Genomic DNA, 57,143 nt, shown 5'->3' with positions numbered 1-57,143 from the left:
GCCGTACTGGCGGTGATGGGGGAGCTGGTGCACGAACTGCGCACCGGGGCCGTCGACTTCGGCGCACCGGTGCTCGGTCTCGGCGTGGCCGTCTCCGGCGATGTCGACCGCGCCGAAGGCGTCGTGCGCTACTCGCCCTTCCTCGACTGGCGGGACGTCCCCCTCGCCGAACTCGCCGCCAAGACCACGGGGTTGCCGGTCACCGTCGACAACGACGTCCGCGCCCTGACCGTGGCCGAGCAGTGGTTCGGGGCCGGCGTAGGCCTGGCCGACTTCGCCGTGGTGACCGTCGGAGCCGGCATCGGCTGCGGCCTCGTGGTGCACGGGCGCGTCGTCGCCGGCGCCCACGGCGTCGCCGGCGAGATCGGCCATGTGACCGTCGACCCGGCCGGACCGCCCTGCCACTGCGGCAACCGCGGCTGCGTGGAGGCGATCGCCGGGGACGCCGCGATCCTCCGCCGGATCCGCGAGTCCACCGGCGTCGAGGTGGCCGACACCTCTGAGGCCCTGGCGCTGGCCCACCGGGGCGTCGCCGGGGCCCGCGAGGCGTATGCCGGGGCGGGCGAGGCGATCGGCCGCGGCATCGCCACCGTGGCCAACCTGTTCGGCCCCGAACGCGTGATCATCTCCGGCGAAGGACTCGCCGGCTACGACCTGTTCGCCGAGCAGATCCGTGACACCTTCACCCAGGCCGCCTTCGGCTCCGCCGCCCACTGCGACGTACAGACCCGCCCGCTCCCCTTCGAGGAGTGGGCACGCGGGGCCGCGGCCACCGCGATCCAGTCCTTCATCACCCCCGACGACCCGCCCCCGAGCCGCTGAACCGACTCCCCCTGGAGGTACGACCCATGCGGTCATCCTCGTACTCCGTCATGCCCGTACGCACCCTGAGAGCCGCCGTGGTCCTGGCGCTCGCCGCGGGTGCCGTCACCGTCGCCCCCGTGGCCACGGCCGCGCCCGCGGCGCCCGCCGTGTCCGTGACCTCCGACGCGTCCGCCGCCAAGCCCTATATGGGCTGGTCGAGTTGGAGCATGCAGTCCTCCAAGTACCCCGGCCTCAACCCGGACGGCGACTACAGCTACCTCACCGAGGCGAACGTCACCAAGCAGACCGACGCCCTGGCCGCCAAGCTGAAGAAGTACGGCTACGAGTACGTCAACATCGACGCCGGCTGGTGGCGCGACAACGCCTGGAAGCCCGAGTACGACGAGTACGGCCGCCAGAAGGCCGACCCGAAGCGCTTCCCGCACGGCATGAAGCCCGTCGCCGACCGCATCCACGCCAAGGGCCTCAAGGCCGGCATCTACCTGCCCGCCGGTCTGGAGAAGGAGGCCTACGACGACGGCAAGTCCCCCATCTGGAACGCCGACGGCTGCACGACCGCCGACATCGTCTACGGCGACCTGCGCACCACCAACGGCTGGGACAGCTCCTACAAGCTCGACTTCTCCCGCCCCTGCACCCAGAAGTACATAGATTCACAGGCGCAGTTGATAGCCGGCTGGGGCTACGACTTCCTCAAGCTCGACGGCGTCGGCCCCGGTTCCGGAAAGAGCGGCGACCAGTACGACAACGTCGCCGACGTGGCCGCCTGGAACAAGGCCATCGCCGCCACCGGCCGCCCGATCCACCTGGAACTGTCCTGGTCCCTGGACATCGGGCACGCCGCCGACTGGAAGAAGTACTCCCAGGGCTGGCGCATCGACACCGACGTCGAGTGCTACTGCAACACCCTCGTCAGCTGGGAGAACTCCGTCGACGACCGCTGGGACGACGCCCCCGCCTGGACCCGTCACGCAGGCCCCGGCGGCTGGAACGACCTGGACTCCCTCGACGTCGGCAACGGCGAGATGGACGGCCTGACCAAGGCCGAGCGGCAGAGCTACGCCACCCTGTGGGCCATCGCCAAGTCCCCGCTCTACACCGGCGACGACCTCACCCGCCTCGACTCCTACGGCGTCTCCCTCCTGACCAACAAGGAGGTCATCGCCGTCAACCAGGGCGACACCCCGCCCGCACAGCCCCTCACCCCGTCCGACCCGCAGCAGGTGTGGGCGGCGAAGAACCCCGACGGCAGCTACACCGTCGCCCTGTTCAACCTCGCCGACCGCCCCGCGTCCGTCTCCGCCGCCTGGGCCACGCTCGGCTTCACCGGCCGGGCCGCCGTCCGTGACCTGTGGAACCACGAGAACCTCGGCAGCTTCAAGGACAGGATCACCGAAGCCCTGCCCGCCCACGGCTCACGCCTGTTCACCGTCACCCCGCGCGGCAGCGCCCTCGCCTTCACCGGATACGAGGCGGAGGCGACCTCCAACACCCTGGCCGGCAGCGCCTCCGTCGCCGACTGCTCCGCCTGCTCCGGCGCGAAGAAGGTCGGCAACCTCTACCTCGGCGGCAAGCTCACCTTCAACGACATCGTCGTCCCCAAGGCCGGCACCTACCAGGTGAGGATCGCCTACGTCAGCGGCGACGCCCGCTCGGTGGCCGTCTCCGCGAACGGCGGAGCCGGGGCGAGCCACAAGTTCCCGTCGACCGGCGACTGGGGGACGACCGGAGCGGTCTCCGTACCGCTGACCCTCAAGGCCGGCTCCAACACGATCACCTTCGACAGCGGCAACGGCTACGCGCCGGACATCGACCGGATCGACGTACCGAAGTCCTCCTGACCCCCTTCGTAGGAGCCGCCATGCACACCGATCCGTCCCACCTGCCCAGACGCGACCTGCTCGCACTTGCCGCCACCACGGGCGTTGCCCTGGCAGGACTGCCCGCCTTCACCGCGCACGCGGCACCGGAGCGACCCGACAACACCGGTTCGTATCACGGCAGTTCACGCGACACGCTCTGGTGGCAGGCGCCCGCCGACGGGAACTCCATGATCGAACAGGGCCTGCCCGTCGGCAACGGCCGCCTCGGCGCCCTCGCGAGCAATGACTCCGGCCGCGAACTGCTCCTCGTCACCGACGCCACGATGTGGACCGGCAACCTCAACGACACCCTCGACGCGGACGGCCAATTCCCCTACGACCGCGACAACTTCGGCTCCTTCACCCTGCTCGGGAAACTGACCGTCGACCTCCCCGACCACGACCTCGGCGCCGTCTCCGGCTACCGCCGCACCCTCGATCTCGCCCGCGGCGTGGTGACCACGTCGTACGTCCGCTCGCGGGTGACCTATCACCGGCAGATCTTCGCCAGCCGCCCCGACGACGTCATCGTCCTGCACTTCACCCAGAGCGGTGGCGGCCACTACACCGGCAGCGTCACCCTGGAGGGCATGCACGGCGAGGGCGCCGCACTCGCCTTCGGGGCCGCGTTCCCCAACGGCCTGAAGTACGGCGCCGCCGTCACCGCCCACGGCACCGGCGGCCGGGTCACCGTCAGCGGCTCGCGGATCGACTTCGCCGGCTGCAGGGACCTCACCGTGGTGCTGAGCGGCGGCACCGACTACGCGCCGGACGCCGCCAAGGGCTTCCGCGACCCCTCGCTCGACCCCGAGCGGCTGGCCCGCACGAAGGTCCGCGACGCCGCCGCCCACTCGGCCGACACCCTGCTGAGAACCCATGTCGCCGACCACCGCGCCCTGTTCGGGCAGTTCGACATCGCGCTCGGTGAGTCCTCCGCCGACCAGCGTTCCCTGGACACCTGGGAGCGGATCAAGGCACGCACGGAGGCCGGCGACCCGGACCCCGAACTGGAAGCCGCCTACGTGCAGTTCGGCCGCTACCTGATGATCTCGGGATCGCGCGGCAGCCTGCCCCTCGGCCTGCAGGGACTCTGGCTCGACGGCAACGACCCGGCCTGGATGGGCGACTACCACACCGACATCAACCTCCAGATGAACTACTGGATGGCCGACCGCGCGGGACTGTCCTCCTGCTTCGACGCACTCACCGACTACTGCGTCGCCCAGCTCCCGTCCTGGACCGACCTCACCCGCCGTCTGTTCAACGACTCCCGCAACCGCTACCGCAACTCCAGCGGCAAGAACGCCGGCTGGACCATCGCCATCTCCACCAACCCGTACGGCGGAGGCGGCTGGTGGTGGCACCCCGCGGGCAACGCCTGGCTGTGCAACAGCCTGTGGGAGCACTACGAGTACACGCGGTCGCGGGCCCATCTGAAGAAGATCTACCCCCTCCTCAAGGGCGCCTGCGAGTTCTGGGAGGCGCGGCTGCTGACCACCACCCTGCCGGGCAGCTCGCGCGAGGTTCTGATCGCCGACAGCGACTGGTCGCCCGAACAGGGCCCGCTCGACGCCAAGGGCATCACCTACGCCCAGGAACTCGTATGGACGCTGTTCGGCAACTTCTGCACTGCGGCGGCCGAGCTGAGGTGTGACAATGGTGCCGCGGCGAGGATTTCTGGCCTCCGCAAGCAGCTGTACCTTCCGCAGGTGAGCCCGAAGACCGGCTGGCTGGAGGAGTGGATGAGCCCCGACAACCTCGGTGAGACCACCCACCGTCACCTGTCGCCGCTCGTTGGACTGTTCCCCGGAGACCGCATCCGCCCGGACGGCTCCACCCCGGACGACATCGTGGCCGGCGCCACGGCCCTCCTCACCGCGCGCGGCATGAACAGCTTCGGATGGGCCAACGCCTGGCGCGGTCTGTGCTGGGCCCGCCTCAAGGACGCCGACAAGGCCTACCAGCTGTTCGTGAACAACCTCCGCCCCTCCGCCGACGGCAGCAACGGCACCGCCCCCAACCTCTTCGACATCTACGAACTGGGACCGGGCGACGGCGTCTTCCAGATCGACGCCAACTTCGGCACACCGGCCGCCGTCGTCGAGATGCTGCTGTACTCGCGCCCGGGCCACCTGGAGCTCCTGCCGGCCCTCCCCGACGCCTGGGCGGCGTCGGGCTCGGTGCGGGGCGTCGGCGCACGCGGCGGCTTCGTCGTCGACCTGAGCTGGCGGGACGGCAAGCCCACCGACGTGCGCATCCGCAGCGTCGGCGGCCGCACCACCACCGTCGCCCACGGCGACACCTCCCGGTCCGTGACCCTCCGACCAGGCGCCTCGGTCACGCTGAGGGACTTCGCCCGGTGAGCGCCCGCCTCGCCCGGGCCCGCCGCCTCGGGGCACTCCTGCTGCTGGCGGGCACCGTCCAGGCCACACCGGTCCACGCGTCCGCCGACCAGCCCGAGTTCACCGTGACGGGCGCGCCCGCCGACCGCCGCGACGTCATCACCTGGGGCGCGAGCGCCGACCGTATGAGCAACGCGGTCGCCGACCGGGGCTACCGGCTCGTCGTGCACACCAGCGTCGCAGGACGCGACCTGCGGGTCCGGCTCTCCAACGCCTTCGGCGACCGCCCGGTGACCTTCGACAGCGTCTACGCCGGCATCCAGAAGGCGGGCGCCGAACTGGTCCACGGCAGCAACCGCCCGCTGACCTTCGACGGCGCCCGCTCCGTCACCGTCCCCGCGGGCGGCGCCGTCCTCACCGACCCCCTCCCCGGCAGGATCCCCGCCGCGACCGACCTCGTCGTCAGCATCCACTCACCGGACGCGGCGGGCCCCGCCACCGGCCACTGGATGGCCATGCAGACCTCCTACGCGACCCAGGGCGACCACACCGCCGAGGAGGGCGCCGACCAGTGGACGGAGGTGCTCGGCTCCTGGTTCTACCTGGACGCCGTCACCGTGCGCCCCCTCGCCGGCACCGGAGCCGTCGTGGCCCTCGGGGACTCCATCACCGACGGCTGGCAGTCCTCCAGCGACCTCAACCGCCGCTGGCCCGACTACCTGGCGCGTCGGCTGCACGCCGCCGACGCCGACGTCCAGGGCGTGGCGAACGAAGGCATCTCCGGCAACAAGATCCTCGCCGACGGCGGCGGCCAGAGCGCCCTGAAGCGACTGCAGCGCGACGTGCTCTCCCAGTCGGGCGTGCGCACCGTCTTCTTCTTCGAGGGCGTCAACGACATCAAGGCCCACACCGGAGTCACCGCCCAGGACCTGATCGCCGGCTACCGCCAGGTCGTCGAGCGCGTCCACGCAGCCGGCAAGTGCGTCGTCGGCGCCACCGTCGGCCCGTACAAGGGCTGGTCGGAATGGGACGCGGCCGGTGAGCAGGTACGCCAGGAGGTCAACGCCTTCATCCGCGACAGCGGTGAGTTCGACGCCGTCACCGACCTCGACCACATCCTGCGCAGCCCCTACGACCCCGAGCGCATGCTCCCCGCGCTCGACAGCGGCGACCATCTGCACCCCAACGACAAGGGCATGCAGGCCATGGCCGACGCCGTCGACCTGAACAGTCTCGACTGCGACAGCCGGAGCCGCACGGGCTGAGATCAGCCCGACGCCGTCGGCTCCGGTGCGATCAGCCCCTGGCGGTAGGCGATCGCCACCGCCTCCGTACGACTGGCGGCGCCCAGCTTGGCCAGGATGTTGGAGACATGGACGCTGGCCGTCTTGCCGCTGATGAACAGCTCCTCGCCGATCTGCCGGTTGCTGCGGCCGCGCGCGAGCAGCCGCAGCACGTCCTGCTCACGGGCGGTCAGCGGCGAGGGGCGCTCCCCCTCGGAGGGGGTGTCGGCGAGCCGGCCACGTCGTACGAGATCGTCGATCCGCTCCAGGAGGGGAGTCGCACCGAGCCGCTGAGCCACCGCTCTCGCCTCGCGCGCCTGCACGGCCGCCTCCGCGCGCCGCTCGGCGGTCAACAGGGCCTCGGCGAACCGCACCTGGCTGCGCAGGTGTTCGTACACGTCGCCGTAACCGAACGCGTCCATCGACCTCTCCCAGGCCGCCGCGTCCGGACCGGAGACCGCCCGCAGCCACTCCGCCTCGGCACGGGCCAGCCAGGCCATTCCCTCGGGGCCCTGCGGGGTGCCGTGCTCGCCGTGCCGGGCCGTCCGCCGGGCCAGCTCGACCAGTTCGTCCGCGGTGTCCTTCCAGCGGTCGGACTCGCCGCCGGCCGCGCGCAGTTCCACCGCCGCGTCGGCGACCGCCGTCAGCGCCAGCGCCGCGAACCGGACCGTGACGTCGGGGAGGCGGCCCGAGTCGTCGGTCAGCGCGGCGACCGTGGCACGGGTGCGCTCCACCGCCGCTTCCGGCTCGCCCCGCAGCACGGCGGCCTCGGTCAGCGCGAGGCTCGCGATCAGCGTGGCCATCCAGTCGAAAGGCCCCTCCAGCAGGGCCCGGGCCCGCTCGACCGCACGCAGGTCGCCGCGGGCCAGCGCCACATACAGCGCGGGCCCCATGGTGTAGCCGCCCGCCGCGGGCAGGACGGCCGCGTCAGCTTCCGCGGCCCGGACGCACTCGTCCCAGCGGCCCAGTGTGTACAGCACCAGCAGGTGCAGATAGCGCATCTCCAGTGGATACGGTGACGACAGCAGCCCGGCGCGGCGGGCCCGGTCCAAGCCCTCCGTCACCCATGGCAGGCAGCCCTCCAGATTGCCCGCCTCGAAGCAGCCGACCGCCAGATTGAACAGGGCGCGCATCTCCACCGGGGCGTTGCCCGCCTGCCGGGCCAGCTCGCGGGCCTCGGCCAGCCGCTCCTGGTTCTCCGGGATGCGGCGGCCGCCGCCCTCGAGGATGGCCAGGGAGATCAGGAGGTCGGCCTGCGCGTCGGCGACCCGCAGCTGCTCGGCGACCCGCAGGGCCTGGCGGGCGACCCGCAGGGCCGTCTCGTTCTCCCCTATGTGGCGGGCCGCGATGACATGCGTGGCCGCCGCCCACACCCAGGTCCGGCTCGGCGGCTCGGCGGGGATCATCGCGAGCGCCTCGCTGCTGTAGGCGAACGCGGCCGTCAGGCTGTCGACGCTCATCAGATTGCCCGCCAGTGTGTAGCGCACCCGGGCCGCGAGCTCGGAGTCGGTGTCCTGGCCGGTGCTCGCGAGGGCTGCGCGGGTGAGCGACACCGCCCGGTGCGACTCACCGGCGTGCGCGGCCGCGGCCGAGGCGCGCAGCGTGAGCGTCACCCGGTCGACGCCGTCGCCCGAGGGGCGCGCCGCTAGATCCACGGACTCCCACAGGTCGAGGGCGGTCTCCAGGTGGCGCAGCTCCTCGGCGGGCGCGCCCACCCGCGCGGCGTGTCCGGCCGCTTCCAAGGAGGCGGCGAGCGCGTCGGGCAGGTCGTGGCTCTCGCGGTAGTGATGGGCGCGCTCGGCCGCGCTCTCGGCCGGATGGCCGCGGCCCGCGAGCAGCCGGGCGAACGTGCCGTGCAGCCGGGCCCGTTCCCCCGGGAGGAGGTCGGCGTACACCGCCTCACGGGCCAGGGCGTGCCGGAAGGCGTAGGTGTCGTTGCCGCCGGGGACCAGCAGCTGGCGGCCGATCGCCTCGCGCAGCGCCGCCTCCAGATCGTCCTCGGGCAGTCCCACGGCGTCCCGCAGCAGGTCGTGCTCCACGCGCCGCCCGGCGACGGCGGCCGTGCGCAGCACCTGCTGGGCGGTGTCGGACAGCTGCTCGATCCGGATCAGCAGGACGTCGGCCAGCCCGCTGGGCACACCGCCCGCCTCCGTGTCGGTGGCCGCGAGCAGCTCCTCCGCGTAGAAGGCGTTGCCCTCGGCGCGATCGACGATGCCGCGGACCGTGGCGTCCGGCAGCGGACGGTCCTGCAGCGCGCGCACCAGGCGGGTCACCTCGGCGTCGGCCATGGGCCGCAGCTCCACCCGCTCGACGGCGGGCAGACGCACCAGCTCGGCGAGCAGGGGGCGCAGCGGATGCCTGCGGTGCAGGTCGTCCGCGCGGTAGGAGGCGAAGACCGCGAGCCGGTGCGTGGGTGCGCCGCCCGCGGACCGCTGCAGGATCCCGCGGCTGAGCAGGAACCGCAGCAGGTCACGGGAGGACTGGTCGGCCCAGTGCAGGTCCTCCAGGACCAGCAGCAGCGGAGCGATCTCCGCCAGGTCGGCGAGCAGCGCCGCCATGCCCTCGAAGAGCTGGAGCCTGCCGCCCACGTCGTGTCCGGCGTCCGTGGCCGCGCCGCGCAGCCGGTCCACCACCGGATGTGACGCGAGGACGTCCGCGAACCGTTCGTCGCCGCCGAGCACGCCCAGCACCTCGGTGAACGGCAGATACGGCAGACCGACGTCACCGAGGTCGACGCAGTGACCGGTGAGGACGGTCATCCCGTCCCGGACGGCCCGCCCGGAGAGCTCGTCCAGCACCCGAGTCTTGCCCACGCCGGCGTCCCCGGCGAGCAGCACGGCCCGCGCCTCGCCGGCGCGGGCGCGCTCCAGTACCCCGGAGAGCCGGGCGACTTCCTCGTCCCGGCCGATGAGCGGCGTGGTGAATACGGTCTGCGGCACGCGTCCATCCTGGCACGCGGCACCGACAGAGCTCCGGGGATATATGCGCCCGACCGGTACCTGCCGTGTTCAGGACCTTCCCGCCGTGTTCAGGACCGCAGCGTCTTCATCCAGTCCTCCGGCACCCGCCCCGCGGGACCCGGCGCCGGCTGGTCCGCCGGGTGGCTCTGCGGCGGTGCGAGATCGGGACCGGACTCGTACAGCTGCGCACTGTCGAAGTCCCAGAACCAGCTCTCGCCCGGCTCGAAGCTCTGGATCACGGGGTGGCCGGTGGCCTTCCAGTGGGCGGTGGCGTGCTTGGCGGGGGAGTCGTCGCAGCAGCCCACGTGACCGCACTGGGCGCACCGCCGCAGATGGAACCACCAGCCGCCCGCCTCGTCGCACTCGGTGCATCCGGTGCCGCTCGGCGGGACGCTCGGGTCGATTCCGTCGGCGCTGGTCATACGGGCTCCTCGGAGGTTTCGTCGGCCGGGGCGGTCAGCGGCAGCAGGACCTGGAAGCGGGTGTCGCCGGGTTCGGACTCGACCTGGAGGGTGCCGTGGTGCTTGTTGACGACGATCCGCCAGGAGATGTCCAGGCCGAGCCCCGTGCCCTCGCCGACCGGCTTGGTGGTGAAGAACGGGTCGAAGATGCGGCCGCGGATCTCCTTCGGCACGCCGGGCCCGGTGTCCCGGAACTCGACGAGCAGCATGTCGTGCTCCATCGCCGTCCGCACGGTCAACGTGCCTTCCCCGCCGACGCTGTTGATCGCGGAGACCGCGTTGTCGATCAGGTTGGTCCACACCTGGTTGAGCTCCGCCGGGTAGGCGGGGATCCTCGGCAGCGTACGGTCGTAGTCCTTGACGACCTCGATCCGCGGGCCGATCTTGCCGCCGAGCATCAGCAGGGTGCTGTCGAGGAGTTCATGCACGTCGGCGTTCTGGAACGGGGCGCGGTCGAGCTGCGAGTACTGCTTGGCGGCGTCGACGAGATGCGAGATGCGGGTGGTGGAGTCGTTGATCTCGTCCATCAACAGCTCGGTCTCGACGGTGTAGTTGAGCCAGCCGATCGCGTTCGGCAGGATCTCCTCGTCCACGGCGGCCGCGATCTGGTCCAGCCAGTCGACGTCGAGACCGGCCTGCACGAAGGTGGGCGCGATCCGCCAGCCGTCCTGGATGTCGTGGTCGTCCAGCCAGTCGGTGACCGTGTCCTCCCGGTCCGACGCCTCCAGGGGGCTCAACGTCGGTGCCTTGGCGACGCGTTCGGCCGTGCGTTCCTGGATGTCGATGAGGTTGGCCATGACCTCGGGGCTGTACGAGCCCTGCGCGATGACCGCCAGCTTGTGGCGCATCTTGCCGACCCGCTCCCGCAGCGTGGCGGTGGCCCGCACGGCCGCGGCGGCCGGGTTGTTCAGCTCATGCGTGAGCCCGGCGGACAACGAGCCCAGCGCCAGCAGCCGTTCGCGCTGTCCGATGGCGCGCTGGGTGCTCTTCGAACCGAAGAACAGCCCCTCCAGCAGATGCACCGCCATCGGGAACCACTCCTGCATGATGGCCGCGAAGGTGTCCGCGGGCAGCACGAAGAACCTGGTCGGCTCCGTGACGCGCATGGAGTTGTTGTAGACCTGGCGGACCCGGTCCCCGATGTAGGCCTGCATGGCGCCCGAGTACACCCCGGGCTGTGAGGTGCGGGTGACCTCCACGTCGTCGCCGCCGACCCGCCGGTACAGCACGACGGTGCCTTCGACCATCACGTAGAAGCAGGTGGCGGGCTCGCCCTCGGTGTACACCGGCCCCGGCTCGAACTGCTCCACCCGCCCCTCGCTGCACAGCCGCCCGAGCTGCTCCGGGGTGAGCTTCTCGAACAGGAACAGCGAACTGATCTCCTGCGGGCTGCAGGGCATCAACTGCCCGCTCACGACTGCTCCAGATACCGGTGGACGAGCATCACGGCCATGGCTCCCTCTCCGACGGCGGACGCGACGCGCTTGGCGGAGTCGGCGCGTGCGTCGCCCGCCACGAACACGCCGGGAATATTGGTCTCCAGGTGGTACGGCGACCGGTCCAGTTCCCAGTCCGCGGGCGGCCTTCCGTCCGCGGTCAGGTCGGGCCCGGCCAGGATGAACCCGTGGTCGTCCCGCAGCACCGTGCCGTCCAGCCAGTCGGTCAGCGGGGCGGCGCCGATGAACACGAACATCCACTGCGCGTCGACGAGTTCGGTCTCGCCGGTGTCCACGTCGCGCAGCAGGAGCTGCTCCAGACGGCCCGAGCCGTGTGCGGCCTCGACGACGGTACGCGCGCGTACCGAGATGTTCGGCGACTCGTTGATCTGCTGGATGAGGTAGTACGACATCGACGCGGACAGGTCGGCGCCGCGCACCAGCAGGGTGACCGACTTGGCGCCCCGGGCGAGGTACATGGCCGCCTGTCCGGCGGAGTTGGCGCCGCCGACGATGTACACGTCCTGCCCCTGGCAGGAGGCCGCCTCGGTGAGCGCCGAGCCGTAGAAGACCCCGCAGCCGGTCAGGTCGGTGCAGCCGGGGGCCTCCAACTGCCGGTAGGAGACGCCCGTCGCGAGGATCACGCTGTGCGCGGCGACCGCCGAGCCGTCGGAGAAGCGCACCGTCCGCGCGGCCCCGTTGACCTCCAGACCGGTCACCTCGCGCGTGGTGAGGATCTCGGCGCCGAACTTGCCGGCCTGCCGCCGGGCCCGATCGGTGAGCTGCGCCCCGGACACGCCGTCCGGGAAGCCGAGGTAGTTCTCGATCCGTGAGCTCTGCCCCGCCTGCCCTCCGGTCGCCGACCGCTCCACGAGCACGGTCCGCAGCCCCTCGGAGGCGCCGTAGACCGCGGCACCGAGCCCCGCGGGCCCGCCGCCGATGACGACGAGGTCGTAGAAGTCGGCCGCGGGCGTCGTCGCCAGGCCCACCCGCGCGGCCAGCTCCGGAGCCTCCGGCTCCACCAGCGGCGCCCCGTCCGGGGTGATCACCAGCGGCAGCCGCTGTCCGTCCTGCCCGGCGGCCGCCAGCAGCCGCTGCCCCTCGGGTTCCTCGGCGGAGTACCAGCGGTAGGGCACCTGGTTGCGCGCCAGGAACTCCCGTACGTCCGACGAGCGCGCCGACCAGCGGTGCCCGACCACCTTGGTGCTGGGCACCGGGCGGAAGTCGCTGCAGCGCCAGGCCTCCAGGAGGTCGTCCAGGACGGGGTAGAGCTTCTCCTCCGGCGGGTCCCAGGGCTTGAGCAGATAGTGGTCGAGGTCGACGACGTTGATCGCGTCGATCGCCGCGTTGGTGTCGGCGTACGCGGTCAGCAGGACCCGCCGTGCGCCCGGATAGACGTCGAGGGCCTGCTCCAGGAACTCGATGCCGTTCATCTGCGGCATGCGGTAGTCCGCGAGGATCACGGCCACGAGATCACCGCGCAGCTTCAGCTCCCGCAGCGCGTCCAGCGCCGACTCGCCGGACTCCGCGCGGACGATGCGGTACGACTCGCCGTAGCGGCGCCGCAGGTCGCGGGCGACGGCCCGGGACACTCCCGGATCGTCGTCCACGGTCATGATGACAGTCCGCGCTGCGTCGGACGCCTGTGCCATACGTCTCCCACCCCGAGTGGTCGGACCGACGGCTCGACGAGCGCTGTCGCTGAGGCGGTCGCCGCGCCGGCTCCCGCCCATCGTATGTTCGATCGTCCCGCTTCGCCCCGCCATGAGGCGGGCGGCCGCCTCGATCCGGGGCGGCAGGTGCCAGTGGGACGGGCGGTCAGCGGCGTCGCGAGGAGAGCACGCAGAACTCGTTGCCCTCGGGGTCCGCCAGCGTCACCCAGGGAACGTCGTCGCCCTGGCCGATGTCCACGTGCCGTGCGCCCAGCGCGAGGAGCCGGGCGACCTCCGCTTCCTGGTCGTCCGGGCGGAAGTCCATGTGCAGCCGGTTCTTGACCGTCTTGCTCTCCGGGACCTGGGCGAAGATGAGCCCGGGCAGCGTGTCCTTGTCGGGCCGGATCTCGAACTCGTCGGGGTCGTCGTTGACCACGACCCAGCCGAGCGCCTCGCTCCACCAGCGTCCCAGTGCGACCGTGTCGGCGGCGTCGACGTTGACTTGCTCCCATTCCAAGGCCATGGGACAAGCTTAGTGAAGACTGACTCCCAGCGAGGCGACCACGACTTTGGAGGCAGCACATGACGCGCCCGATCACCGCGGGGGTCGACGGAACCGAGGAGAGCCTCGCCGCTCTGGACTGGGCGGCGAGGGAGGCGGTGCGCCGGGGCCTGACGCTGCGCGTGGTGCAGGCCTGGACCTTCCAGCCGTACGAGGCGATCGACGCCGCGGACCCCGGCACCCAGGCCCGATGGGTGCGCGACGCGCTGGATGAGGCCGTCCGCGGTGTCACCGCACGGCACGCCGGTCTGGACGTCGTCACCGACGTCGTCTCGGGGGACACGGTCGAGACGCTGCTCGACGCCGCCGCGGAGGCGGAGCTGCTGGTGCTCGGCTCACGCGGCCACGGCCCCGTCGTGGGCTTCCTGCTCGGCTCCGTCGGCCAGCAGGTGATCGTCGGGGCGAATCGGCCGGTGGTGCTCGTACGCGCCGGGGACCAGCCGTCGGCCGAGGCCGCGGGCCGCGAGATCGTCGTCGGCCAGCAGGGCGAACCGGAGGACAGCGCCGAGACGTTGCGGTTCGCGTTCGAGATCGCGGCCCGGCGCGGCGCCACCGTGCGTGCGGTGCGGGCCTGGTCCCTGCCGCCGGTGTTCGCCTACAGCCCGGGTTCGATGCAGTTGCTCGACGAGGCGGGCGGCCTGGAGCCGTTCGAGAAGAAGGCGCTCGGCGCCGCGCTGCAGCCGATGCGGGAGCTGTTCCCGGACGTTCCCGTGATCGAGCACCTGGAGATCGGCAGCGCGGGTCAGGTGCTGCTGTCGGTCGCCGGGCGGGCCCAGCTGATGGTCGTCGGGCGGCGTGCCCGCCGTACGGGCGTGGGTGCACGCATCGGATCGGTCGCGCACGGGGTGCTGCACCACGCGCCCTGCCCGGTCGCGGTGATCCCGCACACCGAGTGAGTCACTCGCCCGACATGGGCTGCAGCGTCTCGCGGGCCTTCGGCAGGATGTTCTTGATGTAGTCCTCGACCGCGGTGTCCAGGCCGATGTCGTGCTGGGCACGCTCGGACAGGTACCAGCGGTGCTCCAGCAGTTCGTGGTAGATCTCCGCGGCGTCCATCGTGCCGCGCAGTTCGACCGGTACGGCGCGCACGGTGGGGCGGAAGACGTCGCGCACCCACCGGTGCGCCAGCACTTCGGGCCGGGCCGCGAGGGGGTCGCCGGGCGCGTAGTCGTCCTGGGTCGCCATCCAGCTCTCCAGGTCGTTGAGCAGCCGCCGGGCCTGGTTCTCCTCCGCGTCCAGGCCGGTCAGGCGCAGCAGTTGGCGCTGGTGGTGACCGGCGTCGACGACCTTGGGCACGAAGGTGACGGTGTCGCCGTTCGAGGAGTGCGCGATCTGCATCTCGGCCACGTCGAAGCCGAGGTCGTTCAGCCGGCGTATCCGGCGCTCTATGTAGTGGTACTTGCCCGCCGGATAGACGGAGGTCCGGGTCAGCTCCTCCCACAGGTCGCCGTAGCGTGCGCAGATCTCCGTGCCGAACTCGATCGGGTCCACGGACGGGTGCAGCGCGCCCGAGGCCTCCAGGTCCAGCAGCTCGCCGCTGATGTTCACCCGGGCCAGGTCGAGGTCGTACTCCCGCTGGCCGGAGCTGAGCGCGGGATGCAGATCGCCGGTCTCGGCGTCCACCAGGTAGGCGGCGTAGGCGCCCGCGTCGCGCCGGAAGAGCGTGTTGGACAGGGAGCAGTCGCCCCACGCGAACCCCGCCAGATGCAGCCGCACCAGCAGCACGGCCAGGGCATCCATGAGGCGGTGCATGGTGGCCGGCCGCAGGGTCGTCTCGAACATCGAGCGGTACGGCTGCGAGCCGCGCAGATGCCGGGTGATCAGCACCGGCTCCAACGGCTCCCCGTCGGCGTCGGAGCGGCCGGTGACCACGGCGAGCGGGTCGACCGCCGGGATGCCGAGCCGGTCGAGGTCGCGCAGCAGCTCGTACTCGCGCTGGGCGGGACGTTCGGCGAGCTCCTTGACGGCGATGACCTCGTCGCCGGCGCGGGCGTAACGCACGACGTGACGGGATATGCCGCGGGGGAGCGGGACCAGGTACTCCTCCGGCCACTCCTCCAGGGGCAGCTGCCACGGCAGCGCCAGCAGGAGCGCGGGGTGCTCCGGGTTCGTCGCGCTGATCTGCAGTGCCATGGCTCGCGTGTCCTCGCCCTCGCGGTGATCGTCACCTCACCTTAAAGGGCACGCTCCTTGGCCTGAAGTGCTGCCTCACCCACCGGACCGCGGTGCGCGGGACCGTGTCCGGGCAGCATCAGGTCGCCGTCCAGTGCGGCGAGAACGTCCAGCGAGGCGACGGCGCGGGAGCGGTCGTGGTGGAACATGTCCGGCAGCAGCTGCGGCCCCTTGACGCGTGACGTGGGGTGGCCGCTGACCAGGGCGTCGCCCGAGATCAGCACCCCGGTGTCCGGGAGGTGGAAGGCCGCGTGGCCGTCGGTGTGGCCGGGGGTGTGCACCGGAACGGGCCGGCCGGGCAGGTCCAGCGCGCCCTCCGCCGGGAAGGGCTCCGGCACGGCGACCGGCACATGGGCCGTGCCGCCGGACCGCAGGGCGTGCACCGACCAGGGCAGCACGCCGGGCCGCCAGCTGTTCTTCAGGACCTGCCCGATGGTCACCTGGTGCAGGAACTCCCGCCGTGCGTGCGGCACTTCGGCCGGGTGGAGGTAGATGGGCGTGCCGTAGGTGCAGCGGAGGAACTCGGCGGAGCCCAGGTGGTCGTTGTGGGCGTGCGTGATCAGCACCGCCGAGACCGCCTCCGGCGCGCCGCCCACCGCTTCCAGGGAGGCGAGCAGCTGCTCACGGTCTCCGGGGTAGCCCGTGTCGACGAGGGTGATCTCGTTTCCCTCGGTGATGATGACCCAGTTGGTGTTGCTGCCGTGCACCAGGTGGATGCCGTCGGCGACTTGCCGTACGTCTGCGCGCATGATCGCCCCGCGTGATGAGGTCCTGCCCCCGACGGGCACCAGCAAAGCAGACCCGCACACCACCGGAACCGTCGGGTCCGCGCCAATCGGCGAGTTCAGGGCGCATATCGGCGAGTTCGGGGCGCACGGTGAACAGCAGGCGCGTTGGTATGTTCCCGGCGCTCACGCCTCTGGGCAGGTGTACAAGGGGAAGGGCTGCCTCCGGCACCGTCCGCCGGAGGCAGCCCCCTGCGCGCAGCCGAAGCGGCCGCCTCTCCGCCTCACTGCACGCCGTGCGGGCGGAACTGGATGCTGATGCGCGGTCCCGCGGCGCGTGTGGTCTTCGGTACGCAGTGCTCCCAGGTCCGCTGGCAGGAGCCGCCCATCACGATGAGGTCGCCGTGCCCCAGCGGGCGCCGCACGCTCTCGCCGCCCCGCACCGGGCGCAGCAGCAGATCGCGGGGCGCGCCCACGGAGACGATGGCCACCATCGTGTCCTCGCGGGCGCCCCGCCCGATCCGGTCGCCGTGCCAGGCGACGCTGTCGCGCCCGTCGCGGTAGTAGCAGAGCCCGGCCGTGGTGAACGGCTCGCCCAGTTCGCCGGCGTAGTGCGCGGACAGGGCCTCGCGAGCCTCGTCCAGGACGGGGTGCGGAAGCGGGTCGTCCGCGCCGTAGAAGGAGAGCAGCCGGGGTACGTCGACGACCTGGTCGTACATCTTCCGGCGCTCCGCGCGCCACGGCACCTCGGCGGCGAGGTGTTCGAACAGGGCGTCCGAGCCGCCGAGCCATCCGGGCAGCACGTCGATCCACGCGCCGAGGCCGAGCCAGGTGCGCCGGATCCCGCCGAGGGGGCCGAGCCGCAGCTGGTCGGTCTGGTCGAAGAGCGAGCCCTGGAGGTGCGTGGTCATGGAACCAGCGTACTCCTCCATTCGAACTTTTGTTCCCCTCGGCTTTCCCGGTTCCCCTGCCGCCTCTCGCTGGTGAACCCCTTTCGATGCATTGCTGTATCGGATACATTCCCGTATCGAACGGAGGTACGGGCATGGTGACCGAGGAGAAGGCGGAGCGGCGCGTCACGCGGCGCAGGGTCCGCACGCGGGCCAACCTTCTCGACGCCGCCTTCGCCGTGTTCGCCGCCAAGGGCTTCGGACGGGTCTCGATCGAGGAGGTCTGCGAGGCCGCCGGGTACAGCAGGGGCGCGTTCTACTCCAACTTCGACAGCCTGGACGAGCTGTTCTTCGCCCTCTACCGCGAGCGCGCCGACCTCATCGCGGAGCAGGTGTCCGGGGCCCTCGCCCAGGACGGGCCGGACCTCGACGTGCCCGCCGCCGTCGACCGGGTCACCGAGGTGCTGCTCCTCGACCTGGACTGGCTGCTGGTCAAGACGGACTTCCTGGTGTACGCCGCCCGCGCCCCGCACGTCGCCGGGACGCTGCTGGAACACCGGGCACGGCTGCGCCGCGCGATCGCCGAACGGCTCGCCCGCGCACGCGGCTTCGGCGCACTGCCCGCCGTACTGGGCGACGTCGACGGCGCGGCCCACGCCGTGGTGGCCGCCTACGACGGCGTCACCACCCAACTGCTGCTGGACAGGGACGTCGAGGCCGCGCGCACCTGGCTCAAACAACTGCTCACCGCGCTGCTGACGGACGGCAGCAGCCCTCAGTCTGACCCCCATTGAGAGAAGGATCGGTCGCCATGGATGCGGACGTCATCGTCGTCGGAGCGGGCCTCGCGGGCCTGGTCGCCGCGCACGAGCTCACCAGCCGGGGCCGGCGGGTCGCGCTGGTCGACCAGGAGAACGCCGCCAACCTCGGCGGCCAGGCGTTCTGGTCCTTCGGCGGACTCTTCCTCGTCGACACCCCGGAGCAGCGACGGCTCGGCATCAAGGACTCCTTCGAACTCGCCTGGAGCGACTGGCAGGGCAGCGCCCAGTTCGACCGCGAGGACGACGAGGACTCCTGGGCGGTGCGCTGGGCGCGCGCCTACGTCGAATGGGCGGCGGGGGAGAAGCGGTCCTGGCTGGAGGGGCACGGCATCAAGGTGCTGCCCACGGTCGGCTGGGCGGAGCGCGGCGACCTCAGGGCGCACGGACACGGCAACTCCGTGCCCCGCTTCCACATCAGCTGGGGCACCGGCACCGGAGTCGTCGAACCCTTCGTGAACTACGCCAAGCAGGCCGCGCGCGACGGACTGCTGACCTTCCACCACCGGCACCGGGTCGACGAGCTCGTCATCGAGGAGGGCGCCGCGCGCGGCGTGCGCGGCACGGTCCTCGCCCCGGACGACTCCGCGCGCGGCGTCGCCTCCAACCGCGACCGCATCGGTGACTTCGAACTCACCGCGAAGGCCGTCGTCGTCACCTCCGGCGGCATCGGCGCCGACCACGACATCGTCCGCCGCTACTGGCCCGAGCGCCTCGGCACCCCGCCCACCGAGATGGTCACCGGCGTGCCCGCCTACGTCGACGGCCGCATGCTCGACATCAGCGCCGAGGCGGGCGTACGGCTGGTCAACCGCGACCGCATGTGGCACTACACCGAGGGTCTGCGCAACTGGGACCCGATCTGGCCGGGGCACGGCATCCGCATCCTGCCCGGCCCGTCGTCGATGTGGCTCGACGCCCTCGGCCGCAGGCTTCCCGACCCGTGCCTGCCGGGCTACGACACCCTCAACACCCTCAAGTACCTGCGCACCACCGAGGACATCGCCGAGCACAACCACTCCTGGTTCATCCTCACCCGGAAGATCATCGAGAAGGAGTTCGCGCTGTCGGGCTCCGAGCAGAACCCCGACATCACCGCCAAGGACAAGGCGGCGGTGCTGAAGAACCGCCTCGGCAAGGGCGCCCCGGGACCGGTGGACGCCTTCCTGCGCAAGGGCGCCGACTTCGTGACCGCGCCGACGCTGGAGCAACTGGTCACTAAGATGAACGAGTTGACGGACAAGCCGCTGCTGGACGCCGCCGAGGTGCGCCGCCAGATCGAGGCCCGCGACCTGCAGTTGGCCAACCCGTACAGCAAGGACTCCCAGATCCAGGGCATCCGCAACGCCCGCCGCTACATCGGCGACCGCCTGGGCCGCGTCGCCGGCCCGCACCGCATCCTCGACCCGGCGGCGGGACCGCTGATCGGCGTCAAGCTCAACATCCTCACCCGCAAGACCCTCGGCGGCATCCAGACCGACCTGGACTCCCGCGCCCTGGGCACCGACGGCGACCCGATCGAGGGCCTCTACGCGGCCGGCGAGGTCGCCGGCTTCGGCGGCGGCGGCGTCCACGGCTACAACGCCCTGGAGGGCACCTTCCTCGGCGGCTGCCTCTTCTCGGGCCGCGCGGCCGGCCGGGCGGCGGCGCGGCAGACCGCCTGACCAGGGCTGAAGGGCACAAGGGGCGGCCGGTCGACGCGACCGGCCGCCCCTTCGGCGTCGCCATGTGAACGGCGGGCGTGCGACAGGGGGTTGACCGTCGGTCAATGCTGCTGGTTGAGTGGATCAGCCACTCATCCACACCATTCGCCCGAGGAGGCACCCGTGGAGGCCCTGCCCCGCGAGACCATCGTGGACGTCCTGGAATCCAGGCTGCGCGAGGACATCCTGGCCGGACGCCATCCCGCGGGCAGCTATCTGCCTCCGGAACGCCAACTGGCCGACGGGTACGGCGTCACCCGCACCACCCTCAAGCACGCCTTCGGCCGCCTCGTCCAGGCCGGCCTGCTGGAGACCCGGCACGGAGTCGGCACCAAGGTGCGTGACTACGCCCGGCTCGGCGGCGCCGACCTCCTGCCGATGCTCGTGCGCCACGACGCCAAGTGGGTCCGGGAGATCTTCGAAGTACGGCGCTCCGTGGGCGCGTTGATCGCCGAGCGGGCCGCGGCACGAGCCACCTCCAAACAGCACGCCGAACTGCGCCGGCTCCTCGATGCCGTACGGGAGGCCGTCGGCGCGGACGCGGTGCAGCTGGCCGACGTCGAGGTGCACCGCGCGCTGGCCCGGGCGACCGGCAACCGGGTCTACGTCCTGCTGACCAACACGCTCTTCAACGCCTATCTACCCGTACGCGCCGCCCTGAGCGGGCCGTTCACCGACCCGGAGACGGCCCACCGGCGGCTCGCCCCGGTGGTCGAGGCGGTGGCGTCCGGCGACGGCCGGAAGGCGCACGCGGCAGCCGACGCCTATCTGCGGGTCACCGAGAAGATCATGCTGGAGGGACTGGCGTGAGGGGCACGACGTTCACGGAGACGATGCTCGGCACGGTCCGGCTCGACACCGGCGACCCGGTCCGCCGCATCCGCCTGGACCTGCGGGCCGAGTGCGAGGAGATCCTGCGCCCGCACCGCACCACCTCCGCCCAGGTCCACGGCCGCCTCCGCATCGCCGGACTGGCCGACGACCCAAACGCCACAGGGGAGTTGGAGATATCCCCGCTCGCCCGCCGCCGCATCCGCTACCGGCTGACGTTCACCGCCGACGGCCGCGACTTCACCCTGGACGGCTGGAAGTCGGTGAGCCCGCGCCACCCGGTGAGGTCGATGACCGTCCTGCCGTTCACGCTCTACGAGGACGGCGCGCGGGCCGGACAGGGCACCCTCCGCTTCCCCGTCACGACCGGACTCGCGCCCTTCCTGCTGAGCTTCCGCTTTCCCCGGCGCGAGGACGCCGCCCAATACGCCGTGCCGCGCTGGGACGGCAGCCCCGGTCGCACCGAGGTCTGGTACACCACCCTGACCGACCCCGCGACCGGCACCGGCATCTGGCTGCACCACGAACTGGTCGCGCCCGCCGACGGATCCGCACCGATCGCCCACGGCTGGGCGGCCGCCTTCCCGCCCGAGGGAAAGGTGCGCCACGTCCGCTTCGGGCCCGCCCCCTGGCACAGCCCCACGCACGGCTTCACCGCCGAAGGCGTCGACGCGGGCCCGGGCCGACTGACCGGCAGCGCGGGCGACTTCCACTGGAACCTCACCGAACAGCCCCTGGGCGAGCCGCTGTTCACCTTTCCCCGCTGGTCCTGGCGGCGCCCCCTGCTCCCCGCGACACACATGCTTCCGGCGGCACGGGCCACCTACGACGGAACGTTCGGCGACGGCGAGAACACACTGACACTGCGCGCCGCCCCCGGAGCCTCCGCCCGCATCAACGGCCGTGGCAACGCCCGCCGTTGGGCCTGGCTGCACGCGGACCTGGGCGGCTCGGACGTCCTCGAAGTGGTCGCGGCGGTGTCGACGCGTCCCGTGCTGCGGCGACTGCCTCCGCTCGTCTTCCTGCGTCTGCACCGCAACGGACGTACCTGGCCGCGCCGGCCCGAGCGCTCCGCGGTCGGCCTGCTCGGCGCCGGACGGTTCCGCGCCCGCATCGGGCTGCCGACGTGGACCGTGACCGGCCGTACGCTGCTGCGCCGCATCCGCGTCGAGGTCACCCAGCCCGAGGAACGCACGCTCGCCCTGGACTACCGTGACCCGGACGGCGCCGCCGCCGTGTGCCGCAACAGCGAGAGCGCCGACGCGACCGTCCTGCTGGAACGCTGGTGGGGCCGCTGGCGCAGCGAGGCCTCATGGACCCTGCGGGCCACCGCACATGCCGAGGTGGGGGACCGATGAGCGCACACGGACTGGTCGCCGCCCTGCTCGCCGACACCGACGACGAGGAATGGGCAGCGCGCGTGCCCGCCCGGCTCGACACGTTCCTGTCCGCACTTCCGGCGCCGGTACGTGCGGGAGTACGCACGGCTGCCGCCGCCGTCGACGCCTACGCCCTGCTGCACAGCGGGCGCCGCCTCGCCGGACTCACCCCGGACGAGCGCGAGCGCGTGCTCGGGTCGCTCGCCGCACGCCCCGGGCTCGTACCGGCGCTCGACCTCCTCAAGGTCCCCGTGCTGCTCGCCGCGGCCACCGAGCGGACGCCGCTTCCACGCGCAGAGGTTGCGCCGGAGGACCCGCCGCTGGACTGCACCCCCGCCGAGGAGTGGCCCGACCGCGCCACCGCCGACGCCGTCGTGGTGGGCTCCGGCGCCGGAGGGGCCATGGCCGCGCGGACCCTCGCGCGCGCCGGGCTGTCCGTCGTCGTGCTGGAGGAGGGCGAGCACCACACAACGGCATCCTTCGGCCGCCGACCGCCGCTGGACCGCTTCACCGATCTGTACCGGGACGGCGGCGCGACGGCCGCGCTCGGCAACCCGCCCCTGCTGCTGCCGGTCGGACGGGCCGTCGGCGGCACCACCGTCGTCAACTCCGGTACCTGCTACCGCACTCCGGACCATGTCCTCGACCGCTGGAGCCGCTGCCACGGCTTCCACCTCGCCGACGGCCTGCCCGCACATCTCGACGAGGTCGAACGCACCCTGCGCGTCGCCACCCAGCCGCTCGGCGTCCTCGGCGCCAACGGCCTGCTCGCCCTCGCAGGCGCCGAACGGCTCGGCTGGCGGGCGGGTCCGCTGCGCCGCAACGCGCCGGGCTGCAAGGGCTCCTGCCAGTGCGTCGTGGGCTGCCCCACCGGTGCCAAGCAGAGCGTGCAGCTGTCCGTGCTGCCCGAAGCGTGCGCCGCCGGAGCGCGCATCGTCACCGGCGCACGGGTCCTGCGCATCCTGCTCGACCACGATCGTCCGGGCCTGCCCAGGGCATCCGGCGTCCTGGTGCGCCGGGCCGACGGCAGCGAGCTGGAGATCCTCAGCCCTCTCGTCGTCACGGCCGCGGGAGCGCTGCAGACGCCGCAACTGCTGCGCCGCTCCGGCCTCGGCGGCCATCCCCGCCTGGGCCGCAACCTCAGCGTCCACCCGGCCACCAGCGTCGCAGGCCGTTTCCCCGAACCGGTCACCTCCTGGAAGGGCGTCCTGCAGAGCGCCGGCATCGAGGAACTGCACGAGCGCGGCATCCTGATCGAGGCGACGGCGAGCCCGCCCGGCATGAGCAGCTTCGTCCTGCCCGGCGTCGGCCGCTCCCTGCGCCGCGAACTGGAGGGCGCCGACCGGCTGGCCGTCCTCGGCGCCATGATCGCCGACCGTCCCTCGGGCCGCGTCCTGGGCCGCGACCGCACCCTGGTCCGCTACAGCCTGGACCCCCGCGACGGCGAGCGGCTGATGACGGCTGTACAGGCCATGGGACGTGTCCTGTTCGCCGCGGGGGCGAAGGAGGTCCTCACCGGCATCCCCCGGGCGCCGCGCGCCCGAACCCTCGGTGAACTCGACGCCCTGCTCGCCGGCATCACCGCGCGCGATCTGCATCTGTCGGCCTTCCACCCGACCGGCACCGTCGCCGCGGGCGGTGATCCGCACCGGGCGCCCGCCGATGCCGAGGGCCGGCTGCGCGGCGTCGACGGCGTGCTCGTCGCCGACGCCTCGGTGCTGCCGGGCTGCCCGGAGGTGAACCCCCAACTCAGCATCATGGCAGCCGCGTTGGCCGTCACCGAGAGCTACGCCGAGCGCTCCTCCAGCAGCCGGAGCAGCACGGCGGCGTGACTCGTGTCCGGCTCCTTGGCGGCGGTCAGCAGCGTCACGGTCCCCTTGGCAGCCAACTCCCGTACGTGATCCAGGAGTTCGGCCGCCTCGGGGGCGTCCAGCTCCGACTCGTACCGGCCGGCGAACTCCTCGTAGGACCCCTCGCCCGCGTGGTACCAGCGGCGCAGCTCGGTGGACGGGGTCATGGCCTTCGGCCACTCGTCCACCTGCGCGGACTCCTTGGAGATCCCGCGCGGCCACAGCCGGTCGACCAGGACGCGGACTCCGTCGTCCGGCTCGGGCGACTCGTAGACACGACGCACGCGAACACTCATGCCCGGTCCTTCCTGGATGACGGGATACGTCCTTGCGGTGACGGGTGATGTCGAGCGTAGTGCGACGGCGCCCTGTGACGCTGGGTGATGTGATCCGAACGGGCACTGTCGAAGTCGAACAGCGCTCAAAACCTGACGAGTTCCTCACATGAGTCGGTCACAGTCGATCCGTGATCATGATGAAACCCCGTTTCGCCCTGCTCGCTGCCTGTCTGCTCCTGACGGGTTGCGGCAGCGGGGCCGTGGCCTCGACGGGCCCTGCGCCCGGCGCCACGGCCGACCCGGGTACCCCCACAACCAGTCCGACCGTCTCGTCCTCGCCCGCGATGTCCCCCCAGGGCGCCCCGCTGAACCTGCCGGGCCTGGGCCCGAAGACCCGCGCCCGCATCCCCACCGACGCCCGCCAGGCGGTCGTCGTGACCGGTCGCGGCAAGGACTCCCCGCGCTCCACGGCCGTCCTGTACCGGCGCACGGCCGAGGGCTGGCACGCCGACGCCACCTGGCCCGCGCACAACGCGCTCAAGGGCTGGTCCGACCACCACATGGGCAACGACCTGCGCTCGCCCATCGGCGTGTACGGCCTCACCGACGCCGGCGGGCTGCTGGCCGACCCCGGCACGCGGCTGCCGTACCACCACTCCCGCGGGTTCGTCTCGCCCGGCACGGGATTCGAGGGCGAGCCGCTCGCCGGCTCCTTCGACTACGTGGTGGCCATCAACTACAACCGCAAGCCGGGCACCACCCCGCTCGACTGGACCCGTCCCCTCGGGGCCGCCCGGGGCGGCGGCATATGGTTCCACGTCGACCACGGCGGCCCCACCCACGGCTGCGTCAGCATCTCCGAGCGGCACATGAAGGACCTGCTGCGCGCGCTCGACCCCGCCCTCCATCCCATCGCCGTCATGGGGGACGCCAAGTCCCTCGCGCGCTGACCATCTAGGATCCGCCGCGTGTGCGCACATGTGCTGGTCGCCGAGGACGACGAGATGCAGGCCGAACTCATACGCCGTTCCCTGCTGGCCGAGGGCCATACGGCCACGGTGGTCCACGACGGCGCGGCCGCGCTGGACGCCGCCCGCAGACTCCGGCCCGACCTGGTCGTCCTCGACCTCATGCTGCCCGTCGTAGACGGCTTCGGGGTGTGCCGGGTGCTGCGCGGCGGTGACCGGTCCGGGGACGACATCCCCGTGGTGATGCTCACCGCCCGCTCCGAGGAGGACGACGTCCTGCTCGGGCTGGAACTGGGCGCCGACGACTACATGACGAAGCCGTACAGCCCGCGCGAGCTGATGGCCCGCATCCGCACCGTGCTGCGGCGCAGCGGCCGGGCCGTCGGCCTGCGGGAGGATCCCGTCGTACGGGCGGCGGGGCTCAGCGTGGACCCGGAGCGGCACGAGGTGCGCTGCGAGGGCGAGCCGGTGGAGTGCACCCCGGCGGAGTTCCAGATCCTGCTGGCCATGGTCGCCGAGCCCGAACGCGTCTTCACCCGGCGGCAGTTGCTGCAGTGCACCCACGGCTTCGACCGGGCGTCCACCGAGCGCGCCATCGACGTCCACATCATGAACCTGCGCCGCAAGATCGAGACCGACCCGCGCCGCCCGGTGCGGCTGCTGACCGTGTTCGGGGTCGGCTACAAGCTCAGCGGCGGCCGTCCGTGAAGCGCCGTATCCCGCTGCGCAAGCGGCTGCTGGTGCGGCTGCTGATCGCGTCGGCCCTCATCGCGGTCTGCTCGGTGGCGGCGACGGCCTGGCTGGCGGTGGAGACCACCACCCGGGCCCTGCGCGAGGAACAGGGACAGGACCTCGCCGACGACATGAAGATCCTGGCCGAGCTCAGCGGCTACGCCGCCACCCACCCCCGCTGGAACGGCGTCCAGTCCGTCGTACGGCACCTGGCCGCGCAGACCGGCCGGCGCATCGCGCTGACGACCGCCGACCGCACCCTGATCGCCGACTCCGCCGCCAAGGGCACCGCCCTGCCGCTCGGAGCCGCAGCGACCGTCGACCCCCTGCACAGCGACACCTACAGCGAGACCGGCGCACAGCTCAGCGGGATCGACCCCCGCGCGGTCGGCCCGTACAAGCTCACCGCACGCGAACGCAGCACGCTGCAGGCCATCGCCGAGAAACAGCGGTCCTGCTACGCCCGCTTCAGCATCGACACCAGGATCGAGCAGACACCGAGCGGCCGCCCCGCCCTCCTCGACCCGGACGGGACCGCCGCGTCCGACTACCTGCCCCAGGAGTGCGGATACGGACAGCTCGGCGTCCCCACCCGCACCGAGACCAAGGCCCTCGAGGCGTTGAGCGAGGGCGCCCGCGGCTGCCTCAAGGACCACGGCCTCGGCTCCGACCAGCCGCTCTACCTCATGCTCAACCCCAACGCGGCGGCCCCGTCGAGCAGATACCTCGTCGCCAAGTACGCCAAGATGGGCGACTCCTCGGCGATGAAGACCGTACGCAGCTGCACGGACGACGCGCTGCGTGCCCAACTCGACCCGTACGTCGCGCCCGTGGCCGAGCTCTACCTCGGGGACGACGAGACCGCCCCGCCCCGCTTCGACATGTCCCCGGCCAACAAGGCCAAGATCGTCGGCGCCGCCGGGCTGGTGCTCGCCGTCACCGTCGTCGTCACGGCCGTCGTCGCCACCCGCCTCGTACGGCCCCTGCGCGCGCTGACCGAAGCGGCCCAGCAGCCGCCGGACATGCATGTGCGGGTACCGGTGACCACGCGGGACGAGACCGGCATCCTGGCCGAGGCGTTCAACGACCTCACCGAGCGCCGCGAACGCCTGGAGTCCCAGCGCAAGGCCATGGTCAGCGACATCGCCCACGAACTGCGCAGCCCGCTCACCAACATCCGCGGCTGGCTGGAGGTCACCCGGGACGGTGTGGTCGACCCGGATCCCGCGCTGCTCGCCTCCCTGCACGAGGAGGCCCTGGTGCTCCAGCGCGTCATCGACGACCTCCAGGATCTCGCCGCCGCCGACGCCGGCACCCTGCGGCTGCACCGCGAACCGGTGCGCGCCGACGAGCTGCTCGACCAGGTGGCCGCCGCCCACCGTGTCGCCGCCGACGCGGCCGGCGTCACCATCCGCACGGAGGACGACGGCGCCGCCTGGCTCGACGCCGACCCGGTGCGCATGCGGCAGGCGCTCGGCAACCTGGTCTCCAACGCGCTGCGGCACACACCCGCCGACGGCACCGTCACCCTCGCGGTCCGCCGCAACGGCGACGAGGTCGTCTTCACCGTGGCGGACACCGGCAGCGGTATCGCGCCGGAGGATCTGCCGCATGTCTTCGAACGGTTCTGGCGGGCCGAGAAGTCCCGCAGCCGCCGCACCGGCGGCAGCGGACTCGGCCTGCCGATCGTCCGTCATCTGACCGCCGCGCACGGTGGAACGGTCGTCGCGGCCTGCGAACCCGGCTCGGGCGCCGTGTTCACCCTGCGCATGCCGGGCGGGCCGGCACCCGAGGGCTGAGTGCGGCGATCTGCCGGTGAAGCAATCGACTGCCTCGGTGGTGTCAGTTGCGTGCGTCGGCGCGCTCCCGTCGCCGTAGCGCACGCCGTTCGGTCTCGCTCGTGCCGCCCCAGACACCCATGCACTCCGTGGTGTCCAGCGCCCAGCGCAGACACCGCTCCCGGACGGGGCAGCGCCGGCACACCGCCTTGGCCTGCTCGGTCTGCATCAGTGCCGGGCCGGACGTGCCGATGGGAAAGAAGAGGTCGGGGTCCTCGCTGCGGCACGCGGCCTGGTCTCGCCAGTCGTCCATCAATGTCACCTGCGATCGAAGTCGTACGTGCCCTCGCCGATGGCTTACTCGATTGCGGGTCACCTGTCGATGCGTGTGTGAAACAACGGAGTCCTGGAGAAGGCCGCGAACCCCTCCGGTCACTGCTCGCGCATGCCCCACGGGGAGCCGTACGCGGTGAGCAGTTCGAGGAAGGGACGTGCCGGGAACGCCTCGGGACCGAGCACGCCGGAGCCGGACCAGGCGCCGGTGGCGACCAGTTCGAGGGCGACGACCGGGTTGACGGCCGTCTGCCACACCACCGCCTGGCTGCCGTACTCCGCCATGGACCACTGGTTGTCCACGACGTGGTAGAGGTACACCTCGCGCGGCGCACCGTCCTTGGTGCCCCGCACCCAGGTGCCCGCGCAGGTCTTGCCGTGCATGCGCTCGCCCAGCGTCGCCGGATCGGGCAGACACGCGGCGACGACGTCCCGGGGCGAGACCGCCACGGCGCCCGCGGCGCTCGGCACGGTCACCGGGTCGGTGCGGTCGAGTCCCAGCAGATGCAGGGTCCGAAGCGTCTCGATGAACTCCCGTCCCAGGCCGTACTTGAAGGTGACCCGGCGCGCCTTCACCCAGCGCGGCACGAGCAGCACCTCCTCGTGCTCGACGTTCACGCACTCCACGGGGCCGATGCCCTCGGGGAAGTCGAACACCTCCGGCTCGCTGAACGGCTCGGTGGTGAACCAGCCGCGGTCGGACTCGTAGACGACCGGAGGGTTCAGGCACTCCTCGATCGTGGTCCAGATGCTGAAGGACGGGGCGAAGTCGTACCCGTCGACGGTGAGGTTCGCGCCGTCACGGACGCCGATCTCCTCGATCTCGTCGAAGAGTTCGTCGGCGGCGTACCGGGCGAAGACGTCCGACAGGCCGGGCTCCACACCCATGCCCACGAGGGCCAGCGCGCCCGCCTTCTCCCACTCCTCGGCCTGCGCGAACTGCTCGTCGCCCAGCTTGACCCCACACTTCTCGTACGGCTGCTCGCCGTGCGGGTGCGACAGGGACATCGCCATGTCGAGATAGGTCGCGCCGGCGGTGCGCGCCGCGCGGAACAGGGGCATAACGAAGCGTGGGTCGGTGGCGTTGAGGAGGACATCGCACTCGTGCCGGCGCAGCAGCTCCGCCACCGCGGCCTCGTCACTCGCATCGACTCGCTCGGCTGCGAAGCGGGCGTCGTCGAGGGCGGCGACGGCCGCCTCTGCGCGCGCCGGGTCGTAGTCGGCGACCACCATCGCCTCGAAGAACGGCCGCCGGGCGGCGATCCGGGTGATGGCGGTGCCGACGCCTCCGGCGCCCACGAGCAGTACACGCATGACAGATCTCCCTGTCCTGAGGGTCGAAGTGCTGAGGGGCCCCGCCGCTGATACAACGCCGCAGGTCGGCTAAGGTCAATGGCGTTGGCATAAGGCGGGAGGTCGTGCGGTGCCCAAACCGGTGGTGCCCGAGGAGAAGCGGCGCAGGCGCCGGCCGACCAAGAGCGGCACGGTGCTGTCCGAGGCGCTCATCGTCGAGACCGCGCTGCGCATGCTGCGCGAACACGGCAGCGCGGGCCTGACCGCACGCCGTCTCGGCCTCGCCCTGGACGCCGATCCGAGCACCCTCTACCGCTACTTCCGCGGCATGGACGACCTCACCCTCGCCATCGGCGACGCACTCATCGGACAGGCCCTCGACGGCTGGGCCCCGACGGGGGAGTGGCGCACGGACCTGCGCGCCGTCGGCCTGCGCATCCACGCCGCCTACCTCGCCCGCCCGCAGGCGGCCGTGCTCACCACCAGCCGGGTCAGTGGCCGCGCCAACGAACTGGCGGCGGACGAGGCCGTCCTGGAGATACTGCGCTCGGCCGGTTTCCCACCGGCGGACACGGTCCGCATCTACCACGCCTTCATCGACCAGACCCTGGCCTTCGCCGCCCTGGACGCCGCCTCCCTGACCCTGCCCAGCGCGGCACTACGCGCCGACGAGGCCGTCTGGCGATCCACCTACGCCCGCCTCCCCCGCACCACCCACCCCCGTATCGCCGAAACAGCCCCCCTCCTGGCAGCCCGCATGACCCACAGCGCCTACCCAACGGCCCTGGACATGCTCCTGGACAGCGCCTCCGCACAACTGAACTCCCTGCACTGAGCCACCGGGCACCGCTTCGGTCGGGCGGCGGGGTGCGGTGTGCCGATAGGGCCGGTGTGCACCGCGTGGCACCGATGCTCGCGCTGCGCGCGGGCTCGGGTGGGTTCACCCGGGCGCGTGGCGCTGCACCACCGAGGTGGCGGCTCCGGATGCACCGCGCCGCCCCGAGTGGCCCCGACGTGCCGTGCGCTGGTGGTTTCACCTGCGCCGGGCGCCGCTTCCGTCCGGCGCCGCACGCGCGGGTGGCGATGCGGCGGTCCGCTCGGGCCGTACCCGTGCCGCACCGAACGCTCGCGCTTCGTTCCGTCCGCCATGGGTTCACGCGTGCCGGACCGCTGCCTCCGTTGGGTGCGGTACGTGGAGGTGGCGATGCGGTGGTCTGATCCGGCCGCACGGCGCCGTACGCCGCGGGGTACTTCCGGCGGCCCACCCCAGACGCACCGGACCTCATCGCACCGCTGCGAAGTCCCAGCAGCAGACGAGTTCACCCGCCCCGCAACGCCCCCTCCGCCGCGGCGAGTACCGCCTTCGCCACCACGGCCAGTGCCGGGGAGTCGAGTTTCCACTGTTGCCAGTACAGGGGGACGTCCAGGGCGTGGTCGGGGGCGAAGTTGATGAGGTGGCCCGTGCGGAGGAGGGGTTCGGCCTGGACCTCGGGGACCAGGCCCCAGCCAAGGCCGGCGGCGACGGATGCCGCGAAGCCCTCGGAGGTCGGGACGTAGTGGCGTTCGGGGCTTGCGCCGGTGCGGTCGTGGCGCAGGCGGCGGACGAAGCTGTCCTGGAGGTCGTCGCTGCGGTCGAAGCCCACGGTGGGCGCGGTGGCGAGGACGTCGCGGAGGGGGCCGTCGAGGTGCTCGCGGGCGAAGTCGGGGTGGGCGACGGGGACGTAGCGCATCTTTCCGAGGGCGCGTACGGAACAGCCCGTCACGGGCTCGGGCGACGATGTGACGGCGGCCATCACCACACCCTCGCGCAGCAGGGACGCCGTGCGGGTCTCGTCCTCGCGGCGCAGCTCGAAACAGAGCCGCGGCTCATGGCGTACCTGTGTGAGCGCCGGCAGGAACCAGGTGGCCAGCGAGTCGGCGTTCACCGCGATCGAGACCCGGGTCGCCTCCCCGGCGGCGCTCATGCCGAGTTCGGTGCGCGCGTCGCGTTCCAGCCGCGCGAGCTGCCGGGCGAAGCGCACGACGATCTCGCCCGACTCCGTCGGCCTGACCGGTTTGGTGCGCAGCAGCAGCACCCGCCCGGTGCGCTGCTCCAGCGCCTTCACCCGCTGACTGACCGCCGACGGCGTCACATGCAGCGCCGCGGCCGCCGCGTCGAACGTCCCCTCGTCCACCACCGCGAGCAGGGTGCGCACCTGGTCGAGGGGTAGCTCCGTCAGCTCCGTCTTCACGACAGCTAAGGATACGTAAGAATCTTTAGCTGTACGTCAGAACTCCGCTTCCATAGCGTCAACGGCATGACAAACGCCTTGACCACCACCGTCGCCGGCTTCGGCACCGGCCTCTCGCTCATCGTCGCCATCGGAGCCCAGAACGCCTTCGTGCTGTGCCAGGGCATCCGCCGCGACGCCGTCCTCGCGGTGGTCGGCATCTGCGCCCTGTCCGACGCGCTGCTGATAGCGCTCGGCGTCGGCGGGGTCGGCGCCGTGGTGGTCGCCTGGCCCGAGGCGCTGACCGTGGTCGGCTGGGTGGGCGGCGCCTTCCTGCTCTGCTACGGCGTCCTCGCTGCCCGGCGCGTGCTGCGGCCCGGCGGCGACGCCCTGCGCACCGAGGGCGACCCGGCGGGCTCGCGCAAGCGGGCCGTGCTCACGTGTCTGGCGCTGACCTGGCTCAACCCCCACGTCTATCTCGACACCGTGTTCCTGCTCGGCTCGATCGCCGCCGACCGCGGCGCGCTGCGCTGGACGTTCGGCCTCGGCGCGGCCCTCGCCAGCCTGTGCTGGTTCGTGGCGCTCGGCTTCGGCGGCAGGGCGCTCGGCCGCTTCCTGGCCCGGCCGGCCGCCTGGCGCGTGCTGGACGGACTGGTGGCCGCGACCATGCTCACGCTCGGCACCCTGCTGATCGTCAGGGCGTGACGGCCGGGGCGTAACGACCGGGCCCGGCGTCCAGCATCCGGGCACGCGTGTCCCGAACTGCCCGCCGGTGCTGCGATAGTGGAGCCCGAACCGATAGATGTAGCAAGCAACCAGGACGGTCGTGGACACCAGCGAGAGCAGTACGGACCCGAAGACCACGGACCCCGTCGCGGTCGACCCGCCCCGGCGCGGCTGGCGCCGCTGGGCCATGGACACCCGCCCGCTGAGCATCCCGGCCTACCGCCGGCTGTGGTCCTCGACCATCGTCACCGCCGTCGGCAGCCAGCTCACCGCGGTCGCCGTGCCCAAGCAGATCTACGACATCACCGGCTCCTCGGCGTGGGTCGGCGCCGCGAGCCTGGCCGGTCTGGTGCCGCTGATCGTGTTCGCGCTGTGGGGCGGCGCGATCGCCGACAGCATGGACCGCCGCAAGCTGCTGCTGCTCACCAACTCCGGGATCGCCCTCACCTCGCTGCTGTTCTGGGTGCAGGCGATCACCGGACTGGAGTCGGTGGCCGCGCTGATGGTCCTGCTCGCGATGCAGCAGGCGTTCTGGGGTCTCAACGCCCCGGCCCGCACCGCCTCGATCGCCCGCCTGGTGCCCGAGGCCCAGCTGCCCGCCGCCAACGCCCTGGGCTCGACCGTCATGCAGACCGGCCAGGTCGTGGGACCGCTGCTGGCCGGTGTGCTGATACCGGTCATCGGCCTGCCCGAGCTGTATCTCATCGACGCCCTCGCGCTGTGCGTGACGGTGTGGGCCGTCTACAAGCTGCCCTCCCTGCCACCGCTGGCCGGCAAGGCGGCGCGGGCCGGGGTCCGCGCGATCGTCGAGGGCTTCCGCTACATCTCCATGCACAAGGTGCTGCTGCTGTCCTTCCTCGCCGACATCGTCGCGATGGTCTTCGGCATGCCCCGCGCCCTGTTCCCGCAGCTCGCCGCCGAGACCTACCGCCCCTTCGGCGAAGGGCTCGCGCTCGGCCTGCTGTTCGCGGCGATCCCCATCGGCGCCGTGCTGGGCGGGCTGTTCTCCGGCACCTTCTCCCGGGCCCGCCGGCACGGCTGGATGGTGATCGGCGCGGTCGTCGCCTGGGGCGTCGCGATCACCGGCTTCGGGCTCAGCGGCAATCTGTGGATCGCGGCCGCCTTCCTGGCCCTGGCCGGTCTCGCCGACATGGTCTCGATGGTCTTCCGCGGGGCCATTCTGCTGTCCGCGGCCACCGACGAGATGCGCGGCCGTATGCAGGGCGTCTTCACGGTCGTCGTCGCGGGCGGGCCGCGCCTGGCCGACGTGCTGCACGGCACCGCCGGCTCGGCGTTCGGACCGCGCGCGGCGGTGGCGGGCGGCGGCGTCCTAGTCGTCGCCGTGATGCTGGCCCTGGCCGCGGCGGTCCCGGCGCTGCGCCGCTACCGCATCTGAGTCCCCGCGTGCGGGCCTAGAGGATGCTGCGCCCCCGGCTCGCGTGTTCCATGAGCTTGCCGCGGGTGGTCTCCAGACGGTGCGCGAGGATCTCGGCGACACTGCGGACCAGCGACAGACCGAGCTGGGTGTCCTCCTCGCACAGCCGCAGCACGGCCGCGGCGTCGAACTCGTAGGCGCGTACGGGGCTGAAGGCCTCCGCGCCGAAGTCCCACTCGTGCGGCGGGAACAGCCAGGACCAGCCCAGCAGATCGCCCGCGCCGAGGCTCGCGACGGTCACCCGCTGCAGCGAGTTGACCTGCTGGCTGAGGGAGACGGCGCCCGAGCGGATGACCCAGAAGCGGTCGGCCCTGCCTCCCGCCTCGAAGATCCGGGTGTCCTCGGGGAAGGAGACCTCGCGCGCGAGCGTCATCAGGCTCTGGCGCTGGGGCGGGGGGAGGGCGGTCAGCAGTTTGATCGCTTTGGTCATGACGCGGGGCTCCTCGCCGACGATCGGTTGCGGTGCTTTCCCTACGCCCATTTCAGCTGCTGTGGAGGCCCCGGGCACCTCGGCGTACGGCAGTTCCCGCCGAAATCGTCCGCGAAACTTCACAGGACGCCGCCCAACTCCCGGCGGGCATGAAAAAGCCCTGGCTGGACGGGGGAGACCAGCCAGGGCCGTAAGCGGTGGCGGCGGAGGACGGTACGGTCGACTCCGTCACCACGTATGGATGAACGCTAAACCATCAACCTGACTTTTGGGTAACCGGGAGCCGGTTACGTGACCCGTTTCACTCCGCGGCCTCTTGATCGGACGCCACCACCCTGATCGTGGCGAGCGTCGGATCGGTCGGGTCGGGCAGGTGCATACCCGCGTCCAGGCCGGTGCGCAGATACCGCAGCACCGGAGCGGTCAGCCGCTCGCCCGGCAGGACGGCCGGGATCCCGGGCGGATACGGTGTGATCATCTCCGCTGCGACCCGGCCCTCGGCGTCCTCGGCGGGCACGTCCTCGGTGGGACCGAAGAAGGCGTCCCGGGGCGGCAGGGCCTGTGCCATGCGCAGCTCGGCCGGCGACGGCACGTCGACCCGCGGGCCGGCCGCGAGCCCCGGCGCGGCACGCGCCAGATCCTTGAGCGCGGCGAGCAGTTCGTCGGCCGTCCCGCGGTCGTCGGCGTGCGTGATCTGCGCGCCGATGCGGCGGTGGTCGACGAGATGCGCGTCCAGGGACCGGTTGTCCCGCAACCAGTCCGCGGCCCGGAACCCGGTGATGCCGAGCCCGGCGATGTCGATGATCACGGGCAGCGGATCGAAGTCGTCGGCCAGCCCCTCGCCGCAGAAGTCGGCGCGGTCGTGGACGTGCATCCCGTCGATCTCCTCGATCGCCGCCCGGACCTCGGCCGCCAGGTCCAGTGCGGCGCCCATGAGGTCCCGCCCGTGCAGCGCCATCTGACGGCGCCAGCCGTCCATCCCGGCGTAGATCAGCACCGACGGGCTGGTGGTGCCGAGCAGGTCCGCCCGTGTCTTCAGCACGTCCACCGGAACGAGTTCGCCGCGCCGGTGGAAGACGGAGCCCTGCTCCAGCCCACTGCCCATCTTGTGGATGCTCGTCACGCAGATGTCGGCGCCGGCGTCCATCGCCCAGGTCGGCAGGTCGGGGTGGAACGGCAGATGGGCGCCCCAGGCCTCGTCCACCACCAGAGGGCGCGAGCGCCGGTGGCAGACCTCGGCGATCTCCGCCAGCGCGGCGCAGGCACCGTACGGCGTCGGGCTGGTGACCAGCGCACCCTTCGCGTCGGGATGGGCGTCGAAGGCCGACTCGAAGTCCTCGGCGGAGGGAGGATGGGCGATATGGAGCCGCGCGTCCCAGCGCGGCTCGACCCAGACCGGCTCGATACCCGCCAGGATCAGCCCCGACACGACCGACTTGTGCGCGTCCCGCCCGATCAGCAACTTCTCGTGCGGGCCCGCGACGGACAGCATGGCCGCCTTGACGGACAGGGAGCTGCCGCACGTGGTGAAGAACGTGTCCTCGGCGTGCACCGCGTCGGCCATCAGCTCCTCGGCCCGTTCCAGGACCCGGCCCCGGGTGAGCCGGTCGTCCAGTCCGCCCGACGCCAAAACGTCACCGAGGAAGACCGCGTCACCGAGCACCTCGCGTACGGCGGGGTCCGCGCCGCGTGCCTGTTTGTGGCCCGGCGGCGTGAACGCCAGCCGCTTGCGGCGGTGGTAGTCGACGAGGGCCTCCAGTACGGGTGCACGGCTGTGATCTGTCACCATGCGCACCCGGGTTCCCGGCCGGGACAGAGCCAATCGGGGACCGGGCCGCCCGGACGTCAGTCCTGTGCGGTGTGTTCGCCCGGGGTCACGATCTCGTCCAGCACCCTGAGCACCGCCTCATAGGCGACGGTCCGCACCGAGGCCTCGCGTGCGGCCTCCGGATCGGTCGCGCGCAGGCCCTCGCCCCGTGCCCGCCACGTCTCCTCCTCCTGCCGGGCACAGTCGCGTGCGCGCTGGATGCGCCGAAGCAGCTCGTCCGAGTCCACGACATCCGTCATGACATTCGCGTACCCGCCAAGAGCACCGTGATGGCCGGGAGTTTCCGTGTCCGGCGGAAGGTTTGAGGGGGCCGCGGCAGGTGAGCCGAACAACAGAGCCCGCGGTGCTCGCGCGGCGGTGGGCACAACCGCCGCGAACGGGCGGGGGAATCACGTGTCCGTGAGGACGACGTCCGGACACGGCGACGACCGCGGGCGGGACCGGATCCGGCTTCGCTTCCCCCCGCATGAGCAAGCCGGCTCACCAGCGATCACAGGGAGCCAGGCGATGTGCGAGGAGCACACGACCGAATCCACCCTCCGTCGACCGGGCGCACAGCGGACCATGCCACCGCGGTCGTGCAAACCTGCCGACGCGCGAAGGGCGGTGGAGCGAGCGGTCGCCGAACGCTTCCGGACCACCTGCACCCGCTGCGACCCGGCCGCCCTCGACGACGCCCTGCTCGTCGTCTCCGAACTGACGACCAACGCGATCCTGCACGGCGGCGGCGTCACCGACTTCCGCGTCGACGTCCTCGGCAGCGGCGTGCGCGTCTCGGTGTGCGACCGCAGCGACCGGCTGCCCGTCGCCAGGGACAACGCGGACCTGCTGCGGCGGCAGCGGGTCGGCGGACACGGCTGGCCCATCGTGTGCCGGCTGGCCCGCGACGTCCGCGTGGCCGAGCTGCCCGCGGGCGGCAAGTGCATCACCGCCGTCGTCCCGCTGCGCTGACTTTCGTTCCATTTCGGCATATGTGTTTGGTCCTGCGGGGTGAGGGCATACGGAGGTTCGTGCTTCGGACCGGAGGCGCGCCAGCGGGAGCGGCATGGCTGCCCCGGGCCCCCTTCTGTCGGTCCGGGCGTCCACGTTCCCGCGGTAAGTCCCTGACCCCCTCGTTCAGGAGCGATTCCGCATGCTCATCGACACGTCGGCAAGCACGCCCGCCACGCAGGCCCGATCGGTCGCCCAGAAGGGGCGACGGCACGACGACGCACCGGACACGGCCCAGCTCTTCGCCCGCCTCGCCACCCTGGACAACGGCCCCGAGCGGGACGCGGTGCGGGACGAACTCACCAAGGCGTGGCTGCCCATGGCCCACCGGATCGCCGGCCGCTTCCGCGACCGCGGCGAGTCCCTCGAAGACCTTCGCCAGGTCGCCGCGCTCGGCCTGGTCAAGGCGATAGACCGGTTCGACCCCGAACGCGGCGCCTTCGAGAGCTACGCCGTGCCCACCGTCACCGGCGAGATCAAGCGGCACTTCCGCGACCGGATGTGGGCCCTGCGGGTGCCCCGCCGGGTGCAGGAACTGCGCAACAAAGTACGCGTCGCCCGCCGCGACCTCATCCAGACCCCGGGCGCCCCCGAACCCACCCCCGCCGACCTCGCCGCCCACACCGGGCTCACCGAGGACGAGGTGAACACCGGCCTGGAGGCGCTCGAAAGCTACAGCACCCTCTCGCTGGACGCCGAACTCTCCCGCGACGACGACGGCTACAGCCTCGCGGACACGCTCGGCACGTCGGACTCCTCGTACGACATCGTGATCGACCGCGAGTCCGCCAAGGAAGGCCTGCGCCACCTGCCCGAGCGCGAGCGCGCCATTCTCTACATGCGCTACTTCGAGGACATGACGCAGAGCCGCATAGCCGACCAGCTCGGCATCTCCCAGATGCACGTCTCCCGGCTCATCAGCCGCAGCTGCGCCCGGGTGCGCGCCGAGGCGCTGGGACAGCGGAACCGGCGCGGACGGACCACCGAGGCATGACCCACCCCGAGCGAACCAGGAGTACCGCACGATGCTGATGCCTCATCCCGCCGTCCTGCGCAGACTCGTCGAGGAGTACGAGTCGGCACGGGCCGAGGACGCCGAGACGGGTACGGGCCGGGTCGGCCCGCGGGCGCAGGACCTCGCCTACACGCTGTGCGTGTCGACCGGCACACGCGACATCCGGCAGGCCCTGGACGCCGCACACGCGATGCTGGCGGCCACGTCCGAGGCCCCGGTGGAAGCGAAGCAGATCAAGGTGTAGTGACCTTCACGGTGCGCGGCGCGGAGTGTTCGGCACTCCGCGCCGCGCTCTGTTCGGAGAGAAGCACGGGGGCGCACAAGTCGTGCGGTGGACCGCGGATTGCGGGGCACGCGTATGCGCAGGACATGACGGCACTCCGGAGGGACCGGCCGACGGCGGGTCCCTCCGGATTCGGGGAGGTGCACATGAACGCGAGTGCCATGGCGCGGACCAGCGGGCTCGAAGCGAAGAGGGCGGCACGCGGCTCGGTGACGGAGGGCGCCGCCCGGGCGGGGCTCAGCGCACGCGGCGCGATCTATCTGGTGGTCGGCGTCCTCGCTCTGCAGATCGCCTTCGGTGACACCGGCAAGCAGGCCGACCAGGGCGGCGCCGTCGACACACTCGCCCGCCAGCCGCTCGGCGCCGTCCTGCTGTGGGCCCTGGGCCTCGGGCTGGCCGGCATGGCGGTGTGGCGGCTCTCCGAGGCCGTCTTCGGCTCGGTCGGGCCCGACGGCCGTACGGCACGCAAGCGGCTGCTCGCGGCCGGCCGCTTCGTCTTCTACGTGGTCGTCGCCTACTCCGTGCTGATGTTCGCGGCCGGCCCGCACGGCGGCGGCACCGGATCCAGCGACCAGCGGTCCCGTGACATCACGGCACGCGCCCTGGACCTGCCCGCCGGGCAGTGGCTCGTGGGCGCGGTCGGCGCCGGCGTCGCCGTGGCCGGTGTTTGGATCGCCGTAGGGGCGATACGCCGCTCCTACCACGACGAACTCAAGCGCGGCGAGATGTCCCGGTGGTCCCGGCGGCTGGTGGACATCACCGGTGTGGGCGGCGGGGTGGCACGCGGGCTGGTGTTCACCGCCGCGGGGGCCTTCGCCGTGCGCGCCGCCGTCGACTACGCACCGGACCGGGCCAAGGGCATGGACGACACCCTGCGCTCGTTCGCGCACACCCCGCTCGGCCCGGCGTTGCTGGTCTGTGTCGCGGCCGGTCTCGTCCTGTTCGGGCTGTTCTCGTTCGCCATGGCCCGCTGGCGCCGGGTCTGATGTGCGGGGCGATCGCGTCCGACACGCATGGGGACCGTGTCTGATACGCGCAGGATTGGGCACACGGTCCGGATGAACGAATCCGAGTTTCCACCGGAGCACCGGCCCGTCGACCTCTATCTCGGTCTCCTGCGCGCCCGGATGGACACGGAGGACTACCGCCAGCTGCTCGGCGTGGTCGAGCCGGTCCTGCGCGCGCTGGAGGAACAGCGGCTGCCCGCCGTGGACTTCGCACTGGAGGGCGACCAGGGGGACGGCCTGTCGCAGGAGGTCCGCGACGAGGCCGCCCTGGTCATCGCCGCCGCGGTCACCGGCCGACTGGACAACGAGGTCGTCGAGATCGACCTCGGCGACAACGGCCCGGTCCGGGTGATCACCGACGCGGACACCGCCTCCGACCCCGACCGACTGGGCGAGATCGCCGACTACATCCGAGCACGGCACCACCAGGACGAGGAACTGCGTGGCATCGCCGAGGCCAGCGGTCTGCCGACGGACTTCTGAGGGCGGCAGGGGCTCACTCGCGGCGGACGGTCACCGCTTGGGTGCTGCCACCGGCACTTTGAGCGGCCGGGCCAGACCCCGCACCGCGCGGGTCGCCGACGAGAATGCCGCTTTCGATCCCGGCCCGGCACCACCAGGACGAGGAACTGCGTGGCATCGCCGAGGCCAGCGGTCTGCCGACCGACTTCTGAGGGCGGCAGGGGCTCACCTGCGGCGGACGGTCAGCGCTTGGGTGCCGCCACCGGTACCTTGAGCGGCCGGGCCAGGCCCACCACCGCCTCGTCGAGACGCTGGAGATGTCTGAGCACCCGGTCGGTGATGCGGCCGTAGCGCGAAGCGCCGGGCAGTTCGTTCTCCAGGAGGGCGGCGATGCTCGCCCCCGTCTCGACCTCCACGGCGGCGCTGTCGTCCGCGACCCGGGCCGCGATGGAGCCGATGTTGCGCAGGATGCGCCGGCCGGCCCGCCGCAGCCGGGGATCCGCGGCGATCGACGGATGCGTCGGCAGCAGCTCGGCCATCGCGGCCAGCGAACGCGCGTGATACGCGCACGTCTCCAGGAGCGCGACCAGATAGCGCGCGGTGTCGCGCCGTGCCCGCATCGGCGTGACCGGGTGGGTCAGTGGCTGGGTGGCCGCACGCAGGTCCGCGAGCGCCTGGTCCAGGTCGCGCGCCTTGTCGAGCAGTTCGGCCGGGTCCCCACCACTGAGCTGGTCCACGGCGGCCTCGGTGACATCGGCGAGCCGGTCCAGCACGGTGACCAGGAGGTCGTTGGTACGGCGGTCCGTGTGCACCGGCAGCACGAACGCCGCCGCGATGATCCCGCAGGCCGCGCCGAGCGCCGTCTCCTCCACGCGCAGCACCAGCACCGACAGGCTGTAGGTGTGCAGCAGGGTGTAGAGCACGCCGAGCGCGGCGGTGACGAAGAACGACATCAGCGTGTACGACAGCGGTGCCGTGTAGAACATCGCGAACACACACAGCAGGACCAGTACGAACGCCGTCCAGGTGTGGTGCCCGACCAGGCCCGCGAGCAGCAGTCCCGCCACGACCCCGAGCACCGTGCCCAGCAGCCGCCGGTAGCCCTTGACGAGGATCTCACCGGTCGAGGCCGTGTTGATGAACACGATCCAGCAGGTCAGCACCGCCCAGTACCAGCGCTGGCTGGACAGGAACTCGCCGCCGACGATCGCCAGTGACGACCCCACGGCCACCTGCACGGCCGCCCGCGTGGTGGGCCGCTCCAGGCCCTCCTTCGGCTCCTCCGCGCTCTCCTCGCTCGCGTCGATCGCCGCGTCCTCGGCGTCCAGCTCCTCACGCGAGCGGGCCGTCGAGGGGGTGTCGTCGGCGTCGTCGGGCGCCGCGCCGAGCGCGATCCGCAGCCCGAGCACCGCGCGGGCGGCCTCGCCGATGCCGCGGAAGACGTCCTGGACGGCGGACGAGGCCTTCGGCAGATTCTCCTCGTCGCGATAGCCCAGCAGCCGGTTGCGCAGCTGCGCGAGGCCCGCGCCGGTGCCCTGGGAGACGGGCCGCAGCACCAGCAGCCGTAGCGCCTCCAGATCGCGGCTCAGGGTGGCGGTCGCCTCGTCGCCCGCGGGCAGTCGGTTCCCCGCGGGCGGCACGGGCGCGCCCGGCAGATGCAGGGTCAGCGTGTCCGCTCGCTCGGCGCTGCGGGCGTTCAGCAGCAGCAGCCCGAGCCGCTCGGCGGCGATCTCCGCGTCCGCGACACGGCGCTGCACGAGCCGGGCCATGGCCGCGTCGGCGGTTCCCTCCTCCAGCCGGCCCTGGATCATCATGGCGGTCTCGTGCAGACGCGAGGTCCCGTCGCGTACGTCATCGAGCGCCTTGTCGCTCTCGTCCGGACCGGCGTCGAGCAGCGCGAGCTGTGCGGTCACGAGCTGCGCCAGCCGGGCCCGGAAGGCCTCGCGCAGCCGCTCCAGGATCCCCGCCGGGGTCTCGGGCACGAGCGCGAAGCGCACCACCGCACTGCACGCGGCGGCGACGGCGACGACTCCCCACAGCGTCGGCAGCGTCGAGACGGTGGCGCCGACGAACAGGGACATGAAGTAGACCTGGAAGCCGATCAGCCCCAGCGCGGTGCCCCGGTCCCCGAACCGCCGGGCGTAGACGGCGCAGAAGATGAGGACGACGAAGAAGAGGTCACCGCCGACGACCCGCGAGTGCAGGACCGCCGCGAGCGAGACCGAGGCCAGCGCCACCGGCAGACCCAGGGCCAGCGTCACCGCCTGCTGGGAGCGCTGCTTCTCCCGGATGGCGAAGGTGGAGACCATGGCCGCGATGGCACCGGCCACCAGCAGCTGGACACCGGCCCCGAACGCGGAGAGCACGGCGAGCGTGAGGGCGATGGATCCCACGGTCCGCAGGCCCGCGGCCAGCCGCAGCAGCCCGGGATCGGACGCGGCGACGAGACCGCGCAGCCGCGCCCGGACCGACCCACCCGCTGTCCTCACGCCGCCGTACTCTCTCCCGCGTCACCTCATGATCCGGCTCTCAGCATCGCATGACGTGCGCGGGGCGTGCGCACCGGCTCATGCCTCCTTGTGCTCCGCCCCCTCGACATGGGTCCGTACCTGTTCCGGCGTCATATAGGCGTCCGTGAACTCGAAGTCCTTCAGCCGCGCGGCCTTGCGGGCCTGGAATCCGGTGCGCACGAAGTCGTCGCCCGCGACGGCGTTGAGCGTCCAGTTCGTCGCCACCCGTACCTTGGCGACATTGGTGCGCAGGGCCCACCAGTGGTAGCCGCGGGCGGCGAACTGGGCGGGCAGCCCGTGCAGTTCGACGCCGAGCGGCTTGGAGACCGCATCCTTGCCGCCGAGGTCGACGACCAGTCCGAGGTCCTTGTGGACGTACGGCGTCAGCGGCTGGTTGCGCAGGGTCGCCACGACGTTGTCGGCGACGTGCGTGCCCTGCCGCATCGCGTGCTGGGCGGTGGGCGGGCAGATCGCGCCCTCTTCCCCCTTGGCCTCGTCCGGCACGGCCGCGGCGTCCCCGAGGGCGAAGACACCGTCCTGACCGGGCAGGGTCATCTCGGCGTTCACCGCGAGCCGGCCCCGCACGGTCTCCGCGCCGAGTGTGGAGATGAGCGGGCTCGCGACGACACCGGCGGTCCAGATCAGGGTGCGGGTGGGCACCACGCGGCCGTCGGTGAAGGTGACCTCCTCGGGCCCCGCCTTCTCGATGGAGACGCCCAGGGAGACGTCGATGCCGCGGCGCGCCAGGATCTCCTGCGCGGAGCGCCCGAGCTTGTCGCCCAGCTCCGGCATCAGCTTCGGGGCGATGTCGATGAGGTGCCACTTGATCAGCCCCGGGTCGATACGGGGATAGCGCTTGACGGCCGCGTGCGTCAGCTTCTGCAGACAGGCCGCCGTCTCGGTGCCGGCGTATCCGCCGCCGACCACCACGAACTGCAGCCGCGAGGCGCGCTCCGCGGGGTCGTCGCTGGCGTCCGCCAGATCGAGCTGGGAGATGACGTGATCGCGGATGTAGGCGGCCTCGGCAAGGGTCTTCATCCCGAAGGCGTGCTCGGTGAGCCCCGGGATGTCGAAGGTGCGGGTGATGCTGCCGGGGGCCAGCACGATGTAGTCGTAGCGCTCGTTGATGATCTGGTCCGTGATGGTGCGGATCACACACACCTTGGACTTCAGGTCGACGCCGATGGCCCCGCCCGGGATGATCCGGGTGCGGTACCGCTTGCTGCGGCGCAGCGAGACGGCGACCGACTGGGGTGTCAGGACGCCGGAGGCGACCTGGGGCAGCAGCGGCAGGTAGAGCTGATAGGAGAACGGCGTCACCAGGGTGACGTCCGCCTCGTCCGGCGCGAGTTTCCGCTCCAGGCGGCGCACGCACCCCACGCCGGCGAAACCTGCGCCAACCACCAGGATCCTGGGTCGTGTCACGGTGTTCATCCCTCTCTGCGGCTCCAGGCGGTCTGCAACCGACGCCCTTCGCATGCCCTGGATCGCTGCTTGCACCACATCGATCCCACCGTGCCTTCAGCCGTTCCGCCAGCTGGGTGCGGCAGGCAGACGAACGCGTCGAGCACCACCATGCCCTCCCGGGTTGCGACACGCATCGGGAAAGGGAAACAAAATGATCGATCTGCCGGTCGTTCTAGGCCAGGTCCGTGGCGATGTGGCACAGGAGCAGGCAGATGTCGTCGTCGCGTTCGGAGTCGCTGAGCAGCGGGTCGAGGATGCGGTCCGCCGAGCCGTCCAGGTCGCCCTCCAGCGCGTGGGGCGGGAGGTCTTCGAGCGCGTGGGCGAGGCGGGCGATGCCCGGGTCGATGCCCCGCGCGCGCCGTTCGACCAGTCCGTCCGTGTACAGGGCCAGTGTCGAACCGGGCGGCAGGCTCACCGTGTGGTCGTCGATCTCCTGGTGCAGCGGGATGCCGAGCATGGCACCCGGCTTCTGGTCCAGCGTGTGCACCCGCCCGTCGGGGGTGCGCAGCACCGGCGGCGGGTGGCCCGCGGCGGCCCAGGTGAGCGTGGGCTCGGCGGGGTGGAAGCGGGCGATGACCGCGGTGGCGTACAGGTCGGGCTGCAGATGGTGCAGGAAGGTGTGCAGCCGGGTCAGCAGGGTGCCGGGGCTGCCGCCGTCCACGGCGTACGCGCGCAGTGCCGTGCGCAGTTGACTCATCATCACGGCCGCGTGCAGGCCGTGGCCGGTGACGTCACCGATGACCGTGATCAGGCTGCCGTCGGGCTGACGGAACGCGTCGTACCAGTCGCCGCCGATGTTCAGTCCGTGGGTGGCCGGCAGATAGCGGGCGGCCAGCCGCAGCCCCGGTGTCGTCGGCAGGTCCGTGAGCAGGGCCCGCTGGAGCGTCTCGGCGATGTCGCGGTGGTGCTCGAAGCGCCGGGCGTTGTCGATCGCGATGCTCGCCCGCCGGGCGAGTTCGATCAGCATGACGGCGTCGTCGGGGTCCCAGCCGTCACCGGGCGGCGCCAGGGTCAGCACCCCGAGCGGTGCCCGGCGCGTCGGCAACGGGATGCACAGCAGGGGCAGTTCGGGGTCGAGCGCCGACGGCGGCTGGTCGTCGACCCCGGGCAGCCCGCCGGGGCCCGGCCCGGCGTACTGCGGGCGCCCGCTGCGGGCCGCGACGACCGCGGCGGCCGGGTGGGGCGTCGGGGGCTGCCGGTCGCCGTCGCCGTCGAACAGCCAGACGTCGACGCTGCGGGCGTACTCGGGCACGAGCAGCTCGGGCAGCCGGCGCACGATCTCCTCGTGGTTGAGCGACGAGGTCAGTACGGCGCTGGTGTTCGCCAGGAAGGTCAGCCGCCGTGAGGCCTTCTCCGCCTCCCTGCGGGCCTTGCGCTCGGCGGCGAAGGCCTCCCGCTGCGCGCGCCCGGCCGCGTCCAGCTCCGCGTGCAGCGCCACCACACCCTGATTGGTCTGGTGCAGCTCCTCCCGGTGGAAGGCGACCAGCTCCTCCTGGTCGGCGAGCTTCTCCAGCACCACCGCCGTGTCCTCGTCGGCCCAGAGCAGCGACTCGGCCGGCTCCGGCGCCTCGTCCGGCGGCTCGCAGCCGTCCACCGGGGCCGCGGCCCCGGGGCAGTCGACGGTGGCGCGCCACGGGGGCTGCGCGGCGGACTGCGCCGGGTCGCAGGGGACCAGCGACACGTGCAGCGCCCCCGGTTCCGCCCCGCCCGCGGTGACGTCGAGCGTGAGCAGCCAGGCGCCGCCCTTGGTCAGGCACTGGCGCAGCTGGGCGCTGAGCGCGGTGGTCAGCCGGGTGCGGTCCAGGGCGGGAACGCCGTACGCGGCTGCCAGCCGGGCGGTGGCGATACGGGCCCGGGCCGCCTCGGTGACGTCGTCGATCTGCCAGGTGCGTTTCATCCACGGTCCCGTGGGGTCGGGGCCAGTACGGCCACTGCGGTGTCGTCCCGGACCGGCCGGGCGGCGCTGCCCGCGTCGCGCAGGGTCACCGCCGCGACGACGGCCGGGTCGGCGGACAGCAGTTCCGTGCCGGCCGGCGGCGTCCACCGGCTGGGCAGGCCGTCGCTGTGCAGGACCAGCGTCCGGTCGGCCGCCCACGGCAGCCGCTCCTCGCGCAGCGTCCCGGGACGGTGGACGCCGACGATGCCGGGGCGGGAGAGCAGATGGCGCCAGGTGTCGCCCTCGCGCAGCCGGGCGCCGATGTTGCCGATGCCGGCGAAGCGGAGCAGTCCGGCGCCGCTGTCGACCTGGGCGACGGCGACGGCGGCTCCGCGGGTGCCCCTCAGGGCGGTGTCGAGCTGCCGCAGGCACTCGGCGGGGGTCAGGTGGGCGCAGCCGTGCAGTGCCTCCACCGCGGCGGTCGAGGCGCGCGCCGCCTGCGGACCGTGCCCCAGTCCGTCGGCCAGCATCAAGGTGGCGCGCTCTCCCGACCGGACCCACGCCCAGGCGTCGCCCGAGGTCTCCGCCCCGCCGAACGGCACATTGACGCCACCGGCCCGCAGCTCGTGTGTCACGGCCGGTCCGGCGCCCCGCGCGGCGGCGGTACCGATCCGGGCCAGCGCCACCGTGCCGCGTCCCGGTGCGCTGTGCAGAGTGAAGTCGTCGGCGACGCGCCGGCAGGTGCCCAGGCCCGCGCCCAGCGAGCGGGCCGTGGAGAAACCGTCGCTGAGGGCGGCGGGGACGTCGCCGATGCCGGGACCGTGGTCGATCGCGGCTATCTGCACCAGCAGCACCGGTGTGGGGGTGTCGGCAGGAAAGGGCGCGGGCACGAGCTCGACCAGGAGCTGCCCGCCCCGGGCGTGCTTGACCAGGTTCGTGGCCAGCTCGGTCGCCACCAGCGAGACCGCCGCCGTACGGTCCGCGTCGAGACCGGTCGCGGCGGCGGCGCGCTCCGCGGCGACCCGGGCGTCGCGCACCCGGGTCGAGTCATGCACGGGAACGTCCCATACGAGGGGCATCAGAACTCCTCGCGCGGCCTCGGCGGAGCGGACACCCAGGAGACGACCGTCACCGTGGTGCCCACGCCCACGGTGCTCTCCAGGGAGAACTCGTGCACCAGCCGCCGGGCGCCGCCGAGCCCCATGCCCAGGCCGCCGCCCGAGGTGTACCCGTCGCTCAGTGCCTGTTCCAGGTCCGCGATGCCGGGGCCCTCGTCGCAGAAGGCCAGTTGCAGCCCCACCGCCCTGTTGCGGGTCACCCGGGCCGAGTCCATCCGGCCGCCGCCGCCGTGCACGAGGGTGTTGCGGGCGAGTTCGCTCGCCGCGGTGACCAGCTTCGTCTGCTCCACCAGACCGAAGCCGAGGAGGCTCGCGGCCTGCCGCACGTGCTGCCGCACCCACACCAGATCCATGTCCGAGCGGATCGGCAGGCAGGCTTCCACGCCTGCGGACGTCGGCATCACGGATGCCCCGCGGCGAAGGGGCCGTCACCGGAGCCCGGTCCGGTGCGGGCGAGCAGGTCCATGGCCGCCTCGGTGTTCAGGGCGGTACGCAGTCCCGGCAACGTCAGCCCGAGCTCCACCAGCGTGATCGCGACGGCGGGCCGCATCCCGGCCACCACCGTGCGGGCGGCGAGCAGCGAGGACTGCGCCGCGATCTCCGCCAGGACACGGCCCAGGAAGGAGTCGACGATCTCCATGCCGGAGATGTCGATGACCACACCGGTCACGCCGCTGGTCGCGATCGTCGCGCCGATGTCCTCCTGGAGCTGCTGGGCCGCGCTGTCGTACAGATCGCCCTGCAGGGTGACCAGCAGGACGTCGCCCAGCCGGAGCACCGGGACATGGGCGGAGGCAGGGCGGTCGAAGTGCTCGCTCACCGGGGTCCCGCACCGCCCGTCGCCGGACTGATGATGCCGGAACCCAGCTCGTGCAGGGCGTAGGCCAGCGCGTCGGCCAGGCTGGCCCGGGTGACCACCGTGCCGAGATCCAGACCGAGATGGACGATGGTCTGCGCGATCGCGGGCCGGATGCCGGAGACGACGCACTCGGCGCCCATCAGCCGGGCGGCCGCGACCGTCTTCATCAGGTGCTGCGCCACGAGCGAGTCGACCGTCGGCACCCCGGTGATGTCGAGGATCGCGAAGCGGGCGTGCTGCTCCACGATGGCTTCCAGCAGCGTCTCCATCACGACCTGGCTGCGCGCACTGTCGAGCGTTCCGATCAGCGGCACGGCCACGATGCCGTCCCACAACTTGATGACGGGCGTGGCCACTTCGAGCAGCTGGAGCTGCTGCCGCTCGATGAGGGCCTGGCCCTCCGACAGTGCGGTGTCCAGAACGACCAGCCGCAGCGTGCCCATCAGCACGGTCAGCGCCGTCGTGCAGTCGCGTATCTAATCGGCCGGTGCGTCCGGGAGATCGGCGATCAGCAGGTTCAGCACGGGCGGGCGCAGCGCGTCGACCTCGGCCGACACCTGCGCCGTGGTGAATCCGGCGCGGGAGCGGGCGGCGCCCATCCGCGCCAACTGCTCGCGCACCACGGTGAATCCGGCGGCGTCCGTGTCGTGCATCCGCCCGGTGTCCGCGACGTCGGCCAGCGCGTCGACGACATGCCGTGCCGCCTCGGCGGCCTCGTCCCTGGACACGGTGAACACGCTGCGGAACATGGACTCGTCGGCCCAGCGCTGGGCGATCTGCTCCCGGCGGCGGCGGAGGAACCCACCGACCTCCTCCGCGGGCGATCCCTGTGTTCCGGCGGCTTCCTGCTCCGGCACGTGCTCACTCCTCATCCGAGTCGTCCGCGTCGCACGGGGCGACCCTCCGCAAGTCGGGTGCGGGGGGAGCAACTCTGTCGGCTGTTGTCGACTGTCGTCGGGCGACAACCTTAACCATGGCCAAAGGTTGCCCAGGACCTCGTCCGGTCCACCGGTCCCACCACGACCGGGATCACTCCTGCGCCTGGAGGATGCGGACGAGCGCCTCCTCGGCGCTCTGGGACACCGGCACCGTGATGCTCACACCCGTGAGATCGAGGACCCGTTGCACGGCCGGCGTGGGCGAGATGATGTGGACGCTTCCGGGCAGTTCACGGGCCTCCTGGTAGACGTGCAGGATGATCCTCAGGCCCGAGGAGTCCATGAACGGCACTTCCGAGAGATCGAGCAGGAAATGCCGCCGCCCGTGATGCAGCTGGTTGGCCAGATGGTGTTCGAACTCCGTCGCGGTGTCGACGTCCAGATAGCCCTTCACCGTGATGAGCGCCACGTCCTGCGCGGGCAGACTGACCTCGACGGACAGAGGGGTGTGGGCCATGGACACGGTTACCTCCAACAGCTACGGGTACTACAGCGGTCCTGCGCGGTTACCCCTGATCACGAGCCTCATGCACGGGCATGCGCGAACCGTGTGCCGGGTCTGCGGGGCACGTCGTGCCGATTGCAAACGAGCGGGCCGGGTAGCTGCTGTTGTGGGACAGATATCGGCCACGCCGGCAGCGGCGGAACCGATCGACCGAACCTTGAGCATGGAGGGCTGTGGATGGTGGAGGAGCAGTGAACCGGCCCGGCGGGACACGAGCCACGATGCAGGTGACCACTGCTGCCGCCGCCCGCGCATACACGCGGGCAGTGGTACGGGAGCAGTGGGAGTCGGCCGTCCGCACGGCACGTGAGGCAGACGTCATCGATCTGCTCCTCGTCGTGTCCGAACTCGTCACCAACGCGATCCGGCACGGTGACGGTCTGGCGGGATTCGACGTCACCCCGGCGCTCGGCGGGGTCCGGATCACCGTCCAGGACAACAGCGACGTCGTGCCGGACCCGGCCTACGGCTCCGGCGCCCTGCCCGCGGTGCATCAGGGCAGCGGGTACGGCTGGCCGCTGATCATCCGGCTGGCACGGGACATCACCATCGAGCGACGCCCCAGGGGCGGCAAGACGATCAGCCTGCTGGTCCCGCTGCGTGCCGCGGACCGGCACGTGCCGGGCGCCGAGCAGCCGGCGTAGAACCCCGCGATCAGCTTCACCGGGGCCGCAGGACTTCACCGGTGCGGGAGGACTTCACCAGGGCAGGAAGAGGTGGATGTCCTTCCCGCTGTCGTCCGTGGCGACGCTGATCTGGTCGCACAGGGCATGCAGGAGATGCCAGCCGACCCCACCGCCCCCGCCGTCGGGATGGAAGGGGCGGGGCGCCGGAGGAACGGTGCTCGTGTCGTGCATGACCACATGGACGCCGTCGAAGGTCCTGCGCATCCTCAGCTCGAACGGCCCCGGCGCGTACTGGATCGCGTTGGCGGCGAGCTCCGTGACGACCAGCAGCACGTCGTCCCAGTGCTCCTGTGTCGCAGGGGGTGTCACCTCCGCAAGGTCCTCCAGGAAACGCTCCGCGTCGAGGCGGGCGTCCGTAACGTTGTGCAGCTCGCCGGGGAACCGAGTGATCCGTTCGGGTATCTCCCCGGGAGTCGGCGTCTTGTTCCAACGCGGTTCGGTCGCCATCTCACCTTTCCCGCCCCGTCTCTTCGGCGCCGCCTTTCCGGCACTCGTATCTCTGGAGTGTCCACGTTCCCAAGCAGGCGGAGGTCAAGCATTTCTGAACCGTCACATCCGGCTCGATCACGGAGGGTCACGCGTCCTCAGCGGAACACGTTGTCCGCCTCGTCCCAGCTGGAGAGCTCGTCCGGCACCGTCTGTCGCGGCGCGCGGGTACGGGCCTGGTACATCGCGTCGATCTCGAAGGCGTAGTGCTTGACGATCGCGTCCCGGCGCAGCTTCATGGACGGCGTCAGCAGACCGTTGCTCATGTCGAACGGCTCCGCGAGCACCCGGAAGACCCGGATCGACTCCGTGCGCGAGACCGCGCTGTTGGCGGCGGCCACGGCCCGTCCGATCTCCTCCCGCAGCGCGTTCTCCTCGCGGGCCTCCCGGCTCGGGCTGCCCGCCTGCAGCGCCAGGGTGCCGCGCCAGTACGCCAGGAACTGCGGGTCCAGGGTGATCAGGGCCCCCACGCAGGGGCGGTTGTCGCCCACGACGACCGCCTGATGGATCATCGGATGCATGCGCAGCCGCTGCTCCAGGGCGGCCGGGGCGACGCTCTTGCCGCCGCTGGTGACGATGATGTCCTTCTTGCGGCCGGTGATCGTCAGATAGCCCTCCGAGTCCAGCCGCCCCAGGTCACCCGTGGCCAGCCAGGCGCCGCGCAGCGCGGCCCGCGTCGCCGGCTCGTTGTTGACGTAGCCCTGGAACACCGACGGGCCGCGCACCAGGATCTCGCCGTCGTCGGCCACCATGATCTCCGTGCCCGGCAGGGCCTGTCCCACCGTGCCCGACATCTCGCGGCCCAGCGGCTGTGCCGTGACACCGCCGGCGGACTCGGTCAGGCCGTACCCGTCGTTGACGTAGATGCCGATCCCCTCGAAGAACAGGGACAGTTCACGGCTGAGGGTCGAGCCCCCGGACGAGGCCCGGCACACCCGGCCGCCGAGTGCGGCGCGCAGCTTGCGGTACACCGTCCGCTCGAACAGGGCGTGCTGCAGCCGCAGATCGAAGCCGGGGCCCGAACCGCCGCCCAGCCGGTGGCGTTCGTTGGCGGCGGCGAAGTCCCGCGCGGTGTCGGCGGCCCGCTCGAACAGGGCGCCGCGGCCCGACTCCTGGGCGGCGCGCAGGAAGTTCTTGTAGATCCGCTCGAAGAGGGAGGGGACGGCACAGATGTACGTGGGACGGAAGGACTTCAGCGAGGCGGACAGCGCTTCCTCGCTGAGATCGGGTTCGTGCCCCATCAGCATGCCGCCGCGGATGCACAGCCCCTGCACCATCAGGCCGTAGACGTGTGAGAACGGCAGGAAGGCGAGGACGGTGCCCTGCTTCTCGCCCGGCGGGATCACCGTGTGGCCCCAGCCCGCGAGGAGGGTGTCGCAGGGGCTCGCCAGATTGCGGTGGCTCAGCGCGCAGCCCAGGGGATGGCCCGTGGTGCCGGAGGTGTAGGTGACGGCGGCGGTGGAGTCCGGCAGCACGATGCGGCGCATGGACTCGACCGTGGCGAGCGGGATGTACGTGCCGCGCTGGACCAGGTCCTCCAGCGCGCCCGCGTCCAGCTGCCAGACGTGGCGCAGCTGCGGCAGCGCCCCGCACACCGAGCCGACCGTCATCACCGCCTGCTCGTCCTCCACCAGCACGGCCACACAGCCGGCGTCCCTGAGGATCCACTCCACCTGGTCGCGCGAGGAGGTCGGGTAGATGGGGACGATCTCGGCCCCCACGGCCCACAGGGCGTAGGAGAGCACCGTCCACTCGTACCGGGTCCGCGCCATGATCGCCACGCGGTGGCCCGGTGAGATACCGGACGCGATCAGGCCTTTCGCCAGATCGACGACCTGGTCGCGCACCTCCACGGCGGTGACCTCCTCCCAGGTGGTGGAGGAGGGGTCGGGCCGGCGGGCGAGCAGCGGAAGGGTGGGGTCGAGGGCCGCCGTCTCGAAGATGCTGTCGGCCAGCCCGCCGGTCAGGGGCGAGACACTGGGGGGAGCGAGGGCGAAGTCGCGCATGCGCTGCTCCTGGGCTGTACGGAGGGTGACCACGTCGACGAGTTCCGTTGTCGACGGTGCTCGAATCTAGCCCAGCTCAGTGCGGATGGTGACCAGAACTTGTGAAGTTGCACACCCGTGATGATCTCGGCATGTACCGGGGATGTGAACTCCCGTGCGCGCAGCGGCTCTCGGGGTCAGGTCCGGGTGTGCCGGGCGCACGCCGTGACGACCTCGCGCAGGCTTCCGGTCTGCTCCAGGAGCCTGCGCTGGATCCGTGCGCCGGTGCCGTCGTCGAGGAGTTGGGCACAGCCCACCCGGGCGCGCTCCAGGTCGTCGCTGTCGGTGAGCGCCTGCCCGGTGTGCTCCAGCAGGGCGGCCACCACCGAGTCGGCGGGCATCCGGCGCATGGTCGCCGGGTGCAGCAGTTCCCCGTCGAGGCCGGAACGCGCGGCCCGCCAGGCGGCCATCCGCAGCAGGTTCACGCTGTGGTCCGCCGGTTCACGCCCGGCCCGCCACTCGCGGGCCGCGGTCTCCACGAGCCCCCGGGCCAGCAGAGCGACGAGCACCGCCGTGGAGGCGTGCAGACAGACGTCGGCCACGCGGATCTCCACCGTGGGATACCGCTGGGAGAGCCGGGCGTCGAAGTACACCATCCCCTCGTCGAGGATCACTCCGCTCGCGACCATGTCGGCCACCCGCCGGTGATAGCGCTCGGCCGATCCGAACGGCTCGGTCGGCCCGGCCGACGGCCAGCGCTGCCAGACCTGGCTGCGGTAGCTGTCGTAGCAGGTGTCCTTGCCCTGCCAGAAGGGGGAGTTGACGCTCAGCGCGCTGAGGACCGACAGCCAGGGCCGGATGCGGTCGAGGACCGCGACGCCCTCCTCGTCGGACTCGACGGCCACATGGACATGGCAGCCGCACACCAGCTGCTCCTGGGCGGCGATGCCGAACTGCTCGGCCATCCACTCGTAGCGGCGGCCCCTGCCGAGGGACGGGCTCACCGGCAGCGGTGAGCTGGCCAGGGCGGCCACCGTGCACCCGATCTCCCCGGCGTGCCGGGCGGCCTCCTTACGGCAGCGGACGATCTCCGTGCTCAGGTCCGCCATGTCGGCCTGCGGGTGCGTGGCGAACTCCAGCATCTGGCCGTAGAGCTCCTTCTCGAACACCTCCTGGCCCGGGTCGTCCTGCTCCGCCCGGGCGAGCACCGCGGTGGACAGCACCTTGGGCTCGCCGGTCTCCGGGTCCACCAGGAGGAGTTCCTCTTCCACTCCGACGGTCCGCACTGAGGCCGCCTCTCTGTGACATCGCCGGGTCTACGACATCACCGAGTACCCCGCTTTCGTCACTGCAAGGGGGTGAGCCAGACCGTCGCGAGCGGCGGCAGGGTGAGCGTGATCCGTTCCTCCTCGACCTTGACGTCGTCGGGGTTGATGACGTCACTGCCGCCGTAGCGCGCGGCGTCCGTGTTGAGGATCTCCCGCCAGGCGGGGATGCGGTCGGGCGCCCAGAGGCGGTAGTCGTGGCGGACGACGGGGGAGAAGTTGGAGACCGACAGCAGCGGGGTGCCGTCGGTGGCGTAGCGCAGGAACGCGAAGACGTTGTCGTCGGCCGCGTCCCCCAACACCCACTGGAAACCGCCCGGTTCGGTGTCCCGCTGCCACAGTGTGGGGGTTGAGCGGTAGATGCCGTTGAGATCGCGGACCAGGTCGCGCACCCCCCGGTGGTCGGCCTCGGCGCCGTAGCCGGGGTCGAGCAGCCACCAGTCCGGGCCGTGCTCCTGCGACCACTCGGAACCCTGTGCGAACTCCTGCCCCATGAACAGGAGTTGCTTGCCGGGATGGGCCCACATGAAGCCCAGATAGGCACGGTGGTCGGCCCGGCGCTGCCACCAGTCGCCGGGCATCTTCGACACCAGCGCCTGCTTGCCGTGGACGACTTCGTCGTGCGAGATGGGCAGGACGTAGTTCTCGCTGTAGGCGTACACCATCGAGAACGTCATCTCGTTGTGGTGGTACTTGCGGTGCACCGGCTCGTGGCTCATATAGCCGAGCGAGTCGTGCATCCAGCCCATGTTCCACTTCAGCCCGAAGCCAAGACCGCCGCTGTCGGTGGGGCGGGTCACGCCGCCCCAGGCCGTCGACTCCTCGGCGATCGTCACCACACCGGGCGCCCGGCGGTACACGGTCGCGTTCATCTCCTGCAGGAACGCCATCGCGTCCAGGTCCTCGCGCCCGCCGTGCACATTCGGTGTCCACTGGCCCGAGTCGCGCGAGTAGTCCAGGTAGAGCATGGAGGCCACGGCGTCCACGCGCAGGCCGTCGATGTGGAACTCCTCGCACCAGTAAACGGCGTTCGCCACAAGGAAGTTGCGCACCTCGACGCGCCCGAAGTCGAACTCGTAGGTACCCCAGTCGGGATGCTCGGCACGCCGTGAGTCTCCCGGCTCGTACAGCGGATCGCCGTCGAACCGCGCCAACGCCCAGTCGTCCTTGGGGAAGTGGGCGGGCACCCAGTCCATGATCACACCGATGCCGGCCCGGTGCAGCGAGTCGATCAGATACCTGAGGTCGTCGGGCGTGCCGAGCCGTGCGGTCGGCGCGTAGAAGCCGGTGACCTGATAGCCCCAGGAGGGACCGAAGGGGTGCTCGGCGAGCGGCATGAACTCGACGTGGGTGAAGCCCAGATGCCGCACGTACTCCGGCAGCTGCTCAGCGAGTTGACGGTACGTCAGCCCAGGTCGCCAGGAGCCGAGATGGACCTCGTAGACGGAGAACGGCGCCTCGTGCACGGGGACGTCCCCGCGGTGCGCCATCCAGTCCGCGTCGCCCCACTCGTAGTGCGAGGCCGTCACCACGGAGGCCGTCGCGGGCGGCGCCTCGGTGCGCCGCGCCATCGGGTCCGCCTTGAGGAAGCGGCCGCCGTGGCGGGAGGTGATCTCGAACTTGTAGCGTGCGCCCTCGCCGATACCGGGCACGAACAGCTCCCACACCCCGGACGAGCCCATCGAGCGCATGGGCAGCGCCGTCCCGTCCCAGCAGGTGAACTCCCCGGCGACGCGGACCCCTTGGGCATTGGGCGCCCACACCGTGAACCGGGTCCCGGTCACGCCCTGGTGGGTCATCGGCTCGGCGCCGAGCGCCTTCCACAGCTGCTCGTGCCGGCCCTCGCGGATGAGGTGCAGATCGAGTTCGCCGAGGGCGGGCAGGAAGCGGTACGGGTCCGCCGTCTCGTGCTCGCCGTCGGCGTACGCCACCGCCAGCGTGTACTCGGGGACCGCGTCGAGCGGCAGTACGGCGGAGAACAGACCGTCGCCCTCCGACGTCAGGGCATGTCTCTGCCCGCCGACGACGACATGCACCGAGCGGGCGTACGGGCGCAGGGCCCGGATGACGACCGCGCCGTCCACCGGGTGGGCGCCCAGCAGCGCGTGCGGATCGTGATGCCTGCCGGACAGCAGGCGCTCGCGCTCGGCCGGATCCAGGGCGGGCGCGGCGCCGCTCGGGGCGACCAGCGGGCCGGAGGACTCGGGAAGCGAGGTGTCACGCAGGGCCACGGGTTCAGCCTCCTCTCACGGCGAGACGCTCGATCGCCGCCATCGGTACGGGGAGCCAGTCCGGTCGGTGCCGGGCTTCGTACAGGACCTCGTACACGGCTCGGTCGGTCTCATAGGCACGCAGCAGCGCGTGCTTCTTGCGGGGGTCCCAGGCGGCCCGGTCGGCGTAGCCCGCGCAGTACGCCTCGCGGCAGCGGCGGGCCCATTCCGGGCGCCAGGGGCGGCGTTGCCGTGCCGCGTAGTCGAAGGAGCGCAGCATGCCCGCGATGTCCCGCAACGGCGACTGGGGGCTGCGCCGTTCGGCGAGCGGACGGGACGGCTCGCCCTCGAAGTCGATGACGAACCAGTCGCGGCCCGCCCGCAGCACCTGACCCAGGTGCAGGTCGCCGTGGATGCGCTGGGCGGGCGGCCCGGAATCGCAGGTGACCAGCGCGCCGAACGCGCTGCGCAGACCGGGCACATAGGGGTGCAGCGCCGGCACGCAGTGCGCCGCGGAGACCAGCCGCTCGGTCATGTCCGCCACGGTCCGCCCGTTCTCGTCGTGCGGCCCGGCGGGGAACGCGGCGGCCAGCGCCAGATGTACGTCCGCGGTGGCCCGGCCGAGCGCACGGGCCTGCGCGGTGAAGTCCTCACCGGAGGCCAGCGCCTGCAGCGCCAGCGTCCAGCCGTCGGAGGCGTCCGGCAGGAACGGCTGCAGCACGCCGAGGGTCGCCTCCTGGGGGTGCGTGGTCCTGAACCATGCCACGGGTGCCGGTACCCGGCGGCAGCCCTGCGCGGCCAGCGCCCCCGACACCTCGAGGTCGGGGTTGACGCCGGGCTGGATGCGCCGGAAGACCTTCAGGATGAACGCGTCGCCGTACACCAGCGAGGAGTTGGACTGCTCGGCCTCCAGGACGCGCGGCGCCAGACCGGCGGGCACCTGCACGGCCGGGTCGGCCTCGAAGCGCAGGGGGCCCGCCGCGCCGGGGTGGCGCAGCCGGTCCAGGAGCAGCTGTGCCGAGCGGGGGTCCTGCAGCGCGTCGTAGACCAGCAGCCCGGCGAGCGGGCCCTCCTCGGCCCGGCCGATCAGGGCCCGGCCGAGCCTCGGCGAGAGGTTCTTGCGTACGCCGAGGAGGAGTTGGTAGCAGTCACCGGCGGGCGCGGCGCCGCTGGGCGCGGGCACCGCGGAGTGCCCCGCGTGTACCAGGAGATGCAGACAGCCCGGAAACAGCTCGGTGACGGACAGCAGACTGAGGTCCGTGACCGGCCGGTCCTTGCCCGCGAACCAGCGCTGGCGCGGCAGCCACTCGCGCAGCAGCCCGGCGAGCGAGGCCATGGGCCCGGTGACGACGCCCCGTCTGGGGCTCAGCGATGCGGTCTTCTGCATGGTGACGCGTCCTTTCCTCGGCGCACGCTCAAGCTCGTCGGCCGATGCGGGATGCGACTCGGGTGAGCCGGAACCAGTAGAAGCCATGGCCGGCGAGGGTCAGCAGATACGGCAGCTCGCCGATGGCGGGGAAGCGCACCCCGCCGATGAGCTCCACGGGATGACGTCCGTCGTAGGCACGCAGATCGAGTTCGGTGGGCTGGGCGAAGCGGGAGAAGTTGTTCACGCACAGCACCAGGTCGTCCTCGTACTCACGGAGATAGGCCAGGACC

Annotated in this window: 50 protein-coding genes and 1 pseudogene (1 of these 51 running past the window's edge); 22 read left to right on the top strand and 29 right to left on the bottom strand. The window is 71.9% G+C overall.

Going from position 1 to position 57,143, the window contains the following annotated elements; all coding sequences use genetic code 11:
• The 4 genes in view from MQN93_RS21660 to MQN93_RS21645 are tightly spaced (at most 26 nt apart) and all read left to right on the top strand, a layout consistent with a single transcriptional unit that may run on beyond the window.
• Positions 1-822, top strand: partial view of an ROK family transcriptional regulator gene (locus tag MQN93_RS21660; protein WP_242710870.1) — the 3' portion only. Its footprint begins 366 nt before the window's first position; 822 of the gene's 1,188 nt are visible here — the last part of the coding sequence; its start codon lies off the left edge, out of view; the stop codon is at positions 820-822.
• Positions 823-848: 26 nt separating this feature from the next.
• Positions 849-2,666, top strand: coding sequence for an alpha-galactosidase D (locus tag MQN93_RS21655; RefSeq protein ID WP_242710869.1), 1,818 nt, complete (start codon positions 849-851; stop codon positions 2,664-2,666).
• A gap of 20 nt (positions 2,667-2,686) precedes the next feature.
• Positions 2,687-5,050: a glycosyl hydrolase family 95 catalytic domain-containing protein gene (locus tag MQN93_RS21650; protein ID WP_242710868.1), complete on the top strand. Its 2,364-nt coding sequence runs from the start codon at positions 2,687-2,689 to the stop codon at positions 5,048-5,050.
• The gene (locus tag MQN93_RS21645; protein ID WP_242710867.1) at positions 5,047-6,294 is read left to right on the top strand and encodes an SGNH/GDSL hydrolase family protein; all 1,248 of its coding nucleotides are present in this window, start codon (positions 5,047-5,049) and stop codon (positions 6,292-6,294) included. The genes MQN93_RS21650 and MQN93_RS21645 overlap by 4 nt, the downstream gene beginning before the upstream one ends.
• A gap of 2 nt (positions 6,295-6,296) precedes the next feature.
• On the opposite strand, the gene MQN93_RS21640 is transcribed toward MQN93_RS21645, so the two are convergent.
• The 5 genes from MQN93_RS21640 to MQN93_RS21620 form a co-directional block, all read right to left on the bottom strand.
• Positions 6,297-9,251: a helix-turn-helix transcriptional regulator gene (locus tag MQN93_RS21640; RefSeq protein ID WP_242710866.1), complete on the bottom strand. Its 2,955-nt coding sequence runs from the start codon at positions 9,249-9,251 to the stop codon at positions 6,297-6,299.
• A gap of 89 nt (positions 9,252-9,340) precedes the next feature.
• A complete protein-coding gene (locus MQN93_RS21635) occupies positions 9,341-9,694 on the bottom strand; it encodes a UBP-type zinc finger domain-containing protein (protein WP_242710865.1) in 354 nt (117 codons plus the stop codon).
• Positions 9,691-11,148 (bottom strand): ATP-binding protein, encoded by a 1,458-nt coding sequence (locus MQN93_RS21630; RefSeq protein ID WP_242710864.1) that lies wholly within the window; start codon positions 11,146-11,148, stop codon positions 9,691-9,693. The genes MQN93_RS21635 and MQN93_RS21630 overlap by 4 nt, the downstream gene beginning before the upstream one ends.
• Positions 11,145-12,821: an NAD(P)/FAD-dependent oxidoreductase gene (locus tag MQN93_RS21625; protein ID WP_016433196.1), complete on the bottom strand. Its 1,677-nt coding sequence runs from the start codon at positions 12,819-12,821 to the stop codon at positions 11,145-11,147. Before MQN93_RS21625 ends, MQN93_RS21630 begins: the two co-directional genes overlap by 4 nt.
• A 166-nt stretch (positions 12,822-12,987) precedes the next feature.
• Positions 12,988-13,344, bottom strand: coding sequence for a VOC family protein (locus tag MQN93_RS21620; protein ID WP_016433195.1), 357 nt, complete (start codon positions 13,342-13,344; stop codon positions 12,988-12,990).
• A 59-nt stretch (positions 13,345-13,403) separates the two neighbouring features.
• Between MQN93_RS21620 and MQN93_RS21615 the strand changes: the two genes are divergently transcribed.
• Positions 13,404-14,279: a universal stress protein gene (locus MQN93_RS21615; protein WP_242710863.1), complete on the top strand. Its 876-nt coding sequence runs from the start codon at positions 13,404-13,406 to the stop codon at positions 14,277-14,279.
• 1 nt (position 14,280) lies between these two features.
• Here the strand turns inward: MQN93_RS21615 and MQN93_RS21610 are convergent, their stop codons facing one another.
• The 3 genes from MQN93_RS21610 to MQN93_RS21600 form a co-directional block, all read right to left on the bottom strand.
• The gene (locus MQN93_RS21610; protein WP_242710862.1) at positions 14,281-15,516 is read right to left on the bottom strand and encodes a DUF4032 domain-containing protein; all 1,236 of its coding nucleotides are present in this window, start codon (positions 15,514-15,516) and stop codon (positions 14,281-14,283) included.
• A 41-nt stretch (positions 15,517-15,557) separates the two neighbouring features.
• The gene (locus MQN93_RS21605; protein ID WP_016433192.1) at positions 15,558-16,304 is read right to left on the bottom strand and encodes an MBL fold metallo-hydrolase; all 747 of its coding nucleotides are present in this window, start codon (positions 16,302-16,304) and stop codon (positions 15,558-15,560) included.
• 260 nt (positions 16,305-16,564) lie between these two features.
• A complete protein-coding gene (locus tag MQN93_RS21600) occupies positions 16,565-17,191 on the bottom strand; it encodes an alpha-ketoglutarate-dependent dioxygenase AlkB (RefSeq protein WP_242710861.1) in 627 nt (208 codons plus the stop codon).
• 134 nt (positions 17,192-17,325) lie between these two features.
• On the opposite strand from MQN93_RS21600, the gene MQN93_RS21595 reads away from it, so the two are divergent.
• The 5 genes from MQN93_RS21595 (at position 17,326) to MQN93_RS21575 (ending at position 23,733) form a co-directional block, all read left to right on the top strand.
• Complete coding sequence (locus MQN93_RS21595) at positions 17,326-17,964, top strand: TetR/AcrR family transcriptional regulator (RefSeq protein ID WP_016433190.1); 639 nt, start codon at positions 17,326-17,328, stop codon at positions 17,962-17,964.
• Positions 17,965-17,981: 17 nt separating this feature from the next.
• Positions 17,982-19,652 carry an FAD-binding dehydrogenase gene (locus MQN93_RS21590; protein WP_242710860.1) on the top strand — a complete coding sequence of 557 codons (1,671 nt, stop codon included), beginning with the start codon at positions 17,982-17,984 and terminating at the stop codon, positions 19,650-19,652.
• Positions 19,653-19,814: 162 nt separating this feature from the next.
• On the top strand, positions 19,815-20,501 hold the full coding sequence (locus tag MQN93_RS21585; protein WP_242710859.1) for a FadR/GntR family transcriptional regulator: 687 nt from the start codon (positions 19,815-19,817) through the stop codon (positions 20,499-20,501).
• The gene (locus tag MQN93_RS21580) at positions 20,498-21,880 is read left to right on the top strand and encodes a tocopherol cyclase family protein (protein WP_242710858.1); all 1,383 of its coding nucleotides are present in this window, start codon (positions 20,498-20,500) and stop codon (positions 21,878-21,880) included. Before MQN93_RS21585 ends, MQN93_RS21580 begins: the two co-directional genes overlap by 4 nt.
• Complete coding sequence (locus tag MQN93_RS21575) at positions 21,877-23,733, top strand: GMC family oxidoreductase (RefSeq protein WP_242710857.1); 1,857 nt, start codon at positions 21,877-21,879, stop codon at positions 23,731-23,733. The genes MQN93_RS21580 and MQN93_RS21575 overlap by 4 nt, the downstream gene beginning before the upstream one ends.
• On the opposite strand, the gene MQN93_RS21570 is transcribed toward MQN93_RS21575, so the two are convergent.
• On the bottom strand, positions 23,688-24,047 hold the full coding sequence (locus MQN93_RS21570) for a DUF488 domain-containing protein (protein ID WP_242710856.1): 360 nt from the start codon (positions 24,045-24,047) through the stop codon (positions 23,688-23,690). The genes MQN93_RS21575 and MQN93_RS21570 overlap by 46 nt on opposite strands.
• 170 nt (positions 24,048-24,217) lie before the next feature.
• Here MQN93_RS21570 and MQN93_RS21565 point away from each other — a divergent pair, with 170 nt between their 5' ends.
• Genes MQN93_RS21565 through MQN93_RS21555 form a run of 3 tightly spaced genes read left to right on the top strand, consistent with a single transcriptional unit; the run spans position 24,218 to position 27,528 of the window.
• A complete protein-coding gene (locus MQN93_RS21565; RefSeq protein ID WP_372504417.1) occupies positions 24,218-24,979 on the top strand; it encodes a hypothetical protein in 762 nt (253 codons plus the stop codon).
• Between the two features lie 18 nt (positions 24,980-24,997).
• Positions 24,998-25,705, top strand: a complete 708-nt coding sequence (locus MQN93_RS21560) for a response regulator transcription factor (RefSeq protein WP_242710855.1) — start codon at positions 24,998-25,000, stop codon at positions 25,703-25,705.
• The gene (locus MQN93_RS21555; protein ID WP_242710854.1) at positions 25,702-27,528 is read left to right on the top strand and encodes a sensor histidine kinase; all 1,827 of its coding nucleotides are present in this window, start codon (positions 25,702-25,704) and stop codon (positions 27,526-27,528) included. Before MQN93_RS21560 ends, MQN93_RS21555 begins: the two co-directional genes overlap by 4 nt.
• A gap of 43 nt (positions 27,529-27,571) precedes the next feature.
• Here MQN93_RS21555 and MQN93_RS21550 read toward each other — a convergent pair whose 3' ends face one another.
• Positions 27,572-27,820, bottom strand: a complete 249-nt coding sequence (locus MQN93_RS21550; RefSeq protein WP_016433181.1) for a WhiB family transcriptional regulator — start codon at positions 27,818-27,820, stop codon at positions 27,572-27,574.
• 119 nt (positions 27,821-27,939) lie between these two features.
• Positions 27,940-29,154 (bottom strand): saccharopine dehydrogenase family protein, encoded by a 1,215-nt coding sequence (locus MQN93_RS21545; protein ID WP_242710853.1) that lies wholly within the window; start codon positions 29,152-29,154, stop codon positions 27,940-27,942.
• A 109-nt stretch (positions 29,155-29,263) separates the two neighbouring features.
• On the opposite strand from MQN93_RS21545, the gene MQN93_RS21540 reads away from it, so the two are divergent.
• Positions 29,264-29,968: a TetR/AcrR family transcriptional regulator gene (locus MQN93_RS21540; RefSeq protein ID WP_242710852.1), complete on the top strand. Its 705-nt coding sequence runs from the start codon at positions 29,264-29,266 to the stop codon at positions 29,966-29,968.
• A gap of 484 nt (positions 29,969-30,452) precedes the next feature.
• Here MQN93_RS21540 and MQN93_RS21535 read toward each other — a convergent pair whose 3' ends face one another.
• Positions 30,453-31,364 (bottom strand): LysR family transcriptional regulator ArgP, encoded by a 912-nt coding sequence (locus MQN93_RS21535; protein ID WP_242710851.1) that lies wholly within the window; start codon positions 31,362-31,364, stop codon positions 30,453-30,455.
• A gap of 66 nt (positions 31,365-31,430) precedes the next feature.
• Here MQN93_RS21535 and MQN93_RS21530 point away from each other — a divergent pair, with 66 nt between their 5' ends.
• Both MQN93_RS21530 and MQN93_RS21525 read left to right on the top strand, forming a co-directional pair.
• Entirely contained in the window at positions 31,431-32,048 is a 618-nt protein-coding gene (locus tag MQN93_RS21530) for a LysE/ArgO family amino acid transporter (protein WP_242710850.1), read from the top strand.
• 121 nt (positions 32,049-32,169) lie between these two features.
• Entirely contained in the window at positions 32,170-33,465 is a 1,296-nt protein-coding gene (locus MQN93_RS21525) for an MFS transporter (RefSeq protein WP_016433175.1), read from the top strand.
• 16 nt (positions 33,466-33,481) lie between these two features.
• Here the strand turns inward: MQN93_RS21525 and MQN93_RS21520 are convergent, their stop codons facing one another.
• The 3 genes from MQN93_RS21520 to MQN93_RS21510 all read right to left on the bottom strand — a co-directional run bounded on the left by MQN93_RS21520 (position 33,482) and on the right by MQN93_RS21510 (position 36,001).
• Complete coding sequence (locus tag MQN93_RS21520; protein ID WP_016433174.1) at positions 33,482-33,934, bottom strand: cyclic nucleotide-binding domain-containing protein; 453 nt, start codon at positions 33,932-33,934, stop codon at positions 33,482-33,484.
• Between the two features lie 301 nt (positions 33,935-34,235).
• Positions 34,236-35,723 (bottom strand): aminotransferase class I/II-fold pyridoxal phosphate-dependent enzyme, encoded by a 1,488-nt coding sequence (locus MQN93_RS21515; protein WP_242710849.1) that lies wholly within the window; start codon positions 35,721-35,723, stop codon positions 34,236-34,238.
• Between the two features lie 56 nt (positions 35,724-35,779).
• On the bottom strand, positions 35,780-36,001 hold the full coding sequence (locus MQN93_RS21510) for a hypothetical protein (protein ID WP_016433172.1): 222 nt from the start codon (positions 35,999-36,001) through the stop codon (positions 35,780-35,782).
• Positions 36,002-36,269: 268 nt separating this feature from the next.
• On the opposite strand from MQN93_RS21510, the gene MQN93_RS21505 reads away from it, so the two are divergent.
• The 5 genes from MQN93_RS21505 to MQN93_RS21485 all read left to right on the top strand — a co-directional run bounded on the left by MQN93_RS21505 (position 36,270) and on the right by MQN93_RS21485 (position 39,540).
• Positions 36,270-36,713, top strand: a complete 444-nt coding sequence (locus MQN93_RS21505; RefSeq protein ID WP_242710848.1) for an ATP-binding protein — start codon at positions 36,270-36,272, stop codon at positions 36,711-36,713.
• A 181-nt stretch (positions 36,714-36,894) separates the two neighbouring features.
• A complete protein-coding gene (locus tag MQN93_RS21500) occupies positions 36,895-37,746 on the top strand; it encodes a SigB/SigF/SigG family RNA polymerase sigma factor (RefSeq protein WP_016433170.1) in 852 nt (283 codons plus the stop codon).
• A 31-nt stretch (positions 37,747-37,777) separates the two neighbouring features.
• Complete coding sequence (locus MQN93_RS21495) at positions 37,778-38,011, top strand: DUF5133 domain-containing protein (protein ID WP_016433169.1); 234 nt, start codon at positions 37,778-37,780, stop codon at positions 38,009-38,011.
• Between the two features lie 185 nt (positions 38,012-38,196).
• Entirely contained in the window at positions 38,197-39,036 is an 840-nt protein-coding gene (locus MQN93_RS21490) for a DUF1206 domain-containing protein (RefSeq protein ID WP_242710847.1), read from the top strand.
• A gap of 72 nt (positions 39,037-39,108) precedes the next feature.
• Complete coding sequence (locus tag MQN93_RS21485) at positions 39,109-39,540, top strand: hypothetical protein (RefSeq protein WP_016433167.1); 432 nt, start codon at positions 39,109-39,111, stop codon at positions 39,538-39,540.
• Between the two features lie 221 nt (positions 39,541-39,761).
• On the opposite strand, the gene MQN93_RS21480 is transcribed toward MQN93_RS21485, so the two are convergent.
• From MQN93_RS21480 to MQN93_RS21445, 8 genes and pseudogenes are all read right to left on the bottom strand, one after another.
• Positions 39,762-42,008, bottom strand: coding sequence for an FUSC family protein (locus MQN93_RS21480; protein ID WP_242710846.1), 2,247 nt, complete (start codon positions 42,006-42,008; stop codon positions 39,762-39,764).
• A gap of 78 nt (positions 42,009-42,086) precedes the next feature.
• Positions 42,087-43,463, bottom strand: coding sequence for an NAD(P)/FAD-dependent oxidoreductase (locus MQN93_RS21475; protein WP_016433165.1), 1,377 nt, complete (start codon positions 43,461-43,463; stop codon positions 42,087-42,089).
• A gap of 205 nt (positions 43,464-43,668) precedes the next feature.
• Positions 43,669-45,393 carry a PP2C family protein-serine/threonine phosphatase gene (locus tag MQN93_RS21470; RefSeq protein ID WP_242710845.1) on the bottom strand — a complete coding sequence of 575 codons (1,725 nt, stop codon included), beginning with the start codon at positions 45,391-45,393 and terminating at the stop codon, positions 43,669-43,671.
• Positions 45,390-46,451 carry a SpoIIE family protein phosphatase gene (locus tag MQN93_RS21465; protein ID WP_242710844.1) on the bottom strand — a complete coding sequence of 354 codons (1,062 nt, stop codon included), beginning with the start codon at positions 46,449-46,451 and terminating at the stop codon, positions 45,390-45,392. The genes MQN93_RS21470 and MQN93_RS21465 overlap by 4 nt, the downstream gene beginning before the upstream one ends.
• A complete protein-coding gene (locus tag MQN93_RS21460) occupies positions 46,451-46,891 on the bottom strand; it encodes an anti-sigma regulatory factor (RefSeq protein ID WP_016433162.1) in 441 nt (146 codons plus the stop codon). Before MQN93_RS21460 ends, MQN93_RS21465 begins: the two co-directional genes overlap by 1 nt.
• Complete coding sequence (locus tag MQN93_RS21455; protein ID WP_016433161.1) at positions 46,891-47,310, bottom strand: STAS domain-containing protein; 420 nt, start codon at positions 47,308-47,310, stop codon at positions 46,891-46,893. Before MQN93_RS21455 ends, MQN93_RS21460 begins: the two co-directional genes overlap by 1 nt.
• Positions 47,307-48,206, bottom strand: a pseudogene (locus tag MQN93_RS21450) (STAS domain-containing protein). The gene MQN93_RS21455 and the pseudogene MQN93_RS21450 overlap by 4 nt, the downstream one beginning before the upstream one ends.
• Positions 48,207-48,378: 172 nt before the next feature.
• On the bottom strand, positions 48,379-48,744 hold the full coding sequence (locus MQN93_RS21445) for an STAS domain-containing protein (RefSeq protein ID WP_016433159.1): 366 nt from the start codon (positions 48,742-48,744) through the stop codon (positions 48,379-48,381).
• Between the two features lie 269 nt (positions 48,745-49,013).
• Between MQN93_RS21445 and MQN93_RS21440 the strand changes: the two genes are divergently transcribed.
• The gene (locus MQN93_RS21440; protein ID WP_242710843.1) at positions 49,014-49,436 is read left to right on the top strand and encodes an ATP-binding protein; all 423 of its coding nucleotides are present in this window, start codon (positions 49,014-49,016) and stop codon (positions 49,434-49,436) included.
• Between the two features lie 54 nt (positions 49,437-49,490).
• On the opposite strand, the gene MQN93_RS21435 is transcribed toward MQN93_RS21440, so the two are convergent.
• From MQN93_RS21435 to MQN93_RS21410, 6 genes are all read right to left on the bottom strand, one after another.
• Complete coding sequence (locus MQN93_RS21435; RefSeq protein WP_016433157.1) at positions 49,491-49,925, bottom strand: ATP-binding protein; 435 nt, start codon at positions 49,923-49,925, stop codon at positions 49,491-49,493.
• A gap of 137 nt (positions 49,926-50,062) precedes the next feature.
• Entirely contained in the window at positions 50,063-51,970 is a 1,908-nt protein-coding gene (locus MQN93_RS21430) for an AMP-dependent synthetase/ligase (protein ID WP_242710842.1), read from the bottom strand.
• A gap of 176 nt (positions 51,971-52,146) precedes the next feature.
• Positions 52,147-53,235 (bottom strand): glutamate--cysteine ligase 2, encoded by a 1,089-nt coding sequence (locus MQN93_RS21425; RefSeq protein ID WP_242710841.1) that lies wholly within the window; start codon positions 53,233-53,235, stop codon positions 52,147-52,149.
• Positions 53,236-53,294: 59 nt separating this feature from the next.
• Positions 53,295-55,505 carry a 1,4-alpha-glucan branching enzyme gene (glgB, locus tag MQN93_RS21420; protein ID WP_242710840.1) on the bottom strand — a complete coding sequence of 737 codons (2,211 nt, stop codon included), beginning with the start codon at positions 55,503-55,505 and terminating at the stop codon, positions 53,295-53,297.
• A gap of 4 nt (positions 55,506-55,509) precedes the next feature.
• The gene (locus MQN93_RS21415) at positions 55,510-56,871 is read right to left on the bottom strand and encodes a maltokinase N-terminal cap-like domain-containing protein (protein WP_016433153.1); all 1,362 of its coding nucleotides are present in this window, start codon (positions 56,869-56,871) and stop codon (positions 55,510-55,512) included.
• A 28-nt stretch (positions 56,872-56,899) separates the two neighbouring features.
• A partial coding sequence (locus MQN93_RS21410) for an alpha-glucosidase C-terminal domain-containing protein (protein ID WP_242710839.1) occupies positions 56,900-57,143 on the bottom strand: 244 nt, incomplete at its 5' end.

It is taken from the genome of Streptomyces spinosisporus (assembly GCF_022698145.1).
In the GTDB taxonomy this organism is placed as follows: domain Bacteria; phylum Actinomycetota; class Actinomycetes; order Streptomycetales; family Streptomycetaceae; genus Streptomyces; species Streptomyces spinosisporus.
The sequence above is the reverse complement of the archived record's forward strand: the minus strand, read 5'-3'. Positions and strand labels throughout refer to the sequence as shown.

Excerpts from the sequence above, each read along its gene's own strand:
- MQN93_RS21600 (WP_242710861.1), bottom strand. The coding sequence starts at position 17,191 with ATGACCACGCACCTCCAGGGCTCGCTCTTCGACCAGACCGACCAGCTG.
- MQN93_RS21590 (WP_242710860.1), top strand. The coding sequence starts at position 17,982 with ATGGATGCGGACGTCATCGTCGTCGGAGCGGGCCTCGCGGGCCTGGTC.
- MQN93_RS21475 (WP_016433165.1), bottom strand. The coding sequence starts at position 43,463 with ATGAACACCGTGACACGACCCAGGATCCTGGTGGTTGGCGCAGGTTTC.
- MQN93_RS21615 (WP_242710863.1), top strand. The coding sequence starts at position 13,404 with ATGACGCGCCCGATCACCGCGGGGGTCGACGGAACCGAGGAGAGCCTC.
- MQN93_RS21625 (WP_016433196.1), bottom strand. The coding sequence starts at position 12,821 with ATGGCACAGGCGTCCGACGCAGCGCGGACTGTCATCATGACCGTGGAC.
- MQN93_RS21635 (WP_242710865.1), bottom strand. The coding sequence starts at position 9,694 with ATGACCAGCGCCGACGGAATCGACCCGAGCGTCCCGCCGAGCGGCACC.
- MQN93_RS21495 (WP_016433169.1), top strand. The coding sequence starts at position 37,778 with ATGCTGATGCCTCATCCCGCCGTCCTGCGCAGACTCGTCGAGGAGTAC.
- MQN93_RS21500 (WP_016433170.1), top strand. The coding sequence starts at position 36,895 with ATGCTCATCGACACGTCGGCAAGCACGCCCGCCACGCAGGCCCGATCG.
- MQN93_RS21530 (WP_242710850.1), top strand. The coding sequence starts at position 31,431 with ATGACAAACGCCTTGACCACCACCGTCGCCGGCTTCGGCACCGGCCTC.
- MQN93_RS21435 (WP_016433157.1), bottom strand. The coding sequence starts at position 49,925 with ATGGCGACCGAACCGCGTTGGAACAAGACGCCGACTCCCGGGGAGATA.
- MQN93_RS21415 (WP_016433153.1), bottom strand. The coding sequence starts at position 56,871 with ATGCAGAAGACCGCATCGCTGAGCCCCAGACGGGGCGTCGTCACCGGG.
- MQN93_RS21485 (WP_016433167.1), top strand. The coding sequence starts at position 39,109 with ATGAACGAATCCGAGTTTCCACCGGAGCACCGGCCCGTCGACCTCTAT.
- MQN93_RS21575 (WP_242710857.1), top strand. The coding sequence starts at position 21,877 with ATGAGCGCACACGGACTGGTCGCCGCCCTGCTCGCCGACACCGACGAC.
- MQN93_RS21445 (WP_016433159.1), bottom strand. The coding sequence starts at position 48,744 with ATGGCCCACACCCCTCTGTCCGTCGAGGTCAGTCTGCCCGCGCAGGAC.
- MQN93_RS21440 (WP_242710843.1), top strand. The coding sequence starts at position 49,014 with ATGCAGGTGACCACTGCTGCCGCCGCCCGCGCATACACGCGGGCAGTG.
- MQN93_RS21470 (WP_242710845.1), bottom strand. The coding sequence starts at position 45,393 with ATGAAACGCACCTGGCAGATCGACGACGTCACCGAGGCGGCCCGGGCC.
- MQN93_RS21595 (WP_016433190.1), top strand. The coding sequence starts at position 17,326 with ATGGTGACCGAGGAGAAGGCGGAGCGGCGCGTCACGCGGCGCAGGGTC.
- MQN93_RS21570 (WP_242710856.1), bottom strand. The coding sequence starts at position 24,047 with ATGAGTGTTCGCGTGCGTCGTGTCTACGAGTCGCCCGAGCCGGACGAC.
- MQN93_RS21605 (WP_016433192.1), bottom strand. The coding sequence starts at position 16,304 with ATGCGCGCAGACGTACGGCAAGTCGCCGACGGCATCCACCTGGTGCAC.
- MQN93_RS21490 (WP_242710847.1), top strand. The coding sequence starts at position 38,197 with ATGAACGCGAGTGCCATGGCGCGGACCAGCGGGCTCGAAGCGAAGAGG.
- MQN93_RS21650 (WP_242710868.1), top strand. The coding sequence starts at position 2,687 with ATGCACACCGATCCGTCCCACCTGCCCAGACGCGACCTGCTCGCACTT.
- MQN93_RS21545 (WP_242710853.1), bottom strand. The coding sequence starts at position 29,154 with ATGCGTGTACTGCTCGTGGGCGCCGGAGGCGTCGGCACCGCCATCACC.
- MQN93_RS21430 (WP_242710842.1), bottom strand. The coding sequence starts at position 51,970 with ATGCGCGACTTCGCCCTCGCTCCCCCCAGTGTCTCGCCCCTGACCGGC.
- MQN93_RS21520 (WP_016433174.1), bottom strand. The coding sequence starts at position 33,934 with ATGACCAAAGCGATCAAACTGCTGACCGCCCTCCCCCCGCCCCAGCGC.
- MQN93_RS21510 (WP_016433172.1), bottom strand. The coding sequence starts at position 36,001 with ATGACGGATGTCGTGGACTCGGACGAGCTGCTTCGGCGCATCCAGCGC.
- MQN93_RS21460 (WP_016433162.1), bottom strand. The coding sequence starts at position 46,891 with ATGCCGACGTCCGCAGGCGTGGAAGCCTGCCTGCCGATCCGCTCGGAC.
- MQN93_RS21550 (WP_016433181.1), bottom strand. The coding sequence starts at position 27,820 with ATGGACGACTGGCGAGACCAGGCCGCGTGCCGCAGCGAGGACCCCGAC.
- MQN93_RS21610 (WP_242710862.1), bottom strand. The coding sequence starts at position 15,516 with ATGGCACTGCAGATCAGCGCGACGAACCCGGAGCACCCCGCGCTCCTG.
- MQN93_RS21620 (WP_016433195.1), bottom strand. The coding sequence starts at position 13,344 with ATGGCCTTGGAATGGGAGCAAGTCAACGTCGACGCCGCCGACACGGTC.
- MQN93_RS21515 (WP_242710849.1), bottom strand. The coding sequence starts at position 35,723 with ATGGTGACAGATCACAGCCGTGCACCCGTACTGGAGGCCCTCGTCGAC.
- MQN93_RS21655 (WP_242710869.1), top strand. The coding sequence starts at position 849 with ATGCGGTCATCCTCGTACTCCGTCATGCCCGTACGCACCCTGAGAGCC.
- MQN93_RS21465 (WP_242710844.1), bottom strand. The coding sequence starts at position 46,451 with ATGCCCCTCGTATGGGACGTTCCCGTGCATGACTCGACCCGGGTGCGC.
- MQN93_RS21505 (WP_242710848.1), top strand. The coding sequence starts at position 36,270 with ATGTGCGAGGAGCACACGACCGAATCCACCCTCCGTCGACCGGGCGCA.